We start from the raw sequence: 57,671 nt of genomic DNA on the forward strand, positions 1-57,671 counted from the left end.
AACGATAGATGATTCAACACATTCACTAAATTAGCTATGACTACCCATAAGCTGACATCTAAGTTGATCTCATTCAGTACCCTACTCCTAACAATTGCAACACCCACTCTTTCTCTCCATCCTGCCCTGGCACAAACTGCAAGAGCCCAATCTACCCAATCCATCGCAACACAGATCTACCAGCAAGCCAGTCCCGCCGTCATCACCATCAAAAACGGTTCAGGACATGGGAGTGGCTTTATTGTTAGCTCCGATGGTTGGATTATCACCAATGCTCATGTCGTTGCCAATGGTCCCCGGATCGTTACCGTCAAATTCAATGATGGTCGTCAAGTGTCCGCCGATGTCATTGGTTTTGCCCACAATGGCGTTGATCTAGCAGCCCTCAAAATATATGAATCTGCTAATTTACCCTCCCTTCCTGTCGCCCCTGTAGATTCGCCTCAAATAGGCGACGATATTTTTGTGATTGGCACCCCCCTGACCGAGGATTACCAAAATACCTTATCGAAGGGAATGATCAGTCGCGTAGACCCTCAGAAGGGAACGATTCAACATAATGCCAATACTAATCCAGGGAATTCAGGTGGACCTGTCCTCAACCGCCAGGGACAAGTTGTCGGTGTCCATTTCAGTGGAGATGTCCGGGGCCTTGTTTATAGTCGCACTGGTCGCCCCATTGGAGTGACTAAAAGTGGCATTGGCACTGGTCTGTTAGCAGGATCTAGCTATAATGCTTCCGACGCAACCTAATGTAGATCAATGGAATGCCCATATTGTCTAAGCGAGAAGATCCTAAAGCGCGGCTTTGATAGCCTGCAAGATGGGACATTAGTCCAGCGATATCAGTGTAAGGATTGCAATCGGCGTTTCAACGAACGCACGGGTACCCCAATGGCTCGCTTACGCACCGCTAGTTCAGTAGTGAGCTATGCCATCAAAGCTCGCACCGAAGGGATGGGTATTCGTGCTGCAGGTCGAACTTTCGGTAAATCTCATACCACCATTATGCGTTGGGAAAAACGCCTAGCAGACCAAGCACAGAACTGGTCACCTCCCGCACCAGCAGCCTCTGATGTGACGGTAGAAGGGGATGAAGTTTACACGCGTGTAGGCAAAAATCTTCCCCCCCAGCCAATCCCAGGGCTGGACCATCCATTTCCTTGAACGCGAAAGCCGCTATTGGTTGACAGCACAAGCTGGCCTCAAGGATGCACAACTTTTTGCAAATGGCGTTTACTCAGCTTGGGAGTGGGTCAAAGCCTGTGATGGGATTCGATGGTTTACCGATGGTGAGAGGCGTTATGGACAAGAACTTTGGAAGCTCGCCAATGTCTATCTCAATGGTGAGGAGTGTCATCCTGACTATGGGCATCGCAAGGTTTGGCGAGAGGGGTTAGAAGTCGCGATGAAAGTTAAAGGGTCTCAGGGGAATCGGCGAGTAGAGTGGGTGAAAGCAGAGCATCCCTTTACCGCTATCAGTCTAGGGTCTGAGGTCCATGCCAATCATAATGAGGCTCACAATGCTGCCTTGAGGAGACGATGTAGTGCTTATCGAAGACGGCAGAATCTCTACGCTAAGAAGCGGTCGGGGTTACAGCGAGTGCTAGATGTACAACGCCTGATTCATAACTGGGTTAGACCCCATTGGGGGCTCAGTAAGCAGACCACACCAGCAATGGAGATGGGATTTTGTTCTCGTCCGTTGAGCACACTAGAACTCCTCACCAATAAAGGGTTTAGGTATGTGCCCTGTTAGTAGACCAGTGCCGTGGCATTAACTTTGCCATCTCGGGTGACCGATTACACACCTTTCTAAAGGCAATGAGATCTGGAAAAACCTCTCGTGTTTCGACCTTACCCAAACCAAGCTCGGAGAAAAAGATCCCACAACTCGTAAGTCGGGAATTGGATGCCAGCCTGGAAAAAACAGATATCCAAATAACCCCTCAAACGTTTATGGACTTGTACCAATTCCAGGGTAAAGCCAAACAATCTGTATCACTAACCCTAAAAAGTGATGAATTTAATCCGGTTCTCCAGTTGTTCTTTGTGGATCAATCTGGTCCCAAACCAAAATATATTTCAGTAGCCAAAAATGATGACCGTGGACCAGCTGATTTCACTGCTCAATTGAATCTTTCACTCCTCCAAAATGGCCTCTATTACATTGGGGTAACGACATCTGATCGAGGCGAGCAAGGTCGATATCAAATTCAAGCCAAAGGCATCTAATTGTGCAGGGACCGACCACTATTTCTAGACGACCCTGCCCCCAACTCGCTACAGTGGACAAGCCCGATCAAGTCTCTAAGCGCGGGGACCCATCCCAGTGAAGCCCTCCAACACTTATACACCTGCGGAACCCCTTTCCCAACTGCCCGGTCTGAGTGCTGACCATCTCAGCCAACTTCAGCAATGTGGAATTACAACCATTCACAAACTCCACACTCAAACCCAATCGCCCCAGCAACGGCAAAAATTAGCAGTGCAACTGAAACTGCATCAAAAATACATCAATAAATGGGCTGCTCTTGCAGAACTGTCTTTGATTCCTGGCGTGGGGACGAAGAACTGTGGCTTGCTCCTACATGCAGGAGTGGGTTCGACAGGGCAACTTGCCCAGATGCCATCTGAGCGCCTGCATCGACAACTGCTCCGATTACATGTGGCGATGCTCGGACAAAACTCCCTTTGCCCAACTGTCGCGGAAGTGACCCAGTGGGTTATTCAAGCTCGTCGCCTTGCCCATCGTTAGCGATTCAAGCTAAATCACGAATATGGTTCAATATGCGATCGATTTCGTCAGGGGTGTTGTAAATACCAGGTGTCAAGCGAGCATAGGACACGTCATAAGGGGTAGTGCTGGCAATAATATTTTTAGCCTTTAGCTTAGCAACCACCGCCTTGGGTGAGAGTCCTTCCACATCAAAACAAACAATTGCGGCAGATAAATCATCGTCGATGGGCGTATACAGCTTGATATGCTGCATTTTTGACAACCCCTTTTTCAGTTGCCGACTGAGGGAATACAGGCGCTTGGTGACACGCTCTTTGCCCATCTGTTGGTGAAAGGCAAAGGCCTGAGCCATGGCCCATTGGTGCTCAAAGGTTTTAAATCCTCCAGGGGTCATCCAAGCCCCCCAGCCTGCCCCGCCCGAAAATGTTGGAATTGTCGGTGTAACCGCATCTTGGGTTTCAGGCTTGCCCCATATAAAACCAGAACCTCTTGGGGCGAACATCCATTTATGGGTGCCCGCAACAAAGAAATCACACCCTAGGGCGGGCAATGCATCATCTTCAACCCCTAAACCGTGAACACCATCGACAAAAAATAGGACCCGATCCTCCTCTGAGCGATTTTGGTTGAGTTGCTTTAACTGGTCTGCAATTTTAGCAATGGGAACTTTGAGGCCCGTGCTGGAATGAACCCAGGTTGCCGTAACCAGACGCGTTTTGGGGCCAATCCCGTTGATCAAGGTCTCAACCATTTCGTCTTGGCTAACGGTTTGGATATCTCGATACAGGGGAATTTCTTTGATCGTTGCTCCAGTTCTGGAAGCTTTATATTTCAAAGATGTATGGGTGGAGTAGTAATCAAAGGTGGTGGTCAGCATTTCCTGATCAGGACGAATGCTCAGCCCATTGATTACCAACGCAGTCCCCATTGTTGTACTGTCCGTAAGGGCAATGTCCTTGGCTTGAACCCCCAAATAGTCCGCCGCATTGGCTCGCACCGCTGCTACTAAATCGGGTCGATGGTCATAGAGATAATGGGTCGGGTTTTGATCGAGACCATCCCGATGCTCATCGATGGCGGATTGAACGGGAGTGGGATGGGAGGCTAGTAGCAAACCTGCCATATGAATATATTTAGGGTCCAAATTGAAGTGAGTGCGGACTGCCCGCCAATTCTTGAAGTTTTGGTGTTTAGTTCGATGGTTGGCTGATTGGCTGGTTGCGATTTGAGGGTTTACCAAAGTACCCACAGCCGTTCCCAAACCTGCGGTTATTAGAAAGTTTCTCCGAGACCAAGCCATGACGGTTTTTCCCTAGGGGTTTGAAACTGATCCTACAGTCTAGAAATCAGATCTTGGATGTGGTTTTCTAATTGTTTAAGGGCCTCGTCTGGATTCTCACGATCGACATCATGGACGCACCAATAGTGAATTTTATTTTCCCAGTCTGGAAATCGTGCGTGTATCAGGGGACGATGCTCTGTTTCGTCAACGGCTATCACCTGATGGGATGCATTGAGATCGTTTAAGGTCAGCGGCAAGGGAAAGCGAAGCGGATCCGAGAGCTGGATATTTCGACTCAGTAACCCTTGGCGAGCATATTTAGAGATGGGGCCAGCATTGTTTTGCCCCCGCTCCAAAGCAAGCCCCCGAGAATCTGCTCGCCAGCCGAGGTCCTTTTGGGCTGCTAAATGGTTGAAATAATGCTCTGAGAATCGACTTCGGTAGTAATTCCCAGTGCAGAGAAACAAGACCGTTTGCACTTAAATCGCTCAATATCTACCCCCATAACTTATCTGAAATCCGGATAAATGCTTATATTGCTTGAAGGATGGCCTTGAACGAGTGAAGCCATTACCAACCAGGCATGGGGAGAGTTAGAAGAGGTTACAGCCCATTGTTGCCGAATGCTAATGCAACACCAAAAATTCAATCAATTCTAGCGAAATTTTCAGTAGTTTTTAATCTTGCCGATTTAACTTGAGTCTGATGTTATCTCCATCCCAATCGTTCTCAAGGTAACTGAGGATCTTGAAAGCCTGTTCCTGGATGAGAAGGAAGTCTTTGATATCTACAGAGGTCTTTGATGTGAAACGTTTACTAGATCAAGTGGCCTTGGTAACAGGAGCCAGTTCTGGCATAGGATCTGGGGTCGCTCTCTGTTTGGCGCAAGAGGGGGCAAAAGTCATTGTTAACTATGCCAGCAGCCAGAAAGGGGCTGATGCGGTCGTTGCTGAAATTAAAGAACAAGGCGGAGACGCGATCTCAATTCAAGCCGATATCAGCCAAGAAGACCAAGTCCTCAATCTTTTTGCTAAAACCTATGAAGCCTATGGAACAATCGATATCCTCATTAACAATGCTGGTCTCCAAAAAGATCAGCCCTTTACCGAGATGACCTTAGAAGCTTGGAACAAGGTTATAGATGTCAATTTAACAGGGCAATTTCTCTGCGCCCGAGAAGCTGCAAAGGAATTCATCAAGCGGGGTGTTGTCCCAGGACGCTCTTGTTCAGCGGGAAAAATCATCTGTATGAGTTCAGTTCATGAGGTGATTCCTTGGGCAGGACATTGTAACTATGCGGCTTCCAAAGGGGGGGTAATGCTGCTGATGAAGAGCATGGCTCAGGAGCTAGCACCGCATAAAATTCGGGTCAATAGTATTGGGCCAGGGGCGATCAAAACACCTATCAATAAAGAGGCTTGGGATACACCAGCGGCAGAAGAAAGTTTACTCAGCCTAATCCCCTACAACCGGGTAGGTGAATCGAACGATATTGGGAAAGCGGCGGTGTGGCTGGCTTCCGATGAGTCAGAGTATGTCCATGGTGTGACCCTATTCGTGGATGGCGGCATGACCCTTTACCCCGGATTTGCAACAGGTGGTTAGACGCTCCATTTTACTCAACAGTGGGAATCTACTTATGGTTGTCCAGTTTGCCCAAGCGATTGGGGATAGCAGACATCAATCAGGCTGTTCAATATGTCCAGGAGGGGAAAGCTCGATAACGAGCTGTACTTGCTGCCTAACCTCCAAGTTCACTTTTTTGACTTTTTAGAGATGCCCCTATGACCACTCCCGAAGAACAACGACTCATAGAAAATCATGATAACCGCACACCAGGGAAAGACCATCGCCAGGCTCATTGGAAACGTTGGGGACCTTACCTTAGCGAACGTCAATGGGGCACGGTACGTGAGGACTATAGTGCCTATGGCGAAGCCTGGGATTATTTTTCTCATAATCAGGCCCGGTCAAGAGCCTATCGATGGGGTGAAGATGGCCTGTTAGGCATCTCTGATGACCATCAGCGTTTGTGTTTTGCCCTATCCCTATGGAATGGGGAAGACCCCATTTTGAAGGAGCGTTTGTATGGCTTGACGGGCAGTCAGGGCAATCATGGCGAAGATGTTAAAGAGTACTACTTTTACCTAGATAGCACTCCGACTCATTCCTATATGAAAGGGCTATATAAATATCCCCAGGCGGCATTTCCTTACGAGTGGCTGGAGTCAGAGAATCGTCGCCGGGGGCGTGGTGACCCAGAATTTGAACTGCTGGATACGGGAGTATTTGAGGGCGATCGCTACTTTGATGTTGGGGTGGAGTATGCGAAAGCATCACCTGAGGACATTCTGATCCGGATCAGCGTTACCAATCACGGCCCTGAGACGAAAACGTTGCATCTACTGCCAACTCTCTGGTTTCGTAATACCTGGGCTTGGGACAAAGGAGCTTCAGCACCTTCCTTAAAGGCAATTACCCCGTATACGGCTCAGGTCTCTCATCCTGAATTAGGAGAACGGTGGTGGACCTGTCTAGGGGCAACGGAACTGCTATTCACCCAAAACGAAACGAATTTTGAGCGGCTGTTTCAAGTTGATAATTCGCAACCCTATGTCAAAGACGGGATTCATAACTACATTGTCCAGGGTCATAAACAAGCTATCAATCCTGAACAAGTCGGAACCAAAGCTGCTGCGTATTATCCTTTGACTCTGGAGTCTGGAGAAACTCAGGTGGTGCAGCTGCGGCTCAGTGATCGACCCGATCAAGATGGGTCTGATTTTGAGCAAGTGTTTTGCGATCGCATTTCCGAAGCCGACGAGTTCTACGCCACTGTCACCCCAAACTGTCTAACAGCCGATCTTTGTAATATCCAGCGACAGGCTTTTGCAGGGATGCTGTGGACCAAGCAGTACTATCACTTTATTGTCAAGGACTGGCTCAAGGGAGATGCCAACAACCCGCCGCCACCTGAAACTCATCAGCAGGGGCGCAATCATCAATGGAAACATCTCCACTCCGACGATATTATTTCTATGCCAGACAAGTGGGAATATCCCTGGTTTGCAGCCTGGGACTTGGCCTTCCATACCATTCCTATCGCATTAGTGGATCCAGAGTTTGCCAAGAACCAGCTCGATATTATGACGCGAGAATGGTACATGCACCCCAATGGTCAGCTCCCAGCCTATGAATGGGCTTTTGGGGATGTCAATCCCCCGGTCCATGCCTGGGCGACTTGGCGGGTCTACAAAATTGAGCAGAAAAGAAAGGGGAAAGGCGATCGCCAGTTTCTGGAGCGAGTTTTTCAGAAACTGATGCTGAACTTCACCTGGTGGGTGAACCGGAAAGATGTCGAAGGCAATAATGTCTTTGAAGGCGGGTTCCTGGGATTAGATAATATTGGAGTCTTTGACCGCAGTTCTCCCTTACCAACGGGGGGCTTTATAGAGCAAGCAGACGGTACCAGTTGGATGGGTATGTATTGCCTAAATATGTTGGCCATCGCCCTGGAGCTAGCCCAAGAGAACGCAGTGTATGAAGACATGGCCACCAAGTTTTTTGAGCATTTTCTCTATATTGCAGAGGCGATGAACCATGTAGGTGGAGATGGCACCCAGCTTTGGGATGAAGAAGATGGCTTTTTCTATGACGTCTTGCACTTACCGAATAATGATCGCCTACCCCTCAAAGTACGATCCATGGTGGGGCTGATTCCACTATTTGCTGTGACCGTTCTTGAACCTGACATGTTGGCGAAAGTCCCCGCCTTCAAAGAGCGCTTAGAGTGGTTTATCGAGCATCGTACCGACCTCAAAAAGAACGTCGCCTGTATGGAGACTCAAGGCACGGAAGCGCGTCGGTTATTAGCGCTGTGCTACTTGACCCCCGGTCGGATAGTTCCATCCGATCGGTTTCGTCGTATTCTCAGTCATCTACTGGATGAACAGGAATTTTTCAGTGACTATGGGATTCGAGCCTTGTCTCGTCACCATAAACACCATCCTTATGTTTTTTATGTGGATGGACAAGAACATCGCGTAAATTATGAACCTGCAGAGTCAGGTAGCGGCTTATTTGGGGGAAATTCAAACTGGCGGGGTCCAGTCTGGTTTCCAGTCAACTATTTGCTAATTGAATCGCTGCAAAAGTTTTATCACTACGTTGGAGATGATTTTAAAGTGGAATGTCCTACAGGGTCTGGCAACTGGATGACCTTATGGGAGGTGGCTGCAGAAATTTCTCGGCGGTTGATGCGGATTTTCACCCAGGAATCATCTGGTCATCGTCCGGTCTATGGTGCCACTGAGACCTTCCAGTCCAATCCCCAATGGAAAAACTACATCCAGTTTTACGAATACTTCCATGGAGATAACGGCGCTGGAATTGGAGCCAGTCATCAAACGGGTTGGACTGGGTTAATCGCTAAACTAATTCAGCAGACGGGAGAAACCCTGGGTGAAGACCTATAAGAAGATGGCTGAACATCGGAGCCAATCCCCTAGGGTCAATCAGCAATGCCCATGTCTTTGAATATCCTAGACTTTGCGTTCGCTGATGATATTACTCCCCAAAGAGAGATGACTAGCATCAACAAAATTTTCGAGACGCCTTCCAATGAAATCGGAGACAGCAATTGATGGCAAGAGCACTTATATGCTCAAAAGCCTTAGAGACCATTGGCCTAACTATTTAATCGAAGCCTGGGGCTTAGGGACTTTTATGGTGTCAGCCGGGGGGTTGGCCACCCTTCTCTACGCCACAGATTCACCCTTAACCTTTCCCCATCCGCTCTGGCGAGACGTTGTGATGGGCATGGGCATGGGCGGGACAGCAATGGGCATTATCTACTCGCCCTGGGGCAAGCGATCGGGGGCACATATCAATCCGGCAGTGACCCTAACATTTTTTCGACTTCAGAAAATTACGGCCTGGGATGCGTTTTTCTATATTCTTGCCCAGTTTATCGGGGCATTCGTCGGGGTCTTGTTCGTGGCTGGTGTTCTAGGCGGCCCGTTTCAGCAGCCCCCGGTCAATTATGTGGTGACAGTACCCGGACAATGGGGATGGCCTGCAGCACTGGTCACAGAATTTACAATTTCCTTTGTGTTAATGACGATGGTGCTCTGGGTTAGCAACACACCTCAGTTGGCGAAGCTAACCGGATTTTTTTCAGGTATCTTTGTGACCCTCTATGTTATTTTTTCTGCACCCATTTCTGGCTTTGGCATGAATCCAGCGAGAACTTTTGGTTCAGCTTTGCCTGCCCAAACCTGGACTGCTTTTTGGATCTACTATTTAGCACCCCCTTTAGGAATGCTGCTAGCAGCAGAACTCTATCAGAGAATCTCGAAGGTGCGATCTCGTTCCATCTGCAGCAAGCTCTGCCCCAACGGGGATACGTTCTGTATCAGTCCAGTCTGTTGTGGTGAATGTGATAGGTTGATCCGGCCCTGGCGACAGAAGGTTGATTCTTCATCCTAACCGCTGGTAAATAGCTAATGAATTGACGTTCATTCTGTCGAGGATATCACTAAGCTGCGACCTGGCTTTGGTCAAGGGAACATAGTGGAGCCAACTAGGTGTTGGGCATGGAGAGAACTAGAGACGTTCTTCGCTAAAATTATCAGATTAGATTATTCGGCGATTAACTCAGCAGTTTTGTTGTTGCGATCATAAAATGACCAACATCCCATTACTGTTCGGATCAGGTGGGGAGGGAATAGATTAAAAGCATCAACATTCGCTTATGGAATTCTGAATCCACTAGATTATTTCCTCAATCCTAGAGAATTTGCTCTTTGATATAATCCGCAACTCTCAAAGTTTGGGCAATGATAGTCAGAGTGGGGTTAACCGCTCCTGCTGAGACAAAGAAACTACCATCAGTCACAAATACATTGTCCAAATCATGGGGCTGGCAATAGGGATCGAGAACGGACTGACTGGCATCTGTTCCCATCTTCATCGTGCCCATGGTGTGTCCAAGAGGAATGCCCACCATGCTGCCAAGATACAGGTCAACGGCATGAGTCCCTGGGTGACAGCCCACACAGTCTAAGAAATCAGTAAGCCGTTTCTTAAGTTGATTCGCAGGCTCGATATTATTGGCTTGGTAGTCAAAGACTACTTGTCCAGAACGGTTATAAGAGATCCCGTTTTCGACTCTGGGCAAGTCCTCACTTTGGAGCCAGAAGTCTAAGGAATGAGCCGCCATTTCCGCATGGGTCATGCCTAGCAACGGTTCTGGGGACTCTAATTTCATCAGAGCTTCATTAAAGTTACCTAGCATTTGAATCAGTCCCATCGGATATTTAAAGTCCTGATCACCCCAGTAGTAATCAGCTAGAGCTAAGGTTTTTTCAAAGGTGGCATCGTTTGGCGTTTTACTGATAGCAATCAAGGTGGCGTTGTTATGCCCCATGAAGTTGCGACCAACCAGACGCGTTGAGTTGGCAAGGCCGTTAGGGTGTTTTGGGTGTTGGGATCGCAAAAACAACAGCGCCGATCCCAAGGCCCCTGCGGCTACAATCATCAGTTCAGCAGCATACTCAACGGTTTCTCCAGCTTCCGTTTTCACAACAACTTTATCTATTCTGCGGCCAGTAGGATCGGCGACAAGTTGTTCTACAGGGCTATTGGTTTTGAGGGTTACATTGTCGTAGGTCAGAGCTGGACGAATACCCACAATATGTGAGTCTGCCTTTATTTCATAGGGATCAGGATAGCCATCGAATTGCGGCCATAAATCCAAGCTGCTGGTGGCTCCATCTTCACCATCGTGGCCCATCCGCATGCCCATCGGAATGGGGAACGGATGCAGTCCCTGATTGGCAAGATCGTCGTTGAGTCGTTGAATTCGAGGCTCATGCTGGAGCGGCCCATAAGGATAGGGAGAACTACGTTGAGGCTCCGTCGGATCTGCACCGTCTTCCCCATGGACGTAGTACCATTTTTCACCGATGGCGTAGTAAGGCTCTAGATCGGCATAGGAAATGGGCCAAGCTGGGGAAAGGCCATCATAATGTTCAACTTCTTCAAAATCTTTTTCTCGTAGACGAAACAGGGCAGATCCATAGAACTTGGTATTACCGCCTACGTAATAGTGGGGATGACTGGGTCTAAAGGGCTGGTCCTGGTGATACCAGGTGTCATCAGGGGTGTATCGTTTCTCGACCCAGTTCACATGGGGGTCAAAGTTGTCCATCTCCCGGGGAACAAAGCCCCCTTTTTCCAAAATTAAAATGCGTTTTCCTGTGGGAGCTAATGCTCTAGCCATGGTGCCACCCCCTGCACCCGTGCCAATAATAATGATGTCGTATGAGTTATCCATAGTGCATCTCCAAGGGATTAAGGATTAGAGGTTGGTGGGGCACAAAAAGACTAGAGTTGGACAACACGAAGGACATGTCCATCGGGATCTTTGACTAGAAACCCTTTACGAAAGCCCAGTTTGTTTGGGGGCAGGGTGATCACTCCAGGGGAGATGAAGGTTGCTCCTCCCTGACGAAGATGTTCTGCAGCCTGCTCAATATTTGTAACCTGAAGAATAGTGGCCCAGTGCCACAGGTCATCTGCTTTGCTATCGAGGGGAATGGGGCGACCGTTGGTGGGAGCTAAATAATCTAAGAACTCAACACCAGAACCCGTGGGGGCTTTGAGGCCACTAATTAGGAGTCTGGCCCCAAAAACATTATTGAGGTGTTCCTGTTCTGTTCCAAAGTTTTCGCTATGGCCTAAGAGTTCTAAACCCAGAAGATTTTCATAAAATTTACGGTTAACTTGGGTATTGGAAATTGCGATCGCAGTGTGATCAATTCCCAAAAACAGCTCCTTCGTCGGCTCTTGCCAACGTGGATCCCCTTTATCGGGTGGGAAGAAAATAATTTCTAAGTTGTGGCCATCCGGGTCCCGAAAATAAAACGCTTCAATCCCTGCTGCTGCCGGAATAGAGTCTGGGAATCTTTGGGGACCTGTCGAAGCATGCTGAACCTTATGTTGCCGCAGATGCTTATAGGCCGCATCCATATCCCGCACTACAATTGCAATATGTTGAAACCAGAGATCGTTACTGCGGGAATCAACAGGAATGGGACGACCCCCAGGTGTTAGATAGTCAATTAGCTCAATGCTTTCACGCCCCAACTGCAATTGAACAACCCGCATTCGCAAACCAAAAACTCCTTGCAACCGTTCATACTCCGTCCCCATCACCTCGGTATCTGAGACTTTTTTGAAGGGCAAGACTTTTGTATAGAACGCCAATGCTTGGTCCATATCCGAAACCGTGAGACTCACTCCCTTCACGGCCACGAGATTTTTTTGAGCCGCGGGCTGAAGCAACTGAGGGGCTGCTGTAGTCTTTTCTAGAACGGCTTGACTGAGTACTGGAGGATGGAGTCTGGCAACCTGACCGACCAGCAGGCCTAAAATTAACGATGTATAAAAAACAGATTTCTTGATGAGCATTGTTGCTGAATCGAGAATAATGAAAGTGAATCGTTCCAAGGTATTCCAGGATTTACCAGAAATCGAGTCGACGAATAGCCCCCAAAATTCCTGGGAACAAGCTGCGGACAATACTTTACCTTTAGAATTTTGCTTCTGCCAAAGGTACACCAAACTTTTCGCACCAAATTGTGACTTCATCAAAGTTGCTGATATCGAGGGTGGCTGGTAGCCGATAGATTTGCTTGCCGCTATCAAAGTTAAGGCCAGAAAACGTACTGGTTTCTACATACGAATCCTGACTCGAAAAGCCCAGTCGAGGATCAGGAGCACCATCAAAGGAGAAGTCTTCACCTAAAACGAGATAATAGACTTTGCCTTTTTTGACAATTTCAACCTTTCCACTCACGGTATGGTCGCTTTCCCCTGTAAAGGTGGCCGATTCAACTACCGTAGCCCCCTCTAAAATGTCAGCGGCCCAAGCGAAGGTGGGTGTAACGATGAGGATGGCAGCAGCTGTGATTAAAGATTTAGTAATCATGGTTCAAATCTCTTCCTTATAAATGCTGACTATGAGCTTACGGTTGGGGACTTAAAGTTTGCTGAAGGCACGCTGAATTCGAGTTAAGCAATCACCTTATTCCATCTAAGACATCCCATTCATTAGAGGTGGCTAAGCTGCTTTTCCTTGCTCCAGAAAGGTTTTGTATAAATTAACGGCCACTTGGCTACCAATCACTAGGGGCGAGCGCTGGTGAATAGAGGTCACTTCTAGATCCATAATTCGGGCAAGACCGGAAGTGGCCATCCCCCCGGCTTGTTCCACTAAAAATGCCAAGGGGGCACATTCATAGAGCAACCGCAGCTTGCCCTCAGGCTGATCTTCAGTGGGGGGATAAAAATAGAGTCCTCCTTCCAGTAGACAGCGATGGACATCAGCAACGAGGGCACCGCTATAGCGAAGGGTATGGGCTGTATGAGACTTGCGATCGCTTAAGTAATCCGCAAAGTTTTGGATATGGGGATGCCATTCCTGGTAGTAACTCAAGTTGGCACTGTAGGTTTTACCCGTTTCGGGACAGCGAATATTCTCATGGGAGAGGAAAAATTCTCCCAAACTGGGATCGAGGGTGAATCCATCAACCCGGCTCCCGGTGGTGTAGACCAACATCGTGCTAGTGCCATAGAGGACATAGCCCGCAGCCACCAATTCTGTCCCTGGCTGCAGGGCATCGGCTTCGGTACTACAATATCCACTGGTTTGGCGACGATAGATGCCAAAAATCGTACCCACCGCACTACCCGTATCGGTATTGGACGAACCATCCAATGGATCAGTGCAAAGGATATATTGGGCTGCCTGTCCACATTCAATCAACTTGACTTGATCGAGTTCTTCGGATGCGATCGCAGCCACCAAACCAATATTCGAAAAGGCATCAATCACAATCTGATTGCTAAAGACATCCAGCTTCTTCTGGGCATCCCCCGTGGCATTGGTCTCACCCATCAGACCCAAATTTCCCATCAGGGCCGCTCGACTGATTTCACGGGCCAGGACCTTGGCGGCAAAGCCCATCTGAGTTAACAAGATGGAGATTTCAATCGGTTGCTGAGCCAATCGATGTTGTTGCCATAGATGACTGTTAAAGGTGGTGGGATGACTCATCTCTTTTCCCTAAGCACTACAAAACTGAGGACTGCTGCTGTGCCATTGGCGTCCATCTCGCGTGAGTAAATCTGTGGCAGTTTGCGGTCCCCAACTCCCCGCCCCATAGTTCGGGAAATCTCGGCTGGGGAGGGCACTCCACACATCTAAAATCGGCATGACTATCTGCCAGCCCAGCTCCACATTGTCGGATCGCTGAAACAGGGTGGCATCGCCAATCATGCAGTCATACAGCAAGGTTTCATAGCCAGTGGTGGGGGTGGAATCAAAGTAATTGGCATAGCAAAAGTCCATATTGACGCTACCCATGCGCACCTTGGGGCCGGGAACTTTCGCCCCAAACTGGAGGCTAATACCTTCGTTGGGCTGCAGTCTGAGGACTAAAAAGTTATCTGTGAGCTGATCAATAGAGGTCTCCCGAAACAGCAGGGAGGGAACCCGTTTGAACTGAATCGCAATCTCACTGACTCGCTCCGGCAGTCGTTTGCCCGTGCGAAGGTAAAAGGGCACCCCTGCCCACCGCCAGTTATCAATGGTGAGCTTTAAAGCAGCAAAGGTTTCCGTATTGGAGTCTGGGGATACCCGCGATTCAAGCCGATAGGCCGAAACCGACTGGTCTTTGATTTGCCCTTCGCCATATTGTCCCCGGACGGCACAAGTGAGGACCTCCTCTGCCGTCAGAGGCTCAATGGCCTTGAGAACTTTAGATTTCTCATCCCGCACCGCATCGGCTTCAAAAGACACCGGGGGTTCCATGGCCGTCAGGGCCAAGAGCTGAAACAGATGGTTTTGGATCATATCTCGCAGCGCCCCCGACCCTTCATAGTAGCCGCCTCGACTCTCTACCCCCACCTGTTCAGCGACGGTAATCTGGATATGGTCAATGTAGCGATGGTTCCAGACCGGTTCAAACAGGCCGTTACCAAATCGAAACACCAAGATATTCTGAACCGTTTCCTTACCCAAATAGTGATCAATGCGATATATTTGCGATTCCGTTAGGACCTGACCAATCTCTTGGTTCAATCTCTGGGCAGAGGCTAGATCCTGACCAAAGGGTTTCTCAAAAATAATCCGTCGCCACTGGTCAGGTGTTTCCTGAACCAGTCCCGCTGCCCCAAGCTGCTGGGTTATCTCCGTAAAGAAGGTGGGAGCCGTGGCGAAATAGAAGAGAACGTTGCCCTGGCTGTTAAATTTTTGATCGAGCTGTTGGAGTTGGGCGGCAAGATGCTGATAGGTGTCCGGGGCCTGAAAGTCACCCGCCAGGTAGTGAAGCCGAGGCTCTAACCACTCCCACACCTCTGAGTCCAGAGCCTCTGCCGCAAACTCCTGTAAATCTTGGTGGATTTGGCTGCGAAAGGCATCGGTTTGGGTGGGGGTGCGGCCAATCCCTAAAATCGCAAAGGCATCGGGTAACAGCTTGTTTTGGGCGAGATTATGGAGGGCCGGAATTAGTTTCCGCTTCGTTAAGTCTCCGGCAGCGCCAAAAACAACAATGATGCAGGGACCAGCAACTTCAATGGCATCCATCGATTTTAAGCTAGGTGCAGTGGCGATCATCGGGTCCCCCTTACTTTTCCACATGGCCACCAAACTGGTAGCGCATGGCCGACAGGACTTTTTCCGCGAAGGTATGTTCTTGGCGAGAGCGAAATCGTGTGTAGAGGGCGGCGGACAGAACATCCGCCGGAACAGCAGATTCAATGGCGGCCATCAAGGTCCAACGTCCTTCGCCAGAGTCTTGGACATGGCCAGAATAGCTAGACAAAGCTGGATCCTCGGCTAAAGCGATCGCAGTTAGATCGAGTAACCAAGACCCCACCACACTCCCCCGTCGCCAGACTTCGGCAATGTCGGCTGTATTTAGGCTGTATCGATAATCGACGGGAAGTTCCTCTGAGTTCGCGCTACGAAAAATATCAAACCCCTCGGCATAGGCCTGCATCAACGCATATTCAACGCCGTTGTGCACCATCTTGACGAAATGTCCAGCCCCCACTGGACCACAGTGTAAATAGCCCTCTTCAGCAGTTCCCTTGAGCTGCTCTCGGCCAGGGGTTGTTTCGATCTCTCCTTTGCCCGGTGCAACGGTTTTTAAAATAGGGTCCAGCTGCTCAACAGCCTCCTGGGGTCCTCCAATCATTAAGCAGTACCCTCTGTCCAGCCCCCACACTCCGCCACTAGTGCCAATATCAACATAGTGAATCCCTTGTTTTTGCAGCGCTTGGGATCGTCGGACATCATCCTTGTAGTAGGAATTGCCACCATCGATGATGATGTCATCGCGCTCCAATTTGTCCGCTAGCTTCCCGATCATTTGCTCCGTCACCTCTCCCGCAGGCACCATCACCCAGATAATGCGAGGAGGCGTGAGTTTTTGGACTAAGTCGTCTAGGGAGGCCGCGCCGATGGCCCCTTCGGCTTCTAACTGGGCAACTTTATCGGGAGTGCGGTTATACACTACACAACTATGTCCATAACGCATCAGACGCCGAACAATATTGGCCCCCATGCGTCCAAGGCCGATCATGCCGATTTCCATAATGTTTTCCTGTGGTTTGGGATAAAGAGTTAAAGGAGTAGTGGCAATACTGGTTTGAGAGGCTCTGGTGACTCTCGCAAAATCAAAGAACGGTTAAGAGCTAGTAGCTCCTTCTGCCAGGGTCAGGGCAATCTAGGGCAAGGCTCCCTGAATAGCAACGCGCAGGGTATTTAGCCCTAATTCGATATCGCTGCCTAAATGGACTCGAAGGACTCGACGTTTGCGTTCCGCCAGAACTTGAAAGTCTCCTCTAGCTTGGGCGGCTTTAACGACCCCAAAGCTGTAGCCATGTCCGGGAATGGGAATATCGACCTCGTCCTGACAGGTGATTTGGAGAAAAACCCCCGTGTTGGGGCCACCCTTATAGGCTTGGCCTGTGGAATGGAGAAACCGAGGACCAAAGCCAAGGCAGGTGGCCACCTGTTTGCGATCGCAGACCGTCTTCCGCATGATCTGCAGTTGTTCTCGGTGGACCTCATTCATTTGGATATAGGCTAGTAGGGCAAAGTAGTCCCCTGGATGGATACGGCTCAAATGGGCATGGAGAAACCCGCACAACGTGGGTTCAGCCTTGAGGGACGCTGTAAGCACAGCCCCATTGTCTGGGTCAGTGAACAACTGCAGTCCAGCCTCCTGGAAAATCGGAGTTTCGGCAGGCAAAAGGCCCGTTTGTTCATAGGCATCCGTGAGCTGACGGGTGGCAATTTTGCTGGCTTCCACATCTGGCTGATTAAAAGCATGAATGTTTAGGACTGCCCCCGCCACAGCCGTGGCCATCTCCCACCTAAAAAATTCTTGGCCCAACTGGTAGGCATCAGTGACACAAATCTGAATCACGGGATGGCCTGCCGCTTTCAGGGCGGCGACCTGCTGGTCCTGGGCTGGATCGGGCGCAGCGTTCAAGCGAATGTAGGCAAAGATGCGATCGCAGTCATAATTCACCCCCAAAGGTTCTTGATCCACCGGGATAATGCCAGTGCTATCTTTGCCCGTGGACTCTGCCAAGAGCTGTTCCAACCAGGCCCCAATATCGGCAATGCCTGGCGACGCGATCAGAGTCAGTTTATCTCGGCCCTGTTGGGCGGCTTCTCCTAAAACAATGCCGAGGACCACCCCTGGATTATCTGTAGCGGGAACTGAAGCAGCACAAGAATGGACCATCTCCTCTGCAGCATCGAGAAACTGAGCAACATCGACGCCCATACAGGCCGCTGGCACCATACCAAAGTTAGAGAGGGCCGAGTATCGCCCTCCGATGCTGGGAAGGCCAAAAAAGAGATGGCGAAAGTGGCACGCTTCTGCGACCTGCTGGAGATGAGAACCTGGATCGGTGATGGCAATAAACCGAGACCCCGCCGCCTCTGACCCGATGGCCTGCTGGACCAGCTCAAAGAAGTACTGCTGAAAAATATTGGGTTCCAGGGTGCTGCCCGACTTGCTGGAGACAATAAACAAGGTGCGCGTAAGGTCAATTTGATCGGCAATCGCCTGCACCTGGGCCGGATCGGTAGAATCGAGCACGAGCAGTTCTGGATAACCGTCCACCTGTCCAAAGGTGAGCTTCATTACCTCAGGGCATAGAGACGATCCTCCCATCCCCAAAAGAAGAATATGGCTGACCTGCAATGCCTGCACGTCCCGGGACAAAGATTCTAGGGTTGTGAGGTGAGCTAACTGATCCTCCGTCGTCCCTAGCCACCCCAACCATTGGCTTTCATCAGCACCTGTCCAGAGGGTGGCATCCATTGCCCACAGCCGCCTTACCTTGCCAGTCGTTTGCCAATCCTGAAGGGTGGCTTGCACCTCGGCCTCCAGATCTGGCGGTAAGCTGTAAGACTGCCGATTCAACGCATCACCGAGCTGAACCTCACGCTTCTGTTCAACGGCACTGAGCAGCTGATCGAAGGCTTGCTGAAAGAGCTGAACCCCCTGAGCCAAAAGCTGATCCGTGATTGCGTCAAGATCAATACCCACCTCAGGCAAGCTAGTAATCACCAGATCTGCCTGTTTAACCCCTTCCGTTAGGCTAGCGCGAGGCTGACCATGATCCCGGAACGCTGCCAAGGTACTCGGTGGAATCGTATTGACGGTCTCAGCCCCGATTAGCTCTTCGACATAGAGAACATCGCGATATTGGGGATTTTTGGTCCCTGTACTGGCCCAAAGCAGGCGCTGGGGCTGAGCACCCTTACTCTTTAGGGCTAGCCATCGATCTCCTTTGTATAACTGCAGATAGTCTTGATAGACCCGTTTGGCATTTGCGATCGCAACTTTGCCTTGCAAACTCTGTAGTAAAATGGCTGTTTCTTGATCGAGTTCAGACTCTTTTAAGCGTTGGGCAATTTGGGCATCAACAGCAGTATCGATGCGGCTGACAAAGAAGCTAGCGACACTAGCCACATGACCGGGATCACCCCCTTGGGCCATATACGCCTCAAGCCCTGAAAGATAGGCATCTGCGACCTCTAAATAGGTAGCTCGAGAAAAAAGCAGCGTCACATTAACGTTAATGCCTTCACTGATCAATTGCTTGATCACGGGAATACCCGCAGGGGTTGCCGGTACTTTAACCATTAAGTTAGGCCGATCCACTGTCTGCCAGAGTCGTTGGGCCTCCTGAAGACTTTGATCTGCATCCTCAGCCAAATAGGGTGAAACTTCTAGACTGACATAGCCATCTAAGCCATGGGTGCGGTCATAAAGGGGTTTGAGGATATCAGCCGCCGCTTGAATATCAGCCACTGCCAAATGTTCATACAGGCTGATCGCATCTTGATCATGGTCCTGTTCCAGGGCTGACAGGGCTGCGTCATAATCGGTGCTTCCCACCATTGCCTTTTGAAAAATCGCTGGATTGGAGGTGACGCCCTGAATTTCTTCGTTGGCAACTAGCTCCTGTAGTTCCCCGCTTTCTAGGGAGCAGCGACGAATATAATCGAACCAAACGGACTGCCGATAATCCTTCAGCTTCTGTAGGGCATTTTGCTTTAGCGTCTGAACAGGACTCATTTTTATCTCCTAGGGGATGAAGAATAGCAGGGCCTTCCGTCATCTGAAGGACCGATAAAGATCTGAGATAAACCAGCAAAAAGGGGGATTATTTTTATTTCGAATTTAACTTAGCATTCAATGAAAATATGCAAATAAAACTAAAGCAGTCCATCTTAAATGTCGGATGTTAATCGACAAGTAGATTTAACAAGAATGGCAGGATTTATATCTCTTTTAGATGTTCCTAGTCCCTGAAGATTAGATACTTTATACTGAGAATTGATGAGTAGATAGTGTGACGGTTTAATTAGGATCGGCATCGCTGCTCGACAATGGAGGCAATACCAGTAAATTCCTCGACGATCAATATGTCTGAGGAGTTGGGATGTGCAACAAGGGCAAGTGTTCATGCATGAATCGTCATTCACTAATGAGGCCATATCAAGAACATCTTGTTGGTGTTTGGCGCTGCTAAGAGATCAAATTCATGCCATCCATTCACTGAATGATATGGGTACAGTCATCCGGACATTGTGATGGTTGAATTCACCGTCTAGCAACGCCAACCTCTGTGTGTGATGCTCCTTTAGAATATGAAATCAGTAGGGGATAATTCTTTTATATTCCTGCAGGAACTATTACGATCTTGCACTCATATTTAACTCAACGATATTGGTCTCGAAATGCCTTAGGCGTAACCCCCGTGAGCTGGCGAAAATACTTACTTAAATGACTCGGATTGGTAAAACCACACTGTCGAGCAATCATGGCAATGGGGGTATTCGTTTGCCTCAGCAATCCCTTAGCTTTTTTGATGCGCTGTTTAATGGCGTACTGATGAGGGGCAACGCCCATGGATTTCTTAAACAGCCGTGAAAAGTAATACCGACTCATGCCCACCTCTTGGGCCAGATCCACGAGTTTCAGGTTTTGGTCCAAGTGATCGTTAATGTACCCTAAGGCTCGATTCAACAGGGCCGGGGGCAGTCCTTGATCGGATGAGTCCTTGAGCCGGGGGACTTGGGTACAGTACCGTTTCATCAAATGGATGGATAAGGCGGTGACTAAGGAGTCAATATAAAGGTGATCCGTGAATTCGAGGGTATTGAGTTCTTGCCGTAAGGCTGTGCCGATGTCATAGATCAGACGATCTTGAACCGCAATATTGGGCAGTAGTTCAAAGCGGTTGACCTGTGTTAAATCGTAGGCTGCCGTCTCAAAAAATTGAGGTTCGAGGCTGAGGCTGAGAAAGGATACTGCCTGATGCCACTGACACTGCTGGAGGGTATGGGCCGGAATAATCATCAGCTCCCCATGACCATAGGGTCCCTGAAAGGAGAGTTCTCCTAACTGATACTCCACCTCAAATACGTTATCCAAGGGCGATAGGATCAACACATGGCGAGTGAATTGATGGACTGGGGTGGTATGGGCCGGTTGATGGTGCTCTTTGAGAATGAGTCCATCCCATCCTGCCGCTTGGCTGGAGCGGTGCGGACGTTCTGGACAAATTTGAAGCACAGCGTCTGGATCACCGCAGTTGATGGAGTAAATCGGTGAATCTGCCTCAGGGGAACGAAAATCCTCATTTGGATTCATGGGAGATTATTTCTAGAATCTCCCTATTGAGCAATAGTCCGTCCGGTTTGTGGGTCAAGATAATGAGGTTAAGAGAGAACTTAAGGACTAACCTTAACTACTCCCCCATCTGTTCTGAGACGGGCACAACCGTCTCCCGCCCTGACCTTGATTTAGTGGCTATCCTGATAGGCTTTGGGAGTGATGCCCAAATGCTGCCGAAAATAAAGGGTAAGGTGACTCTGGCTATTGAAGCCACAGTCATAAGCAATCTCCACAATCGGTAACTTTTTTTCAATCAGCAGCAGTCTGGCTTTCTCGATGCGCTGGCGAATAACGTATTGGTGAGGAGAGATACCCATTTGCTCCTTAAAGAGATGACAAAAACTGCTCTCGCTCATTTGGGCAATATGGGCCAACGTTGAGAGTCGCAGATCCTGCCCTAGGGAATCGTGAATATAGTCCAGGGTCTGTCGCAACCACCGCTGGGGCCGAGGTGTTTTTTGAGCGACGGTGTGACAATCCGAGTGGGCTTTGAGGAGATACATGGCCAATACGTTGACCAATGAATCAATGTAGAGATAATCGGTAAATTCCCGATTCTCAAAGGCGGAGCGCATAGTAAGGGCGAGGGAATGAATCAGGGAATCGGCAATGGCATATCGCCCTTCAAACTGGATAGAGCTGCCAAGGGTCCATTCATAGGTGGTTTGGAAAATAAAGCTAGGATGTAAAAAAATTAAAATGCAGTCCGCAGGCATGTCCCAGGCGAGGGTGTGGGAGTGGTGAGACGGAATAATACACAGCTGATTCGCAGAAATTGGACGGTATTGCGATCTCCCTTCGGTTGGTAACCAGGCAATCTGGGCGGCTGCATCATTGAGCATTAGGCAGATTTCAAGTTCATCGTGGCAATGTTCCTCGTAGCAGGTCGGTGGTTCTAAAGCGGTGTAAAACGAGAAGCCCTCAAGTTTGTAAGAGGGTGGCTCTAACTGATCTTGAATACTCATGTTATATCTCTGCTGTGTTTGTACGGATGAGAAGGCAATCCTCTTGGGCAAACAAGGGGCAGAAACATAGGGTTCTAGGGTTTATATGGCTATCTAGAAAGCTTAATAGAGGTTTATCACGGGCAAAGTCTCCTAATACTTACCAGAAATCAGTGATGAAATTTGCTATGTTATTAAGTCCAAAAAATATCGAAATTAGTCTTTTCTTAAAATGCCAACAGGCTTGTCAAGAACTGTCTTCAGGCCGAGTCAGTTCTGCAATCTCTAGAACTTTGGATAGGATAGGTTCTAGGGCTGAGGTTCTCTGCCAGTAAATACTCGTCAAGATCGTGGGAGGGGTGGTAATGGATTGAGAACGTCCGCTTTCAATATCCGCCTCTACTTGTTCAGTATGGATATGGTTGGCGAGACCTTTGAGAAATTGAGGAACATTGAGACCCACCTGGACGGCGCACTCAACGAGTTTGTCGTCTTCTAGCGTCTCTGAATGTTGATATAAGAGATCATGCATTTCCCAAAACTTACCCTGAGCCGACGCTGCCTCGGCTGCCTCAGCAGCTTTCCACGCAGACGTATGGGGGGCGTTCGGGGGAAATGTCGGTAAACCAAACAAAAGGGGTGGGCGGATGTATTCAAAATATCGTTGACTTTTTTATAGGCTTGGGATGAGTGAAAACATTGGTAATCTCCATACAGGATAAGCATCACAGCACCGTCAGGAGACCCCCGAAAATGATCGCAGGAGCGTAAGGGCGGTGGCATAGATATGAGTTTTTGTCCGTTTGCTAGATTGGATTGCCTTCACGAGATGATTTTACGGAGAGGCAAGGGGTTCAGTCGCTGGTCATCAGACTTGACTTTTTATACCAAGTCAGACCAGTAAAAGCGCTAGTCCAGTGATTAGCAATCGAGCTATAGAGGAGTTATGAAAAATTCCCAACGTTGAGCAGGGGCTTCTCCCTAACTTTTGGCTAGGTGTATCGGCAAACCTTTGAATCGGGTAGCTTTTGCCCGATCTAGTCGAGGCGGGCTAACCCCTTTTTTAAGGCCATAATCACCGCTTGGGTTCGGTCTTTGACCCCCAATTTGGACAGAATGTTGTTGATGTGGAACTTGACAGTCCCTTCGGAAATGATCAGGGCAGCAGCAATTTCTTGGTTGCTGTTCCCTCTGCTGAGTAATTGCAGGACTTCGAGTTCTCGTTCGGTCAGATCGCTATCGTCAATCCGGTCCGCGAGTTTGAGGGCGACTTCTGAGGGAATGTAGCGTTTGCCACTATGGACGGTGCGGATGGCTTGGATCAGTTCTGTGGCGGTGGTGTCTTTGAGGATATAGCCCCGTGCGCCCGCCTGCAGCCCCCGATAGATGTCTTCATCTGTGTCGTAGGTGGTGAGGATAATAATCTGAGCGTTGGGGGTTTTAGCGCGAATGCGGGCAATGGCTTCGACCCCTTCAAGATGGGGCATGCGTAGATCCATCAGGGTGATGTCCGGCTGATGGGTTTGGTATTGGTCAATGGCTTCTAGCCCATTTTCGGCTTCGGCAATGACTTCCATGTCCTCGGCTTGGCTGAGAATAGCAATAATGCCATGGCGGACAACAGGGTGATCTTCAACGACCAGAATACGGATGGGTGGAGACATATTGGCTTATTTGGGGTTCGCTCAGGCTATTTTCAGGTTGCTGCTCCATGATTAACCATACAACTCGATGTCGTAGCAGTGTCGTTTTTGAGGGATGTGGGTGGATCGGGACATGCTGAAATCAAACAAACTATGCGGTTTCGGGGTAGCATTGCTGCTGATGCTAGGCTCCAGGGCTGCGATCGCATCGGAAAACAATCTTGCGGGATTGATTCGGCAAGGACAGATCCTTTTCCAACAGCGTCAGTATGGAGCTGCGATCGCAACCTTCACCCAAGCGATTCTTCTCAATCCAGATAGTGCCTTGCCCTACTTCCATCGGGGAAAAGTGCGGTTTGAGCTGGAGGATGATTTTGGCGCACTAGAAGATTTTGATGACGCAGTGCAACGAAATTCTCGATTTGCAGAAGCCTATCTGTATCGGGGCAGCGTCAGGCTCTCCTTGGGAGATCAAACAAACGGATTGGTCGATCTGAGGCAGGCCGCAGGGCTATTTTCCCAACAAGGCAATCAGAAAGAGTATCAACGAGCAATACAGCTCATTCGGCAATTTAATCCAGAGATTGCACCTTAAGGGATGACAGCAGTGCAATCTATCCTTATTCCTCCTTCTAAATGGCGAGTAGTTGATGGCTTGTCATTAAGCCCAGGGTTGTTTTACGTTCCTCCTAGAAAAAATAGGATGGTTCTACTGACCAACAGTAGAGAGACCGATGAGCCATCTAATCGATACTTTGAAGCAAGTCCCGGATTTCCGCAGTGCCCATGGCCGTATTCATCCGTTATGGCTGCTGTTGCTATTGATGGTGATGGGCATGCTTGCTGGATATCAAGGGTACCGTCCGTTAGAAACCTTTGTGAGCGATTATCGCCAGCCTTTAAGTGAGCTATTGGGGCTTGAGAGCCTCGAAGTTCCGTCTCACTGTACCTTTCGTCGAGTGATGAAGGGGCTTGACTTCCACGCGTTGAGCCACCAATTTGAAGCATGGATGCTCTCGAAAGCCCAGACTCACTCTCCCGATAATTATGCAGCCTCCATTGATGGCAAACGGATTCGTCAGGGGCTGACAGATGCCAAGGGGAAGCAGCGTTTTGTGGGCTTGGTGAGTTTATTTGCGGTGGAAGCAGGCATCACCCTCAAGCTCGAAGCCCTCACTCAGGAGGATAATAGCGAAATCAAAGTCGTGCAGGCACTGTTGGAAACCCTTCAACTCGATGGCTTACTGATTACCATGGATGCCTTACACGCCCAAAAAACACTTGAGAAGATTGTGGCCTCGGGTAATGACTATCTCGTGGCGGTCAAATCCAACCAGGGAAGACTTTACGACCACCTCCAGACTTACTTTGAGTGTCTTAAACCCATGGCTGAGCACATCCACTCCGCCCAAAGTAGAGGACGAGATGAACATCGGTGTATACAGGTTTATGAGCCTGTCGGCATAGCCCTACAAGAATGGACAGCAATTCGCTCTGTACTTTGTGTCCAACGATGGGGTACTCGCAAAGGAAAGGAGTATCACAATACGGCCTATTACATCAGTTCAGCTGCCACCTCACCCCATCATTGGCAATCTCTGGTCCGAGAACATTGGGGCATTGAAAATCGGTTGCATTGGCCGAAGGATGTTGTTTTTGGCGAAGATGATTATCGACTCGAAGATGAACAAGCACTGCTCAATTGGTCAGTGCTTAGAACTATTGGGATTAATATCCTGCGGCTAAACGACTATCAATCCCTCAAAACCGCGATGACTAAGCTTGCTAATCGGGTCGATATTATTTTTTCGCTGCTAACTTAAAACAGCCCTGGCTTAACAACAATGAAGACAACATTTAGGGGTGATTATGACAAATTTAGAGAGTGTGGCTAACTATATCTGACACTTTCCTTTTCATGAGTAATCCAGATTAATGGATATCATGGATTGCTAGCCAAAATGTCTCGGAATTAACCAAGCCACTATTCCCTAGAATAAACGTACAATTTTGATGCCCTTTCTCATGGCATTCAGTTTCAATGGCTTCATATTCATAACCCGATAAGCTGCTAAAAAAACCTGCTAGGACTCCCGCAATTAGTGGGCACACTGGCTTGTTTTTCGTCGCTTTGGTGCGATGGATCTTAGTATTGGTAAATGTTACAAAGAAGTAATCATTTTGTTCTTGGCTTAACTCAAGATTCACGTTACCGTACTCAGATAAATAGGCATAAACCCACCACCGCTCTAGAATTGTCTTCCAGCCCAAATCGAGCAAAGAAGGATTTACTGGTGCAAAGGCAAGATAAAAGGATCTAAATTCTCTTTCTCCTAATTCCTTTCCGATTTGATAGATTTCCTGGTCTGGAAATTTCTCGACAATCCGATTAAGCATCTTTAAGGAAGTAGAAGATATTTGCATCTTCTGGGTCAAGCTCCCATTCCTTTGATCGTTCAAAGCATGAAACCATTGCATCGCTAAAACGGATGGAAGCTGATCAATCGTGCCTTCACCATTTAGAGATAAAGAGGTTTCATTGAGCTGGGTACTTATCATGATAGAGATGACAATACTAAGGTGTAAATCTGGCTTAGTTATTAGTATGTCAAGCTCAGGTTTAACATCATGTCTCAGGAATTGTCTAAGTTGTCTAGCTTAGTGTTTTTCTTTTTTATTCAGGGGATTTTTTTAGAATCAAACACAAGCTAGATTCTGAAAAATAGACTAGACTTCTTATAATATTCTTTTTATAAAGTGTAACTCACTCAATTTATGCTGCAATCTAACTTGAATTTTTGTCCCCTTCCATATCGGTAGCTAAATTAAGCAAGAAGTCAATTTCTGATAGCTAAACTCTGTAACAATCAGTTTTTCCCAAATTATCTAGAAGGGATTAGCAGCTATCGGGGTAGCAGCCTGGGCCGCATAAGGCATTGGTGGCAAAGTTTGCTTAGGCTGAACCGGATCAAAGGATATTTTCATCAGAGAGTAGTCGTCTTCAAAGCTCTTATTGCCAGCAATATGCTGAATCTGCTGGAAAAGTGGATCGAGGGTATCAAACTGCCGACGTTGATATTCAGAGACTACGGTCATAAATCCATCAAAAGTCCATACTTCGCCATTTGGCTGCACAATTTCATAGACCCCATCACTGAATAGGTAGAGGGCACTACCGGTTTGGATATCACATTCAAACTGATCGTAGGGAAACCCTGTCATCATGCCAATGGGAATACTGCGCACCTCTAAAGGCTGAATTGGGTTTTGGGCAGACGCCAAAAGCACAGCTGGATGGCCACCACTGGCGTACTTGAGTTTTTGAGTCTTACAGTTATAGATCCCATACCAAATTGTGAAATAGTCATCCCCTTGCTCACTCATTTGGAAGACTTCATTGAGGCCATCCAGAACCGAACTGGGCTGATAGAAATCAGTATCCAGCAAGGATTGCGATCGCACCACGTTGAGCACGGAAACAGACAACAAGGTAGAACGAATACCATGGCCTGCCACATCTAGTAAGTAAATGGCGAGATGATCCGAGTCCAGCCAATAGTAATCAAAAACATCTCCCCCCAATTGATTGGACGGGATAAACTGATGCTGAATCGAAACAGGACCTGTCATCGGTGGGGGAATTAAAGAACGGACATAGCCTGCCGCCTGATCCAGCTCAGATTGCAATTTCGCATGCTGATGTTGGACTTCTTCCTCCGCTCGTTTACGCATAATAAACTCACCAAGCTGGGTACCAATAGACCCCATAATCTTTAAAAGGCTAGCGTCCATCGCTTGATGTTCACGCTTGCTAAAAACCATTACCCCCAAGCGGTTATAGCCTTCTAAGATCGGAAAGCTAAAGGCGGTTTGCATACCGGCCTGAGGAAACGAATTGGCATGAATATCTTGAATGGCATTATCCGTTAGCCATAGGGGACCATCATGGGTCCAGATGCGTTGAATCAGTCCTGAAGCCAGGGCAAAATTAGCAGAACTCGATACAATCTGGAAAGAATCCATCTTTTCTTCTAGCTCAAACCAACTTTCCACACATTTCAAGGTGTTGTTTGTCTCATCCATCAACCACAGCTCACCGTATTCCCATCCCAAACTTTTGCTAATTGCTTGCAATAGATTGGGGATAGCCTCGCTTAAGGTTGCCACTTCAGCCAACACCCGGGTAGTGGCCCGCTCAACGGACAACCGTTGATCTTGATATTTGCGTTCGGTTACGTCCGCCAGAGAACCAGAAATTCCAACGATTTTGCCATCTGGACCAGGAATGGCACAAGCATAAACTTCCATCCAGCCAAAGCTACCTGCTTGTCGAAGAAAGCGTACATCAAAACGACATTCTGATTGTTGTCTATGAAACAGTTGATCAATGTACTGATTGAACTGTTGTCGATCACCCGGATGAACATATCCTGCCAATCGATGGTTAATGGCCTCTTCCCTTACAAAGCCCGTTAATTCAGACCACACTGGATTGAGAAAAGCTAAATTCCCTTCTTGGTTGATTTGGAATATCACTTCTTTTAAGTGATCTACCACCGATCGATAGCGGGCTTCACTGTCTCGCACCGCTTGCTCAGCCCAACTGGCTTCTAATAAATGACGTAATCGGCGTCGCAGGATAGGGGGATGGATCGGTTTTGTCACATAATCCATTGCCCCGGCGGCAAAGGCTTTATCTACTGAGGCTTGATCATCCAGACCTGCAATCATCAGGATCGGGGTGGACGGTCCTAAGGGCAGCTTTTGCAACTCAGCACAGCAGGTAAATCCGTCCATGACGGGCATTTTGGCATCCAACAATACCATATCTGGCTTGCGGGTGAGATAAGCATTCAGGCACTGCTGACCATTTTCAACATCAACTACCTCACACCCATCTTGCTCCAAAATCAGGCGAAGAATAATTCGAGTTGATCGATCGTCATCGACAACTAAAATAAGCGGGGTACGATTTTCCAAGGTCTGACTCATCTCACCAAAACTAGAGAATGGGGAAGAACAATTGATCGGGGTAAATCCTGGCTTTTGATTCTGTATTGCCAGATTTTCGGGAGCTTAATTAGCCACCAATATCCAAATATTTATCTCCTAGTAAGCCCATCTACCCGTCAAAACATTACATCTCTATCAGGATCGATAAAACCACCCTAATCATGATTGTTTATCCCTAGAATTCAGAAGGCTAAGATAGCTGGCAGAACCCTGAGTAGATCTCATGTAACGACCGATAACTCTGGCTAATTTGTTCGGTCTAGGAGTGATCAGGGCATGCTAATGATGCAGTAATAGAGAAGCTTTCTCTCACCGAAGAAACTCTTTCTAGAAATCAACATCTATTTCAGAAAATATTTACATCAATAACTATTAGAAAAAGAATATTTTTTAGTAGTCCACTAACATCTATCAAGCAAAAAAATGCAGCCGCTGAATTCATCAAAGTTTAGCCTGATTGATGGTCTGAAACAATGTTTAACTCCCCTTCGTTCTCCACTGGGTCGTCAGATTGGCATGATGGGGGTTGGAAGCTGCCTCATTGCCGAGGTCGTTATTTTAGTACCGTCCTATTTCAGGATTCGAGACGCAAAACTGGGGCAACTGGAAGCTGAAAGTCTAACCGCCATCACCCCGTTAGTTGGTTTTGCTAACAATAATTCTTCTATAGACCAGCTGATGAATACTGCTGAGACCCTTATGCAGGGGTCGAAAGTTAAGGGTGGCACCCTGTTTCAGAACGGGAGTAAAAAGGTTTCATTTGGCACTCCTCCTACAGCGTCAGATTTTTCTAATCTTGATATAACGAGGGTTTGGAATAACACGTCATCGACTTACGATATTACTTGGCCACGGCAAAAGAACACAGGGTATCAATTGTCTTTAAGGCTGGACGGTCAGAAGATCCAGTCGGCAGCCCTAACCAATACCCTCCAGTTAGGCGGCTTAATCCTACTGATTTGGATGACGTTTACAGTCATTACCCTGCGGGCTGTGAGTCGCACAGTTATCCGTCCCCTCAATCAGCTTTTAGATGAGTTACGGAAAGCTGAGGTTGCCATGTCCGGCGATCCCAGCCAGGTGGAGTTGAGTAATCATGATTGCGATCGCAACCATGAATTAGCTGAAGTCATCAATACATTTAATATCGTTCTCCAACGGGCAGCCCTGAACATTGGCCAACTCAAAGACAGCATGATTTCTCTGTTGAAGACGCGGCAGCAAGAATTGGAGGGGATGGTTTCTGAACTTCAATCTGCTAAACATGAAGCAGAGGCCGCTAATCAGGCTAAAAGCCAATTTCTAGCCAATATGAGCCATGAAATTCGCACGCCCATGAATGCAGTTATTGGTATGACTGGATTACTTCTAAATACTCCCCTAGAAGCCCAACAACAGGATTTTGTCGAGACCATCCGCAGTAGCGGCGATGCTTTGCTCACTCTGATCAACGATATTTTAGATTTCTCCAAAATTGAGGCAGGGAAGCTAGATCTCGAACAGCAACCCTTTGAAATCAGGACCTGTATAGAAGAAGCCTTGCTGATCGTGGCCTCCAAAGCCTCTGAGAAAAATCTGGAGCTGGCTTATCTGATTAATCCCCCCACACCCACCGCCATTCTGGGAGACATTACTCGCTTACGCCAGGTTTTAGTCAATCTACTCAACAATGCACTTAAATTCACAGGGGAAGGAGAAGTCGTTGTCTATGTATCTTCAAAACCCATTGAATCTAAGGACTTAGATGCTGAATCCGATCTAGAGGTGATCGCCGAAGCCACCCCCTATGAGATCCAATTTGATGTCAAAGACACTGGCATTGGCATTCCACCAGATAAGTTAGAGCGTTTGTTTAAATCTTTTTCTCAAGTTGATGCTTCCACCACCCGTAAGTTCGGGGGCACTGGCCTTGGCTTAGCCATTAGCAAGCAGCTCAGCGAACTAATGGGCGGCAAAATATGGGTCAGTAGCGAGGTGAGTGTTGGGTCAACCTTTTCCTTCACCATTACAGCGTCTGAAATTCCAAACTATGTCAGCCCCAAAGCAGCATCAGATGTCCAATTAGCGGGCAAACAACTCTTAATTGTGGATGACAATGCCACCAATCGAGAGATCTTATCCCTACAAGCCCAATCTTGGGGAATGCTAACCTGTGCAGTTAAATCAGGCATCAAAGCCCTAGAGTGGCTACAACGAGGGGTGAATTTTGATCTTGCAGTCCTGGATATGCAAATGCCGGAGATGGACGGGGTAACCTTAGCCGAGAAAATTCGGGCAGAGCCCAACGGTAAAACATTACCCCTGGTAGTCTTAAGTTCCCTAGGGCAAGATGACATCCGCGCTCGGGCTGGGGATATTAATTTTTCGGCCATTTTAAACAAACCTGTTCAGCAAGCCCAACTTCAAAGCGTCCTTGCTCAAGTGTTGGGTAACCCCCTCATTAAAGTGGAGCAGGCCCCTGACGTTCAAGAAAACCCCACTAACTTAGGTGATCAACATCCCTTACGCATTCTTTTAGCCGAGGATATGGTGGTCAACCAAAAAGTGGCCCTGTTGACCTTAAAACAATTGGGGTACCGAGCAGACGTTGCTAACAACGGCCTGGAAGTCATTGAAGCCTTAGAACGGCAAGCCTATGATGTTGTCCTGATGGATGTACAAATGCCAGAGATGGATGGTCTTACCGCAACCCGAGAAGTTTGCCAACGCTGGTCTCCTGAAGATCGTCCTCACATTATTGCGATGACCGCCAATGCGATGCAGGGGGATCGAGAAATGTGTCTGGATGCAGGGATGGACGCTTACATCACTAAACCCGTCCGTATCCATGAACTCAGAGACGTCCTCAGCCGCTGTCAACCGATGGAAGAGCCTGAAGTTGAGGAAACCACTCCTCCGATTCCTGTTTTACAATCCCAGCCCGTCAGCCTCAATAAACCTACACAAACCCATTTTCCACAGTCTCAGGAAAGCCCTCAACCTGTTGCTGTTTTAGTGGGGAGTACAGCCTCCCAACCAGTCCAGGGGGCAGAGCCGATTCCCCAGTTAGAAGAAAATCTATCCGTCACTATTCTTCCAAGCTCCTCCATCCCTCCCAGCCCCGAGACTCGATCACCTCATTCTTCTCAAGAAACCACTGTAATCATGGAACAATCAACGATGGCCGAAACCTCAATGGATCCAAGCATTATTGACCCCACAGCCTTGGAAAGTTTCCGTCAGCTCGCTGGGGAACATGCCTCTTTACTCATTGCTGATTTGTTAAATACTTATCTGGAAGATGCACCGGGTCGCGTCGAAAAGATGCATCAGGCCGTTAAAGATGCCGATCCAGATGGGTTAAGTGATGCAGCCCATGCCCTAAAATCGGCCAGTGCCAACCTGGGCGCTAAACAACTGGCTAGTCTCTGTTCTGAGGCAGAAGCTCTGGGTCGTTCAGACTCTACGGAAGGATCCGCAGACATTGTCTCTCAGATTTCTCAGGCCTATGAGACGGTTCGCATTGCCTTTGAAGCAGAAATGGCAGCCTGCAGTGTTTAGGAATGTCTTATTAGGGGGAACCCCGGTTTTAACTAGGTAACGCTTATGTTATGGCTACTTGTCTGTTCAGCACTGGTCTTTGTCATGCAACCCGGGTTTATGTGCCTGGAGTCTGGACTCACCCGTTCCAAAAATAATATCAACGTTGCCATTAAAAATTTTGCAGACTTTAGTCTATCTACCATTATTTTCTGGTTTTTTGGCTATGGCTTGATGTTTGGAGCATCCATCAACACCATCATCGGCACCGATCAATTTCTAGCTTCTCCTGGAACTAACTCCGCCCTAGCCGCGTTTATCGTATTTCAAACCATGTTTTGCAGCACTGCAGCCACCATCGTTTCAGGCGCTGTGGCGGAGCGTACCAAGTTTGGAGGGTATCTAGTGATCACAGCCTTTATGGCTAGTGTGGTCTATCCCGTCTTTGGGCATTGGATTTGGAATGGAATCGAAGCGGGGCAAATGAATGGCTGGTTGGGGCGCATGGGGTTTGTTGATTTTGCCGGTTCAACGGTCGTCCACAGTGTTGGTGGATGGGTTGCCCTGGCCGCCATTTTGATTATTGGCCCAAGACAAGGGAGATTTTCCAAAACAGATGCCCCCAAGGAGATTTTGGGATCCAGCTTGCCCCTATCCGTCTTAGGTGCGTTACTGCTGTGGATGGGGTGGCTCGGCTTTAATGGTGGGAGTGGTCTAGAATTCAGCGATCGTGTTCCCATTATTTTACTGAATACCGTTCTCGGGGGTGCTGCCGGAACTCTAACATCGGGGGCTCTTGGGTGGTGGCGAACCAAGATTCCCAAGATTGAGCTTATGATCAATGGATCCCTGGCCGGGCTAGTGTCCGTGACCGCCAGTTGCCATGTCATCAACCCACCCCTAGCCATCATCATCGGAGCCATCGGGGGAGCCGTGATGATGGTTGTCAAATTTTGGATGACGAAACTACACATTGATGATGCAGTCGATGCTGTTCCAGTACATCTAGGAGGCGGCATTTGGGGCACCTTGGCCGTTGGGCTCTACGGTCGCCCTGATTTGCTTGAGACTGGCCTCAATCGGGGGAGCCAAATTGGCATTCAGCTTCTGGGGATAGCTGTTTGCGGGGCTTGGGCATTCGGTTTAAGTTGGCTGCTGTTAAATGGGGTGAATCGACTGATGCCTTTGCGGGTATTAGCTGAAGATGAGCAGATGGGGCTTAACTTTGCCGAGCACCATGCCAAATCTGAGGTTCTGGATTTGTTTGAGGTGATGGATCAGCAAGCCGAAGATCTGGACTTAAGCTTGCGGGCTCCCGTTGAACCCTTTACTGAGGTCGGTCGTATTGCGACTCGCTATAACCAAGTCATTGATGCTTTAGAAAAGTCTAACCAGGAATTGTTAGATACGAAGGCAACCCTGGAGCAGCAGGTGGAAGCACGGACAGCAAAACTGGTCGAGGCCAATCAGGAATTGCAGCAGCTTGCCCACTTTAAAGCGGATTACTCTCGAACTCTGGAAGCCGAGGTTGAAGCCAAAACCCACAAGTTAAGACAAGAAATTGAAGAGCGGCAAGAAGCAGAGATTGCTCTAGCTCAGCAAGTAAAGCGAGCACAGCTTTTAGAAAAAATCACCCAGGCCATTCGTCAAAGCCTGGATACTCAGATAATTTTTCAGACTGCCGCAGACCAAATGGGTCAAGTTTTTCAAGTAAGTCGTTGCCACTTACACAGTTATACGGAAGATGGCGACTATATTCCCGTAGTGGCTGAATATACCGCCCCTGGCATTCATTCAATGCTGGGAATCGAGATGCCTGTGGCAGATAATCCCCATGCCCAGCAGATTCTCACCCAAGATCAAGCCGTTACAACTCCAAATATCTACACCGATCGATTACTAGAAACCCTGATTCTGGATCCTCAGCCCGTGACCTTGAAGTCAATGTTAGGGGTCCGCACGTCCTATCAAGGAAAACCCAATGGCGCAATTATCCTTCAGCATTGCGATCGCAGATTGTCTCGTGAAGATTACCTGGCTCAACCCGAGGCCTATACAGACTGTTTTAGAGCCTGGTCCACAGCAGAAATCGACTTATTAGAAGCGGTTGCAGACCAAATCGGCATTGCTCTAGCCCAAGCAAAACTGTTGGAACAGGAACATGCCCAGCGAACCGAGCTACAACAACAAATTATTGAGCGCCAACAAGCAGATGCCGCCTTAAAGGAAAGCGAGGAACGGTTTCAATTGGCGGTCAAGGGATCGGGAGACGTCCTATGGGATTGGAATATCGTCAACAAAGCCTTTTATCTGTCCCCCCGGTTTGGTCAATTATTGGGGTATGAAGATGGAGAATTGCCATGCAATTTAGAAACCTGGAAAGCCCATATTTATCCCGATGATCAAGAGATGGTCTCCTTGGCCCTCAAACATCACTTAGAACATTTGGTCCCCTATGAAGTAGAGTACCGTCTGAAATCGAAAGCAGGCTATTACCTATGGGTTTCCGGCCGTGGTCAGGCCATCTGGGACATTGAAGGCAAGCCCACCCGTATGGCAGGCTCTATTCGCAATATTACAGAAACCAAAGCGGCCACGGAAGCCCTTAAACAGCAAATGCGTCGGGCTGAATTGGTAGAGGAAATCACCCGTAAGATTCGTAAGAACTTAGACCGTCAACAAATTTTTAAAGCCACGGTTCAAGAAATTGGCAAAACCTTTCAGGTCAGTCGATGCCATCTCCATACCTACGTTACCGCTCCTAAACCCCATCTGCCCATCGTTGCAGAATACCTGACCGGAGAGGTGCCGTCTATGCTCGGCACCGACATCCAGTTGGAAAATAATCCCCATGCCCGCAAGGTTCTCCGCCATGACCGGGCCGTTTCCTCCACTAATGCCTTAGAGGACCCCCTAATTCAGCCCGTTTCAGATATTTGTGAACAAGGCCAAATTCAGTCCATGTTAGCGATTCGCACGTCCTATCAGCGCAAAGCCAATGGGGTGATAGTGCTACAGCAATGCGATCGCAAACGGGATTGGACCCAAGCCGAAACTGAACTCATCGAAGCTGTTGCTGGACAAGTCGGCATCGCCCTAGCCCATGGTCATCTCCTGGAACAGGAACAACAGCAGCGCCAAACACTGACTCAGAACAATACAGCCCTGAAACAAGCTCGAAAAGATGCTGATGCAGCCAACGTTGCTAAGAGTGAATTTCTAGCTACTATGAGCCACGAAATTCGCACCCCCATGAATGCGGTCATTGGTATGACGGGGCTGTTGCTGAATACCACTTTAGATAATCAACAACGGGATTTCGTTGAAACCATTCGAAGCAGTGGGGATGCGCTGTTAACCCTGATCAACGACATCCTCGACTTTTCCAAGATTGAAGCGGGTAAGTTGGAATTTGAAGAACAACCCTTTAGCCTACGGGCCTGCATTGAAGAATCCCTGCGTCTCGTTGCGCCAAGAGCCATTGATAAACAGCTCGAACTCGCTTACTTATTCGATCCCTCAACCCCCAATCACATCGTGGGAGATGTCACTCGTCTCCGCCAAATCTTAGTGAACCTCCTCACCAACGGTGTCAAGTTTACCGAGCAAGGGGAAGTCGTAATTTATGTGCAGGACATCACAGATACAGACATCGCCCAACCTGAGACAACCCCCCAGCGGAAAAATTTTACCGATATTCAAAATCAACGCCGTTTGGTTCAATTTGAAGTCAGAGACTCAGGCATTGGCATTCCGGCCGATCGCATGGATCGATTGTTCAAATCTTTTAGCCAAGTAGATGCCTCAACCACCAAAAAATATGGTGGCACCGGCCTAGGCTTAGCCATCTGTCGCTCCCTCTCTCAAATGATGGGAGGCAGAATCTGGGTCGAGAGCAAAGCCGGGGTCGGGTCAAGCTTTTTCTTTACCATTGCGGTGCCAGTGGCCCCTGAGGGAGAAAATACCCTCGATCAATCTCAACAGCTTCTCGATGGGAAGCAGCTCCTGGTGGTGGATGACAATCCCACAAATCGCAGAATTTTAACCCTACAAGCCCAAACCTGGGGCATGGGGATTCAAACGGTGAGCGGGGGAGCCGAAGCCCTAGCTCTCCTAGAAAGTGATTCCAAGTTTGATCTGGCGATTTTGGATATGCAAATGCCAGAAATGGATGGTGTCGAATTGGCGAGACATATCCGCCAACTCGATCAGAGGAAACACCTTCCCCTCGTCATGCTCAGTTCCTTGGGACAAGACGAAATTATCAAACATAAACAAGAAATTCAATTTTCTGCCATTCTCAATAAGCCCATCCAGCAATCCTACTTGTACGACGCCTTAGCAGAAATTTTTGAAGGTCAGCGCGTTCAAGTTAAACCCACTGTACCTTCTCCGGCGAATACCGAAGAACAGGGTGATCCGTCTCTGCAAATCCTGTTAGCTGAAGATATTGTCGTCAATCAAAAAGTGGCGCTACTGATTCTCAAACAGTTGGGTTACCGAGCAGATGTAGCCAATAATGGCGAAGAAGTCCTAGAAGCTCTGCATCGCCAATCCTACGATGTCGTGTTAATGGACGTGCAAATGCCAGAGATGGACGGTCTGACAGCAGCCAGGCACATCAAAGAACAGTGGCAGGAAGAGGATCAGCCCTATATTATTGCGTTAACTGCCAATGCCATGCAGGGTGACCGGGAAATGTGCATGGCTGCAGGAATGCACGACTATGTCAGTAAACCCATTCGTGTGGATGAGTTAAAGTCTGCTTTCGAACGGTACTTCGCTCAGGCTAAACAACCCCAGGTTATCTTTTAAGAAAATCCTTGTATACGCCTCGACAACAACTATCAAATTGTATGATCAACTATTCTTCAGCCAGTTTCTGCAGATAGAGTCGCATAAGTTGGAATCGGACAGAGATAGTTATTCTCAGCCGCCGACTTACACTTAACGACGTTGAGCGTCTGATTTTATCCTTTAAGATTTTTTTATCCAGTAAGTCAAGATACAGAAACAATTCATCATTCCATAAAATTTCTATAGCTTCTGAAACGCTGCTAAAAGTGGATGAAATAATGAGGGACAGCAGAGATGAAGAGTTAAACGTATTGTGGGAAATGCCTTTCGTTACTGGCAATGGGTGAGGATTGACGCAACGGGTCAAAAAAAAGTGGAAGTCGTAATGCCGGCTAAACAATTTTTGCGAACACAGTTGTCAATAGCAGAGGATCAGTCATCCCTTTCTGACGATCAGTTACAGCAACGTTTATTTCAACTTTGGCTTCATCCTGAAGAAGCAAAAACCAGTGATCAGGAGCTGGCAGGACTATGTTTGAAGTGCTTTATTTCTAATGTGATTGCTCAAGTTTGTGGACAACTTTGTGCTCAGTTTGGCCAAGATCATGGCTTTACGACTAAGGATCTCTACTCTTTTGTGCTTGATCATGGCCCCTTAAACCTCCAGAATGAACCTCAAATCCGAAGTTCATATCAGTCTCTAATTGAAAAGATATTATCTTCTTTCGATATTAAACAAGGAGGCCTATCAACTTGGACAGCTCAGTTAGTTCGCCGAGACCGTAGCCTCAACACTTTTCTGCTAGAACATGGCGTTTATCTCATAAGTGATTGGGCAATTCTTAACGACACTACTCCTCAACAGATATCCCGAATATTAGGAGAGTTTCACTCCCTCACATCTCATGAAATCGAACACAACATAAACTTACTGAACAGATATCATTCTGTATATCGACGCGATCGCATTCGTCAGCGCCAAGCGGGAAAAACAGGTCGATGTCAGGAACCCTCTCCTTCTCAGCTACAGCAAATTGCCCAATTCAGAATCATCAACTCTGACCCAGTTGAACCCCAGAAGGTTCTAAGTCAATTACAGAATTTGGCTAGATTGCTGCGTGAATATCGAATTTATGCCCGAGGTGGGCCAGCACCAACCCAATCCCTGGACCAGCTGCATCCGACCACTGGACAGGTAATGCAGATTGCTACCCCCCATTCAGATGAAGAACCAGACTCTCAAACACAATTTCTACAGCAGTACCGACAGCAATTCCAACAGAGTTTAGACAAGACCATAGAGGGCGTTTTGGCAGATAAGCTCAAGAGATTCCAAACTCAAAAATCTAATAAATCTCATCAGTACCTAACGGCTTTATTTTTGTTTCATTGCCAAGGGTTGGCGATGAGCGATATTGCACCTCACGTTGGTCTGAAAGCCCAATATCAGGTCACCCGATTACTTCAGCTCAAAGACCTAAGAGCAGATATTCGCCATCAAATCTTACTCGACCTGCGGGAGCGGGTTTGGCAAGCCGCTCAACCATTCGCCGATCCTAATCGACTATACATTTTGAATAAACAGCTCGATTCCCTTCTGACTGAACAAGTCGATGGAGTGATGCAGGCTGCTGCCGCTGAAGCCAGTGTTCCTCGGAATCGGCCCGTGAGCAGCCTATATGCCCAGCGACTCTGTGATTATCTGGATAGGACGCTCTGAATCATGACTATTGTTCCCACTCCCCCAGACCTGGCAGCAGACTTCACCGCCCTGCCCATTACGGCGATCACACTGTCTGAAATGCAGATTTCAGAAGTTATTCAGCAAAGCGAATCGCTGCCAGAAGCCTGGCAATGGCGAGGTTACCTCCATGGATTAGCGCTCACAGCTTTGGAATCGTGGTTGGCGGAGCGGAGCTATCTAGGGGTAAGGGTTCGTCCCTTTTTAGATCCCACGTACCTACCCTTTTGCGATGCCAGCTATCTACAGGTTGGGGAATGGCGAGTAGCGGTTTTAGTCTCCGGCTTAACCGATGCAGAAGTGGCAATCCCCAGAGCAGCACTTGAAGTTGCAGGATTTGTTCCTCACTGCTTTGTGAAAGTGGAAGTCCTAGAAGAACTAGCACAGGTAGAGATTCAGGGGGGATTGAGATGGGATGATGCTGTTCAACTATTACCATCTTTAATCCCACAACCAGACTGGACCTATGCACTTTCACCTCAAGCATTTGTGCCTGCCAATGAGTTACTCCTGTGGCTGCGTTGTTTAGAGACTGTCCCTCAGCTAGAACTGCAATCTCATATATCTACGACTCTCACTGAATCTCTCTTAATTGAGAAACTCGATCATGTTCGTTCAGGAGCCGAATTTTGGCAATCGTTCACTTGGCATGAAGCTGCTTCCATTCTGAGTAATGCAGAATGTCTAAGCCGGTGTAGTGAGTATTGGCAGCATGAGCCAACCCAGGATTCAATTGATTCAGTCACTGAGCCAGAACGGGCGATAGATGTTGGGGCATGGCTTCAACAGAGATTAGATGATGCCGCTCGGCAGTTCAGTTGGATACTGATGCCCCCCTTGGCAACCGCCTTGCGCTCGACAGATCCAGTGATTGTTGCGGTGATTGGGGAGTTACAACGACAGGGTATGGATATTCCTACTTCTGCGGGTGGTGCATACCGGGATCTAACCTTGGGACTTTCTCAACTGCGCTTATATTCAATAGTCTGGCCAGTGGAACCAAATTTATCCAACACAGAATGGACGTTACTTGTTGTTGTCGGTGCTAAACCAGAAACGACTCTCGAACAGACGGTGAAGCTTCTGGTTAGTGATACCGAAAAAGTGCTAGCAGATCCGATGCTTACCCCGACGGAAGAAGACATTTGTATTTATGCTCAAGTGGTCGGGGAGTTTGAGGAACAGTTTTGGGTGACCTTGTCAGCAGCAGACTCGAGATCGCCCGCTGCAACCTTACGACTTTCGCCTTTTAAATTCGCCTCCAACAAAAACTCATGAGCAGCAGTTATCCTTCTTTTCGACTTAAGGTGCAGCAGATCGGCCAGGCTTGTGTGTTTGATTTGTCATGGGGACAGGGGCAGCATTTATCGGCTCAAGTTGAGTATCCCACTGCGCTCACCAAAGCCTATCAAACCTGGCTGAGGGCTTACCTAAATTTCTATAAAGCCATTGCTCAACCACAACCCGTTACGCCGATTCGAGGCCGCATGGAAGCTCAGGGACGCCTCACGCCGATTGGAGTGGACTGGCAAAGTGAGTTGGTGCGGACAGAAGCCCTCTTAACAGAGCAGTTTCAGCTATGGTTGCGTGGTGCAGCTCTATTTGAACTGAGGACGGCGATCACCAAATCGGCTCAGGCAGATCCCAACTTAAAAACAGATGTCTATTTAGTTTGCGATCCGATTGATTTAGCCCGATTACCTTGGGAGACCTGGGAACTGGGAACGGAAGTTGATGACAATATTCGGATTGCCCGTTGCCCTGTCAATGTTCGACGGGCAGCTCAGAAGGCTTCTCCTCGCAGGCGGCGACGCACCCGAGTGTTGGCCATTATGGGCGACGAATCGGGATTGGATTTCCAGGCCGACCGGGCGGCCATAACGTCTCTGGCGGCCCAAGCTGAGGTGAAATTTGTCGGTTGGCAACCCCAAATTTCTATCCCCGACCTAAAACAACAGATCTGTGAAGCAATTTCGGACCCCCAAGGGTGGGATATTTTGTTTTTTGCGGGGCATAGCAATGAAACGATGTTGACGGGGGGTGAGCTAGCTATTGCGCCAGGTGAAGTGGTCACGATTAAGGAGATTAAACCCTATCTAGAAAAACTACAGGCCAGGGGGTTGCAGTTAGCCATTTTTAATTCTTGTAGTGGTTTGAGTATCGCAGCCGCTTTGATTGACTTGGGGTTAAGTCAGGTGGCGGTTATGCGAGAGCCCATCCACAATCAAGTGGCCCAGATTTTTCTGGAGCGGTTTTTACATCACTTGAGCCAATATGTAGATGCCCATGATGCATTGCGACTCGCGAGTCAGGACCTGAAGTTAGAGCAGAGTCTCAGTTTTCCTTCTGCTTATTTAGTCCCATCCTTTTTTCGGCATCCTGAAACAGAGTCTTTTCAACTGGTCCCATCCAGTTGGCGACAAAACCTGAAGGCTTGGCTTCCCGGCCGATATGAAGGAATCGCGTTGGGCTTATTGGTGGGGTTAAGTCTTTGGCCCCCTTTGCAGTCGGTGCTGTTGGACTATCGGCTGTGGACTCAGGCGATTTATCGAGATTTAACTGGACAGGTTCCTGCAGCCGTTGAAACACCTCCGGTCCTATTAGTACAAATCGATTCAGAGTCGATTCGGCGGTCTCAGATGAGTCAACCTGTTCCGATGGATCGGGCTTATTTAGCTGGCCTAATTGATCAACTGGTCGAATTAGATACTCGTGTTATTGGCATTGACTACTTATTTGATCGTCAGCAGCCAGGAAAGGATCAGGTTTTAGGGCAATCTATCCGATCTGCGATTGACCGTAAGAATGTTTGGTTTGTTTTCGCCTCTATTTCCGATTCTATTAATGGAGAGGTAGGGGTTAATCCAGAAACGGGAATCGCTAAATCTGAGTGGAGCTTGGAAGGGAATGTGAATGCTTTCCCCACTCATGTAAAGCTGCCCCACTCATTCAAGTCTTGTGAACAGTCCTGTCCGTTTGGTTACTTGCTTTCATTACTATCTGCCTATTCACAAGAGTTTCCAGCCCATAATCAGCTTAGGCCTAGCTTGAATGGACAAGAAGTATTGCAAGCCCGTTTAATGACAAATCTGCAATCGGCTTCTCAGCAACAAGGAAAAATCGCGGCTCTAAAAAAAATCAATTCGCATCCCATAACAACTGGGGCAAGTTATTTAGGACAACTATGGTTTCGGCCAATTATTGATTTTTCGATTCCGGCTAATCGAGTATTTCAGCGGATACCTGCGTGGCAATTGAACGGTTTAGAAGCTTTCGGGGAAAAAGCTGACTTCTCAAACCAAGTGGTGATTCTAGCGCCTGGAGGATATGATGGCGCACTGGATAATTTTGCAGTCCCAAAGGCCATGGTGTATTGGCAGGTAAGAGAGAGGGGAGTTGGAAACGCTAAAACGGAAGAGCCATCAGTCTATACCGGTGGTGAAGCCCATGCCTATATGGTTCAACATTTCTTCACTCAGCGATTAGTGATGCCTATTCCTACAGTATTAATAGTTCTCGTCTCAGCATTACTGACAAAAGGTTTCGTTTTGTTAGTTGCTCGGAGAATATTATTGCCAGGTAATCGAGTACGCCTTATCTTAAGTCTATTAGTCTTAACGGGGGGGTATGTGTTGATCAGCTGGCAATTTTTTGTTGGTACTGCGATTTTAATTCCCTGTGTAGTTCCCTTAGCTTCAGTTTGGGTCGTCATTTTTTCGCATTGTTGGAGAAGGGATTATGCATAGAGTGAGCTTGTTGATTTTATTCCAAGTACTAGTGATGCTCTCCCCAAGTCATGTTTGGGGAATGGAAAAGCAAGAAAAACGAGAATCTATTACGCATCAAGACTCTAGATCTAAGCAAACGTATCAACAAAAAACATCTGCCAAGTCAGGTCAAGTTAAGCAAGATAAAGATACTCCAATATCTTCGACTATTGAAGCGATGTTCAACAGCATTCTTGAGATATTTAAACAACATCAAGAACCTCCATTGGTAAGCAGAGGAAACCTATGCACAATTTCACCAGGTATATTAGGTAAGACAAATATTATTTGGAGTAATCAACCTTTGTTTTTATGGCGAGGGGAAGTAACTAAGCTTTTAGTACGAGATTACGAAACAGATGAGGTATTATGGCAAAATTCTGGGCTTGAGGATAGAGATCATTTGGTTTATAACGGTAAGCCCTTAATTCCTGGGAAAGCTTACATTTGGGAAGCGACTAATACCAATACAACAATTAGATATGAGTTTAAGGTGATGAAACCTAAAGAGCGGCAGCAAGTAATATATGAATTAGAAAAAATGTCGAGCTTAGAAAATCTTAAAAAGCCAAATTTAAGTAATCTATTTAGAAAAATACAGTACCTTGGAGAGCGTGGATTAATTTCAGATGTTCTTCAAGTACTATATGCTTATAATTTCTCTAATGTAGACATAAATGAGCAGAGAAAGAAATTATCCAAGATTTTTTGTTAGTCAGTGCTTTCAAATAATTTTTTCATCGAAAGAAAAATTAACAATAGTCATTCATATTGATATGATTTCCTGTTGAAGGTAATAGTGAACTTGAAGTTAACATCACTCTGCCATCAGGAAGATGGTCCCAACCATTAGCTTCTAAAATCCCCAGTTCTATATCTTTACTAAGTGGTTTCTTTACAGGTAAACCATCTTTAGCTGTAATAGGGGGAGATGAATCTACCCACCTAGACATTACCGATTGAACACTAGTTGTTTCGCTAGGCTCCAATGGTAGTCCACCACGGCCAGTAACAACAAGACTACTAATATCACTATTTTCAGACCCAGGCTTGACATAACAGTTCCTACCGATAAGGGTTGTACTATCCACTATATTTTCAGGTATCACTGTAAGGTTTTGCGTAGGATCAATCTCAGGAGTTTGAAAAGTTACAGTCCCTTCAAGCAGGGGGCCGCCTTGTTGTGAAATAGCGGTTACATCACTTGATTGTAGAAAAGAAGGATCTAATTGGGCTGGATCATTACTTCCTAAGAGAAACTGTATGTCTTCTAAAGTACGAGGAGTTAAACCAAATATGCCCTTCGAGTTAATTTCGACTCGACCACCATTGCCATCAAAAGCATTAGCGGTTATATCACTATTGTTTAAGGCAGCTATACCTCCAGCCTTAATAAATATATTACCTCCGCTAGCATTATTAGAAGCATTCGTTGTGATACTACTTTCGTTTAATAAAATAAGTGCGTCGGTATTTAAATTAATATTTCCTTGAGAATTATTGGTTGTAGCTCTCAAACTTCCTCTATTCTGAAGTCTAATTAGATTAGAACTTATAGTAAGAGAACCAGCAGGACCTTCTCCAGAAGAACTTACGTTTATTTGCCCATCATTATTAATTAGTATTTTATTGCTGGATATATTAATACCTCCTGCTGCTTCAGGACTTTCACTAATAGCTAATATTTGGCTATCACTTCCCGAAACTTGAATCCTTGAGGAAGTAACCGACAGTTGACCTGCTTTTCCTATGCTATTTCTTATTGCTGAAACGGATAATTGTGCACCATTAGAGATATTTATATTCCTAGCATTAATAATTAAATCTCCAGCATTTCCAGATGCAAAGTCATTTGATGAAGAAAAGATACCACTTGAAATATCTGTCCCAAAAAAATCAGCTTTACCTGATGCTGACAGCAATTCAGTGGCAGTAATCGTAATTCTTCCTCCATTTCCAGCCCCAAAGAAAGTTGCTCCAGATATTTGACCACCGCTGGCAAGTACTAATTTTTTTGTATCAATATTTATATTTCCTGAATTTCCACCATCGACACTTTGAGAACTAAGAAAGCCTAATGTATCAATACTTACTATCTCTGATGCATTAATTTCAATATTACCTGCTTGCCCACTTGCAAAAAAAGCTCTTGTTTGAACTAGAGATAAATCACGGATAAATAGTTTTGGAGTTGAGATGATAATGTTACCAGAAGGAGCGCTAGAAAATGTTGTTGCATTTATTTCACTTTCCTGGTCAACAGATAGAGATTCCATTGCGGTAATTCTTATTAGATCCGAAGGCTGAGGTCCATCATTGAATGAAAATATTAATGACCGATTACTGAGATCAATAACTCGGCCAATAATATTAATATTTCCGCTTCCAGGAGCTAAATCGAGATTAGAGACTGAAAGATATGAGTCATTAAAAGAAATATTCCCAAATTGACTAACTTGTGAATAGTCAAACTTAAAGCCTAATAAATCTTGTTCAATTGCTACAAAACTGTTTGGAGTTACACTACCTAGTTCAATTCTTCCGCCACGTGCAACAAGCGAACCTCGATCAGAAAACGTAATATTGCCTCCAATAAGAGCTACAGTTTTCTGTGGTGGAACACTAATATTTGCAGTACCAGATATAGAGTCACCAATTGCTCGGTTTCTAATTTCTCCAACCGAATTTCCAAAACTTAAACCTAAAGGTGTTGAGACAGTTAAAGTCGGTGGGGCAGAATTGATATTTGTACTAAAGTTTGTGCCATCTTTAAACTCTATAGCTTGCGCGGTAGTAGCAACAAATGATCCACCTATATCTAAAACTGCATTGGGGCCAAAGGAAAATCCATTCTTGTTAAGAATAAATAAGTCTGCTTGGCCATTCGTTCTTAGAACTCCGTCAAGTCCTGAAGGAGCTGAACCAGTTATTCTAGTTATTATTCTATTAATTGAAGTTGGATTGATAAATTGAACTATTTCATTCTGATTAACTGAAAATGAGTTTAAACTATGAAACAGATTTGCGCCTCTAGTAGCACCACCTGAAATACTAATAACTGATTTGTCCGCTTCTCTAACTGAAGAAACGATAGAACTTTCGGACGACAGTGTAGTATCCCGTACTACCTGTGAATAGGCAAAATGAATATCAAACAAGAAAAATGCTAAAATTAAAATTTTTTTCATATCGTAAAAACTAAATTTTCAGTTTATAGTATTTTTCTTGTGCATAGCAAATTAAAATCATGGTAATTTAAATTTTTTCCAAAAATATCTTACTAAAAATAACTATCTAAATATCTTCTAATAAACCTCATGCATAATTGAGTTGACGATATGGTAGATGTTCTCAATCACGATATAAACTGAGCTAGTAGCTCTTCATAAAGGTAAATTTCGAGAGGTCTAAATCAGGTTCAACAACAAGGAATGAGCAAATGAAAATTCATATTGATCGGATTGAAGAATTTAGCAGCAGTAATACCTAAAAAGTAGAATACTGCTACTAAATTCTTCAACTTCTAGATTTTTCAATTTTTATGGTCTAGGATCTCGGCCAAAACATTTACCTTGTTTACAGCGACATACACCCGAATTCCCACCAGGACAAGGATTAGAAACACTACACGCTTGTCTAGTGCAAGTTAGGCAAGTTTCTGTTGGTATAGCGGCCGAAGATTCTCCACTCAAAGTATCTTGAAAGCTAGAAATATTGTCCACAAAAGCTAAATCATTAGCCACATCCGCAATTTGTTGAGTAGTAGGCTCACTAACTTGCTCAACTTGTACAAAGTCATCTAGGGCAGGTGCAGCAAAACTAGGCGAGAAACTATTGAGTGAGAAAAGTAAAAGAATTGGAGCAATAAATATTACTAGTCTCTTAGTTAAAAAAACAAATTTTTTTTTCATTTTAGACATTTTGGATAGAGTTCCTTATTATTCTAAACAACTACTAAAATCATCTCATAGATTCATCAATAAAACTACTTTTTTACATTATCCAAATACCATCAAAATATATAGTTCCAGATATAGTTTTATTAAAATAAAATTCTAAGCATGTAATTTTCTCAGGACTAACTCCTTCTTTGCTGAGCGTATCAAAATCCACCATAAATGTCTGAAATACTGCTAATGGATATTTATACGACTTGCTTTCTTGATCGTCTTCCAAGTAGATGTCAGGGTAGTCTAATTTTATATTCTTTTTGTAGTATGGTAGTAAAATACCCGTATTAAATGAGTGCCCTAATTCATCATGTATATGTAGTTCAAACTCTTGAGATGAATTTGTAAGGTTGTTTGATTCAGGTGATTGGCATGATGAGAATGCTAAACATTTGCAATCATCAAAATTTAAATTCTTTGGATTAAAGACAATGGAGTATTTCCCATCAGGTTTACTCCATTTGATTTTCAAGCCTCTCTTATTTCTAAATAAAAAATGGTTTTCATCTAGTTCACCTATATAAACAATATTTTTTTGAGTAAATCTAGGGATACTACTTAATATTGGATTATAAAATTTTGATAATCTTTCTGGTAAACATAAAATCTCCCCAGAAAAAGAAGCTTCTCCTTCAATATTCTCAACTAGTGCTAATTGCTCTTGTTCGAAATTTTGGATATATTGAAGATTTGAATATTGAAATTGAGATAAGTAATTGACATTGAAGTTACTATCACTTTTCGGAAGCCATTCCTTGATAACACCATACTCATGATTCTTTAATAGATATAAATATTCAGATGACTTATCTTTCTCAAATAAAACGAAATTGGCAAAAGCACCTACATAAGTTTTACAAATTTTTTCTTGCCTACTTCTAGACATAGTTGGTAGTTTTTCGAAATTAGATAAATAGCGTAAGTCACCATTCCAAAAATAACTATGATCTCCATCCCATTTGGAATTGAAATAATTATGATTTGCGCCATAAATCCATAATAGAGATTTAAATTTCGGAAAATTATCTCTACTTGAACTATTTATATCTTTACCAAGTAGTTTAGATAAATCATAATGTGAAAAATCACTATAATTAGATAGATAAGTTAGATGCGTTCTATCGTATGTGAGCTGCCCATCAAAACTTTGCACACTTAAATCTCGACTACCGTGAATCACAAGGTAATTGTCAAGAACTTGTGTTGGTCCTTTTGGTAATCTGTATCTTTCATCTGTAGGACTTAGAGCTATAACTCCTTGAATACCAAAGCCATATGGTCCCAAATTATCACTACCATTTAGTCTTATTTCTACTTTAGGCTTCTGTATATAAAACTCAATAGGGACATTAGGATTGACTTGATTTAATGTACTTGCATGCCCAACTGCTTCACCTCCATTCGAATGTCCTAGCAATAAACAGTTATCCAAATTCAGTTTATTGTTTAGAGGATGTTTTCCTTCTTTTGGGTTATTCCATTGCCTAAACTGCTTTAAATGCTCTAAAACAAGAATTGATCGAGCATACATATCACCACTAGTTTTGCCATTAAAGAAATTTGAATCAATTGAAGCAGCAAGGATTCCGTGAGAAGCTAATAAATCACAGAGGTATAATAGTCCTATAGTAGAATTACTAATTCTATCTGTTTCTCTTCCGTGAACTAAAATAGCAACGGGTAAGTTATTCTTAATTTCTGTGGTTTCTTCCTCATATGGAATGCATAAAATTCCATTAATAGGCACATTTTCAATAGTAAATGGCCATTTATACTCGGGATCAATACTTTTTACTTTTCCAAATAATTTCTTATCATCCTCTGTATTTTTTTGGGAAGATGTTCTATCTGTTGTAAGAAGCTTATAAATTTTTTTTGGAGAGCAAATTTTATCTGTTTTAAATCCCCCTAATACAGTTTGTAAGTTTATATTTGGTGGAATCTTTGAAAGATTTACTGATTTTGTCTTGTAGTCTGGGTCAGGATTATCAAAAATAATAAAATCAGATAATTTTTCATTGCCAGAATAATCAAGATTAGGGGATGAATAAACCACTCTATGAAACTTGAATTTTCCAGGTTCAGATGGATTAGGTAATGAATTATTCATGTTTTTAGTGGGATCTTCTATCTTCACTTATTGCAGTTCTAATACCAAAAAGAATATTTTTAATTCAGTTAAGCTACATTCTTTATATTGATAATTGGATTGAATAAGAAATTCATAACCAGTTCCCAGCTAAAATATATGCTGCCCAAAAATAAGGATGCTTTCTATATGCTGGATTTTTGATGATTGATAGTTGAGCTTGTCTTAACGCCTCAGCCTTACTCAAATTTCCTTGGTGTAAATTTTTATAAAATTTTCCGATTAATATAGAAGTTGCTTGATCATTCACTTGCCAGAGTGTTGCTAATGTTGATCTAGCCCCTGATCTTGTTGAGATACCTGCTAATCCTAGAGCAGCTTTACTGTCCCCTACCGCAGTTTCACAAGCACTTAAAACAAGTAATTCGATTGCTCCAAACTGCCTTAACTCACTCTGACGTAATACATCACTGAGTTGATAAGCGTTGATCTTACCTTGCCAAGTTAGAAGAAAAGTATCCTCTAATTTTGAACTAAATTGACCATGTGTTGCTAAATGCAACACTGTGAAAGGTAAATTATTGATCTCTTTTTGTAAAGATAGTCTTGTAAAAGCTTTATTCCTTAAACTTTTACTATCTAACAAGTCATCTATTAGATTTAATTCACTTTTCACGTAAGGTAATGCTGAAAAACCTTGTACTGATTCAGATAACCCAGCAGTTAAAATTCTTGCTTTATTTAATTGGAATTTCTTTGGTTTAACTAATTGCAAGCCAGGAGCTATAGAAATCGCATATTTTTCTACTAAATATTTTTTGCCGTCATTTAATGCTGACATTGGAATATTACGCAATACTCCATCTAATACAAATACCAGTGTCTCTGCTTCACTTTTTTCTAAATCTTTTGCAGTGGGAAGCACCAGCCAATCATAAATTTGCTGAGATAATGATAAATAACTTGAGCTATTAGATTGCCCTAATGAAAGTCGAAAACGGTCTACAGTCCTTTTAACCTTACTATTAGAAACCTGTGTAGAGTAAAATCTCAACTTCCTTCCAGGTAAGCTTGCAATTACCGCTATTCGGTTTGGCAAAATAATTGGATAAATTACTGCTGCTTTCGGATCAATTTCATCAATTACCACTGGATTAATATCTAAGCAGGCCTCTCGAAAGAAATTATCTAGCTCTGCTAACTGCAATGATTCAATTGTTATTCGTGCAGCCTCCAAATTCCCTGTGCTTGGCTGCTCCTCTTTTACGTCCAAAAGTAAGTCCACCAACTGTCGATGAATTGGCTCTACATTATCTCGAAATGAAAATTGAACTTCGGGGTTAACGGCAATTAAATCTTTCCGCAATAACTTTAGTGACTGAACTGCCCCTTTGTAAGCATCAATGGCTTTTACTCGATTCCCTTGTACTTTTTGCAACCGCCCTAACTGCCATTGCCAACGAAATACTATTTCTGGATCATTATTTGCCTTTCTCATTGCTTGCTGAGTCAAACGTTCAGCTTCCGACCATTGCTTAGTCTCCTCATACAAAGCTCCTAACGCACCCAGTGCATAAGACTCAGCCCGCCTATCTTTTATAGTCTTTGCATACATCAAAGCTTTCTTCAACAGTCGCCCTCGCTCAACAATCGTGTCCAGACTGCTAGTCTGCAGTCGAGACAAACTATGAACCACATTCAAATAGGCAAAGATCGAAGATCGACTGAGGGGCAATTGCTGCAAGCTGACAGAAACCTGTGGCCATAAAGCCTCTGCTTGCGAAAATTGCCTCATTTGGACCAACAAACTAAACTGATTCAGTAAAGCCTGAACCTGACTCTCGCCAGATTCACTAACCAGTTGCTCATATATATTCAAAGCAGCTTGCAATTGCTTCGAATCATTCTCCCCCTCAGCCCGCAAAACATTTCCTAAACTAAGCTGAGCTGCAGCTTTCTCCTTCACCAAGCCCAACCGCTCAGCTTTTACCACACTTTTTCCCAATATTTCCCGCGCATCCGTCAGCTCTCCTGCTACCCGAAGCGCCTCCCCAAGGCTCCTCTGCGCCACCACTTCTGTCAACGAATCCGGTTGCTCTGCCAAATCAGCCGTAATTTCTTTAAGCGTTTTAATTGAACGACGATACTGCCCCATCGACTGTAACGCTTGTGCCTGATTTACCCGGCTACGAGTCACCGCTTCTGCATCATTAATCTGCGAGAAAATCTCCTCCGATCGTTGCCAAGCCTTCAATGCCAACTGGGCTTGCCCTTGAGACAACTGCAACTGCCCATCAGTATTTAACACTTGGGCCAACACCCGCGCAGTCTCAGGAGAAGATTGCCCTTCCAGAAACTCCAGACTCCTTTCTATGGCCTGATTCGCTTGGGGCCATTGCCCTAATTGCTCATAGACCAACGCCAAATTACTCAGGGCAATCGCTTCACCAACTCGATCACCACGCTGTTGATACCGCTTAACAGCCACGAGCAATACTTCAGCCGCTTGCGAAAATTGCCCAGCATCAAAAAGAGCCTTACCTCTCGGCTCTAGGTTATTCGCCTCGGCTACTAAAACCTGCTCAGTAGGCTTTGCCTCCACGGCTTTTTCTGCAATGGCCCCATTGACAAACACACACCCAACGCTCAACAGAGTAAAGCTTAATTGTCGCCAGTTCAAAGAATAGAAAAGCGTCCGCCAAAATTGCTTAGTCATAGGAAACAAGAACAAAAACCTAAACTACCAGTGCATCTGCAGTCGCTATGCAGATGGCAATCTCCAACACTCCATTAGATTCCGAAGCATTAGAGTTATGGTTCGTCTTCAACCCATAACCAATAAATTCTGAGCTGATTGATAAGGTGCATCACGATAAAAAAGTTCCTAGAAAGACAAAACTAATTTTTATCAAATGAAGTAAAGCAGACTAATCTTTTACTTCTTGCAACAAAAGCATTAAACGCAAACCTATCCAAGGTAAATGAAAATACCGTAATCTCTAAATCACCGGAATAGTTGAGTTATATAGAATGGTTCTATTTACTCAACAACAGATACCACCAAACAATCAGATAGAAATATAGTATGTGAATTTCCGGTGAAGAAAGATACTCGAAACAAAACATAATCTTTTTTATATTATTCAAGAAAATATTAATTAAGTATGCGTCTTCTACATGTGGTCAGCATAAGTTGTTCAGTGCCAGAGGTATTGGACAATAAGGTGATAATTTCCATCAAGAATAGTGGAATTAATTTATGCACTAAGGCTTATGCTTTTTCCTAACCCACATTCTTAAGTAAGCTTGGGCATGATTTTTTGGGGATGTAAACAGTTAGTATCTTCCATTACCTGCCAAATACTAGCCGTAGCTAGTATAATCCCAACCCCTCTTCTGCATTGGAGATCAACGATCCATGGCTGATCAAAATAATCAAGCACTCAATCCCTAATCAAGACAGCCCTTAGTGCTGAAGTTGCTTATCTCTGATCTCATAATGAACACCAATATGAAACTCGAAGAGGCCCTTGAGGTCATCGATTCCGCCTTAGCCCCTAATCAAATCAATACCCTACAGCAAACCATTTTTTGTATGGCTTGGCAGGGTAAAACCTATGAAGAAATTGCCGAAGCAAGTCAATATGATTCTGACTATGTCAAACATGTTGGCCATCGATTTTGGCAGCTCTTATCTGAGGTTTTATCCCAAAAAGTCTCCAAGCGAAATCTCCATGTAGTATTTCGCCGTTGTAAAGCCAGTCAATTTGACCAGCGTAATCGCTCCGAAATCGATCAGTTATCCAAACAATATGTAGTTAAAGGGATCAATACGGCACAGGCAGATCGTCTGCAGCTATTGCCCACCATTTATTGCTCACCCACACCGTTGTCCCCAGATTTCCCGGCCAACCATCAGAATCACTCTCCACTTTCCCTAATTTCTAGCCCACAACAAACCCTCACCCAATGGATTTCAGAGGATCAGTGTTGTCTAATCACCCTACTAGGACGAGCAGGGATTGGCAAAACAATCCTTTCTCAACAGCTCATTAGGGACGTTCAAGGCGAATTCGAACAAATCATTTTTTTCTCTCTTCGAAATGCACCTGTATTTGTAGATCTCTTTGAGTCGATTCTCAATGCAATACCTGATGTTCCAAGTACCAACTCTCAATCCCTCCCCCTTTCTACGGATGCAATGGTTTGTACTCTGGTAAAAATCCTGCAAAATCACAGGCTGTTGTTGGTACTCGATAACTATGAGATGGTTCTCCAATCTAAACAACTGGGCAACTTATATCGCCCCAGCTATGAGGCATATGGCTACTTACTACGATTAGTCGATGAACTGCCTACCAAAAGCTGCCTTCTTCTCACGAGTCGAGAATGTCCCATTGGTCTGGACCTCAGAGAAAGTCACCTGGTTCGATCCTATCAACTGCCAGGGTTTACCCCCACTGAGACCAAACGCTATTTCGAACATCTCGGTATCCCCACATCCCTCGAACTCGCCCAAACTATCAGTGAATACTATGGCGGCAATCCCCTCGCTTTGAAAATAATTGCCGACACGGTTTGTACCTTATTTGATGGTCATCTAAAAGAGTGGTTGAATCACGGCCAAGGCAACATCGGTCCCATCCAGCAAATGATTGAACAACAACTGAACCGACTTGCTCCCATAGAAGGACAGTTGATGGCTTGGTTGTCGAGTCAACCCCAACCCGTTAACGTCTCAGACATTCACCTGCATTCAGTGGGTGACCAGATCGATTCCTCAATCGATTTGATGAATGCACTGCAGTCTCTGCATATGCGATCGCTAATTTGTATCCACCAGTCTCGGGTTTCCCTTCTTCCCTACCTTAAAGACTATTGTTCACAATCCACTAACCGGATGGTGAGTCAGACGTGATACGCTGAGGGTCACATCGGTTTTAGTGGGGAGCAGCCACTAAAGTAATGGGGAAAGCTTGGTGCAAGTCCAACACTGTCCCGCAGCTGTAAACAGACCATCTCTGTAAGTCAGAACGCCCACCGATGTACACCGTAAACACTTCTGCGAGGTACAGAAAGTGGCTAACAAGATTGGTCTCTCCAGGCTTCGGTCTGGGAAATTTTTGATCTGGCGAACGATCAGCGCCAGCTTAATAACCGGGTTAGGGCTTGCCAGCTCTCGTGCAGCCCTTGCCCATCATCCCTTTGGCGATCAAACACCCACCAACTTTATTGAAGGCTTTTTATCAGGTCTTGGTCATCCGATGATTGGCATCGATCACTTTGCCTTTGTCGTTGCAGTTGGCTTGATGGCTGCTATTTTGCGACATGGTTTTTGGGTGCCTGCTGCTTTTATAGCGACCGCTCTTTTGGGAACGGGCATCCATCTCCAAAGTTGGAATTTACTCGCCCCAGAATTCTTTATTTCCATCTCCATTGTTATCTTGGGTGGATTGCTAGCCCTTAAGCAAGGTCCAACTCTCTGGCTAAGTACTGGCATCGCCGCATTAGCTGGCGTCTTTCACGGCTATGCCTATGGCGAAGCCATTGTCGGTGCAGAAATAACACCGCTTGTCTCTTATTTAGCGGGTTTTTCAGTGATGCAGCTGGCGATCGCAGCCATAGCTTATGTCTGTGGTAAAGCCCTTAATGCTAACGCTGTAAAGGATTCAGTCCTGCCCACGCGATTTGTCGGATTTGCGATAGCAGGTATGGGCCTCGCATTCCTCAGTTCAGTCCTTCTGGGCTAATTCAGTTATTTATCCCTATTAAAAAATCATGCATAAAATTCCCGTAACGGTAGTTACCGGCTTTTTAGGTGCGGGTAAAACCACCCTGATTCGTCATCTACTGCAAAATAATCAAGGCCGCCGCATTGCGGTCATGGTCAACGAGTTCGGTGAAGTCGGCATTGATGGAGATTTGCTGCGGACCTGCCAAGTCTGTGATGAAGCAGAAGATGCGGACCAAAATATTCTAGAGCTGACCAATGGTTGCCTCTGCTGCACGGTCCAAGAGGAGTTTTTGCCCACTATGCAAAAACTTTTACAGCGGCGTGATCAGATTGACTGCATCGTGATTGAGACCTCAGGGTTGGCCCTTCCTAAACCCTTAATCCAGGCCTTTCGCTGGCCTGAAATCCGCACAGGAGCGACGGTGGATGGGGTAATTACGGTAGTGGATTGTGATGCGATCGCATCCGGTACCCTAGTAGGCGATCTAGACGCGCTAAAGTCCCAGCGTCAAGCTGATGACAGTCTCGATCACGAAACCCCAATCGAAGAGCTATTTGAAGATCAATTGGCCTGTGCCGATCTAGTCTTACTTACCAAGGCAGATTGCGTCGAACCTAAGGATCAAGAACGAGTCCAACACTGGCTACGACAAGAACTTCCCCACGGCGTTAAAGTCTTACCCTGTCATGCAGGACGCGTAAGCCCTGACTTGTTATTGGGCTTTAATGCAGCGGTTGAGGACCATCTAGACTCTCGCCCCAGTCACCATGATCACGAAGAGGACCATGATCATGATGATGACATCAATGCTATCCAGGTGATTGTAGACCAAGAATTTGACCCGAAAACACTCTTAGTCAAACTAGAAGCCTTGGTGCAAAGCCATGAGATCTATCGGATTAAGGGGTTTGTGGCTGTTCCCCAAAAACCGATGCGTCTCGTGATCCATGGTGTGGGACAACGGTTTGATTCTTTTTATGATCGTCCCTGGCAACTGCAAGAAGCTCGTCAAACAAAGCTAGTGTTTATCGGCGAGAATCTCAGTCAACTCGATATCGAGGCTGCCCTCCTCCAACCCACTGCAGAACTTTGTCTGCAACAGTAGGATCTTTACTTCGTAAGACACACGGTATTGCTTTCGGGGCTCGTCACCACCCCAGTGGTTGCAGTCACTGAATAGCAATGCTGTTCGCCAATACTCCCCGACAACGCCACTGAAGTGGAAGAATTGCTCCCACTGTAAACTTGCGATGTATTGGTGACAATCACTTGCTGCACAGCATAGGTGGTCAATGCCGTTTGACCAGACCATGTCCAAGACAAATCCACCGTATCGGTGCCAGACAATCTTGTCCCCGTCAGAACCGGAACCGTCTGGGTATTTCCCAATCGGGAGGTGGCAGTACTACTCAAACGATGAATTTCGACATCCGATATATTGCTTCGCATCAGCAAGTCCACCTGTGTCCCCTTAACGCAGGCTTGAAACCCCATGGATCCAACGAGTACACCCGGTGCTGGGCAAGGGGGAGACTCATCATTCGCAGTTGCGATCGCATCCACCAAAGTATCGCTAGCAATAGGATCACTACAAGGATTAATGCTACCGTCCAACTCTGGAATCCGACCATATCGAAAAATTGAGTTGGGGGGAAGCCAATCTTGTCCACTGGCCCGCACATCATAGACCACCCGGTCATAGTTTGCTGGCTGCGGGGGCGCAACACCAGCATTGGGACCATCTGCTGGACAAACCTCAGGAATGGACGAATTAATGGGGATTTCCAGATATAGGACCAATGTTCCATAGGCCCCCAGATCAGCCAGGTTTAATCCTGCATCCGTAACCACATTGGCCAAGGTCGAAGAGTTTGAAGCCACAACATTATTGGTGCGATTGATGCGATTGGCCATTCTGATCTCATTGCTGATGAAATCAAAGGCCCTACTTAGGTCATGGCGCCGGGCAGCAACAGATTCAGTTTTTTTGTTAGCTTGGGAGGCAGTAATCACCCCAAACCCAATTACACTCGTCACCAAACCTGTAATAATTGTTGCCGCAAGGAGTTCTACCAAGGTTACGCCCTGCTCATGCCATTGAGGATGGTCCTGCAGGGTAAACTGCCTCACAAACTGCTGTAAACACCAATGTTGGAAACGTCTCATTGCTGATCCCATTTCTCTGCAATGCAACGTCCCGTCGTCGTAATCGCTAACGGCGTCATCTCGCCGGTATAGGTCCCCACTCGGGTCAGTCCCAAAGTATTCGAAATAGCAATACAACGTTTCGTCCCTTGGGTATCATCAGGGAAAAAGAAAACAATCTTGCCACTAGGGTCAGTCGGGCTACTCCCATCACTAACAATCGAAAAGTCGGGGTTACCCAGAACGCCAAATCGAATGGGAATGTCATAGGACACTACGGAAGAAGATGTCCCTGGTGAATCCTCATCACCCACAAAATCACCTGCTAGTTGCACACACTGTCCAGAGCTGAATGGTCGACAGGGTGAAATGACTTGTACAACCATGCCCGCATGGGAAGCTCGATCTCCATGATCTGATGAATCTGACAAGGCAATTAAAGAAGGAGAAACCCCATTACTGACCCCTTGCACAATCTGGCTATCCGATATGACCCGACTCTTTTGATTCGTCAGAGGATTCGAACCGTCATTGGTTAAATTCGTAGCGATGGAAATTTCTGAAGCTAAGTTGCGATCGCCCGTCTTTAAACAAGACCCTGTCACCTTCCCTTCCACAAAATTGAGGGTAACGGTACAAACTTTATTACCGCGGATCGCTTCCCGTTGGGTTTCGTTCAGAGCAGTCCGAACTTCAGCAACGGTTTGCTTCAGTTTGGCTCGATTCAGCATTCCCCAAACCCCCGGCGCAGAAATGCTAGCAACAATCCCCAAAATGGCCACAATCACCATCTTCTCTATCAAGGTAAATCCAGATACCGGAGATAAACTGTACGGAGGCAATTTCAAGTTGTTGGGGAGCATCACGAACCTCAGGACTTAAAACGGATATCGGAACGAATTAAGGACACTTGAACACAGCATGGGGGATCACTTCAGTATTAACTATCGCAATCGGCTTGCTTTCCCCCTCTGCCGTCACCTGGTAAGTCACATTTAACAATCGAAATGGGTCCGATGAACTAGCATAA

The 57,671-nt window shown here is 46.1% G+C and carries 39 protein-coding genes and 1 riboswitch; of the genes, 18 read left to right on the forward strand and 21 right to left on the reverse strand.

The window, feature by feature from the left end:
* Positions 1–36: 36 nt before the first annotated feature.
* The 4 genes from ON05_RS00735 to ON05_RS00750 all read left to right on the forward strand — a co-directional run bounded on the left by ON05_RS00735 (position 37) and on the right by ON05_RS00750 (position 2,758).
* Entirely contained in the window at positions 37–753 is a 717-nt protein-coding gene (locus ON05_RS00735; protein WP_050857443.1) for a S1C family serine protease, read from the forward strand.
* Positions 754–762: 9 nt separating this feature from the next.
* A protein-coding gene (locus tag ON05_RS00740; protein ID WP_262561004.1) for an IS1 family transposase occupies positions 763–1,759 on the forward strand; the annotation gives its coding sequence in 2 pieces (ribosomal slippage) (positions 763–1,125 and positions 1,127–1,759; 996 coding nt in all).
* A 65-nt stretch (positions 1,760–1,824) separates the two neighbouring features.
* Positions 1,825–2,235 (forward strand): pre-peptidase C-terminal domain-containing protein, encoded by a 411-nt coding sequence (locus ON05_RS00745; protein WP_262561005.1) that lies wholly within the window; start codon positions 1,825–1,827, stop codon positions 2,233–2,235.
* A gap of 97 nt (positions 2,236–2,332) precedes the next feature.
* Positions 2,333–2,758, forward strand: a complete 426-nt coding sequence (locus tag ON05_RS00750) for a DUF4332 domain-containing protein (protein ID WP_010471510.1) — start codon at positions 2,333–2,335, stop codon at positions 2,756–2,758.
* 4 nt (positions 2,759–2,762) lie between these two features.
* Here ON05_RS00750 and ON05_RS00755 read toward each other — a convergent pair whose 3' ends face one another.
* Together ON05_RS00755 and ON05_RS00760 are read right to left on the reverse strand one after the other, a co-directional pair.
* A complete protein-coding gene (locus tag ON05_RS00755) occupies positions 2,763–4,040 on the reverse strand; it encodes an aminotransferase class V-fold PLP-dependent enzyme (RefSeq protein WP_010471512.1) in 1,278 nt (425 codons plus the stop codon).
* A gap of 32 nt (positions 4,041–4,072) precedes the next feature.
* On the reverse strand, positions 4,073–4,501 hold the full coding sequence (locus ON05_RS00760; protein ID WP_010471513.1) for a low molecular weight phosphatase family protein: 429 nt from the start codon (positions 4,499–4,501) through the stop codon (positions 4,073–4,075).
* A gap of 286 nt (positions 4,502–4,787) precedes the next feature.
* Here ON05_RS00760 and ON05_RS00765 point away from each other — a divergent pair, with 286 nt between their 5' ends.
* From ON05_RS00765 to ON05_RS00775, 3 genes are all read left to right on the forward strand, one after another.
* The gene (locus ON05_RS00765; protein WP_050857446.1) at positions 4,788–5,627 is read left to right on the forward strand and encodes an SDR family oxidoreductase; all 840 of its coding nucleotides are present in this window, start codon (positions 4,788–4,790) and stop codon (positions 5,625–5,627) included.
* Positions 5,628–5,806: 179 nt separating this feature from the next.
* On the forward strand, positions 5,807–8,497 hold the full coding sequence (locus ON05_RS00770; RefSeq protein ID WP_010471517.1) for an MGH1-like glycoside hydrolase domain-containing protein: 2,691 nt from the start codon (positions 5,807–5,809) through the stop codon (positions 8,495–8,497).
* A 145-nt stretch (positions 8,498–8,642) separates the two neighbouring features.
* Positions 8,643–9,509: an MIP/aquaporin family protein gene (locus tag ON05_RS00775; RefSeq protein ID WP_236618893.1), complete on the forward strand. Its 867-nt coding sequence runs from the start codon at positions 8,643–8,645 to the stop codon at positions 9,507–9,509.
* A 301-nt stretch (positions 9,510–9,810) separates the two neighbouring features.
* Here the strand turns inward: ON05_RS00775 and ON05_RS00780 are convergent, their stop codons facing one another.
* From ON05_RS00780 to ON05_RS00830, 11 genes are all read right to left on the reverse strand, one after another.
* Positions 9,811–11,358 (reverse strand): GMC oxidoreductase, encoded by a 1,548-nt coding sequence (locus ON05_RS00780; RefSeq protein ID WP_010471521.1) that lies wholly within the window; start codon positions 11,356–11,358, stop codon positions 9,811–9,813.
* A 50-nt stretch (positions 11,359–11,408) separates the two neighbouring features.
* Positions 11,409–12,605: a VOC family protein gene (locus ON05_RS00785; RefSeq protein WP_010471523.1), complete on the reverse strand. Its 1,197-nt coding sequence runs from the start codon at positions 12,603–12,605 to the stop codon at positions 11,409–11,411.
* A gap of 10 nt (positions 12,606–12,615) precedes the next feature.
* Positions 12,616–13,014: a DM13 domain-containing protein gene (locus ON05_RS00790; RefSeq protein WP_010471524.1), complete on the reverse strand. Its 399-nt coding sequence runs from the start codon at positions 13,012–13,014 to the stop codon at positions 12,616–12,618.
* Between the two features lie 132 nt (positions 13,015–13,146).
* On the reverse strand, positions 13,147–14,142 hold the full coding sequence (fbp, locus tag ON05_RS00795; RefSeq protein WP_010471526.1) for a class 1 fructose-bisphosphatase: 996 nt from the start codon (positions 14,140–14,142) through the stop codon (positions 13,147–13,149).
* Between the two features lie 9 nt (positions 14,143–14,151).
* The gene (zwf, locus tag ON05_RS00800; RefSeq protein ID WP_010471529.1) at positions 14,152–15,702 is read right to left on the reverse strand and encodes a glucose-6-phosphate dehydrogenase; all 1,551 of its coding nucleotides are present in this window, start codon (positions 15,700–15,702) and stop codon (positions 14,152–14,154) included.
* 10 nt (positions 15,703–15,712) lie between these two features.
* Entirely contained in the window at positions 15,713–16,684 is a 972-nt protein-coding gene (gene gnd, locus ON05_RS00805) for a phosphogluconate dehydrogenase (NAD(+)-dependent, decarboxylating) (protein ID WP_010471531.1), read from the reverse strand.
* Positions 16,685–16,816: 132 nt separating this feature from the next.
* The gene (locus ON05_RS00810) at positions 16,817–19,693 is read right to left on the reverse strand and encodes a bifunctional transaldolase/phosoglucose isomerase (RefSeq protein WP_262561011.1); all 2,877 of its coding nucleotides are present in this window, start codon (positions 19,691–19,693) and stop codon (positions 16,817–16,819) included.
* Positions 19,694–20,338: 645 nt separating this feature from the next.
* Complete coding sequence (locus ON05_RS00815; RefSeq protein WP_010471533.1) at positions 20,339–21,274, reverse strand: AraC family transcriptional regulator; 936 nt, start codon at positions 21,272–21,274, stop codon at positions 20,339–20,341.
* Between the two features lie 152 nt (positions 21,275–21,426).
* Positions 21,427–22,263 (reverse strand): AraC family transcriptional regulator, encoded by an 837-nt coding sequence (locus tag ON05_RS00820; RefSeq protein WP_010471535.1) that lies wholly within the window; start codon positions 22,261–22,263, stop codon positions 21,427–21,429.
* A gap of 226 nt (positions 22,264–22,489) precedes the next feature.
* Positions 22,490–22,876: a DsbA family protein gene (locus ON05_RS00825; RefSeq protein WP_262561012.1), complete on the reverse strand. Its 387-nt coding sequence runs from the start codon at positions 22,874–22,876 to the stop codon at positions 22,490–22,492.
* 403 nt (positions 22,877–23,279) lie between these two features.
* On the reverse strand, positions 23,280–23,906 hold the full coding sequence (locus ON05_RS00830; protein ID WP_010471539.1) for a response regulator transcription factor: 627 nt from the start codon (positions 23,904–23,906) through the stop codon (positions 23,280–23,282).
* A 112-nt stretch (positions 23,907–24,018) separates the two neighbouring features.
* Between ON05_RS00830 and ON05_RS00835 the strand changes: the two genes are divergently transcribed.
* A complete protein-coding gene (locus ON05_RS00835; protein WP_039779538.1) occupies positions 24,019–24,480 on the forward strand; it encodes a tetratricopeptide repeat protein in 462 nt (153 codons plus the stop codon).
* A 139-nt stretch (positions 24,481–24,619) separates the two neighbouring features.
* Positions 24,620–25,708 (forward strand): ISAs1 family transposase, encoded by a 1,089-nt coding sequence (locus tag ON05_RS00840; RefSeq protein ID WP_262561015.1) that lies wholly within the window; start codon positions 24,620–24,622, stop codon positions 25,706–25,708.
* 109 nt (positions 25,709–25,817) lie between these two features.
* Here ON05_RS00840 and ON05_RS00845 read toward each other — a convergent pair whose 3' ends face one another.
* Positions 25,818–26,444: a V4R domain-containing protein gene (locus tag ON05_RS00845; protein ID WP_010472976.1), complete on the reverse strand. Its 627-nt coding sequence runs from the start codon at positions 26,442–26,444 to the stop codon at positions 25,818–25,820.
* 327 nt (positions 26,445–26,771) lie between these two features.
* Positions 26,772–28,865, reverse strand: a complete 2,094-nt coding sequence (locus tag ON05_RS00850; RefSeq protein WP_139025728.1) for a SpoIIE family protein phosphatase — start codon at positions 28,863–28,865, stop codon at positions 26,772–26,774.
* Positions 28,866–29,321: 456 nt separating this feature from the next.
* Between ON05_RS00850 and ON05_RS00855 the strand changes: the two genes are divergently transcribed.
* The 6 genes from ON05_RS00855 (at position 29,322) to ON05_RS00880 (ending at position 43,437) form a co-directional block, all read left to right on the forward strand.
* Entirely contained in the window at positions 29,322–32,438 is a 3,117-nt protein-coding gene (locus ON05_RS00855; protein ID WP_010472972.1) for a hybrid sensor histidine kinase/response regulator, read from the forward strand.
* Positions 32,439–32,483: 45 nt separating this feature from the next.
* Positions 32,484–37,232: an ammonium transporter gene (amt, locus tag ON05_RS00860; protein ID WP_010472971.1), complete on the forward strand. Its 4,749-nt coding sequence runs from the start codon at positions 32,484–32,486 to the stop codon at positions 37,230–37,232.
* A gap of 367 nt (positions 37,233–37,599) precedes the next feature.
* Entirely contained in the window at positions 37,600–38,934 is a 1,335-nt protein-coding gene (locus ON05_RS00865; protein WP_139025726.1) for a hypothetical protein, read from the forward strand.
* Positions 38,935–38,937: 3 nt separating this feature from the next.
* Positions 38,938–40,233, forward strand: coding sequence for a DUF1822 family protein (locus ON05_RS00870; RefSeq protein ID WP_010472967.1), 1,296 nt, complete (start codon positions 38,938–38,940; stop codon positions 40,231–40,233).
* Positions 40,230–42,701, forward strand: coding sequence for a CHASE2 domain-containing protein (locus ON05_RS00875; RefSeq protein ID WP_010472966.1), 2,472 nt, complete (start codon positions 40,230–40,232; stop codon positions 42,699–42,701). The genes ON05_RS00870 and ON05_RS00875 overlap by 4 nt, the downstream gene beginning before the upstream one ends.
* A 1-nt stretch (position 42,702) precedes the next feature.
* Positions 42,703–43,437, forward strand: a complete 735-nt coding sequence (locus ON05_RS00880) for a hypothetical protein (protein ID WP_396149717.1) — start codon at positions 42,703–42,705, stop codon at positions 43,435–43,437.
* A gap of 37 nt (positions 43,438–43,474) precedes the next feature.
* On the opposite strand, the gene ON05_RS00885 is transcribed toward ON05_RS00880, so the two are convergent.
* From ON05_RS00885 to ON05_RS00900, 4 genes are all read right to left on the reverse strand, one after another.
* Positions 43,475–45,910 (reverse strand): filamentous hemagglutinin N-terminal domain-containing protein, encoded by a 2,436-nt coding sequence (locus ON05_RS00885; protein WP_010472964.1) that lies wholly within the window; start codon positions 45,908–45,910, stop codon positions 43,475–43,477.
* A 351-nt stretch (positions 45,911–46,261) separates the two neighbouring features.
* Entirely contained in the window at positions 46,262–46,642 is a 381-nt protein-coding gene (locus ON05_RS00890) for a hypothetical protein (protein WP_139025724.1), read from the reverse strand.
* Positions 46,643–46,715: 73 nt separating this feature from the next.
* Positions 46,716–48,809 (reverse strand): hypothetical protein, encoded by a 2,094-nt coding sequence (locus ON05_RS00895; protein ID WP_010472963.1) that lies wholly within the window; start codon positions 48,807–48,809, stop codon positions 46,716–46,718.
* 85 nt (positions 48,810–48,894) lie between these two features.
* The gene (locus ON05_RS00900) at positions 48,895–51,477 is read right to left on the reverse strand and encodes a CHAT domain-containing protein (RefSeq protein ID WP_010472962.1); all 2,583 of its coding nucleotides are present in this window, start codon (positions 51,475–51,477) and stop codon (positions 48,895–48,897) included.
* Positions 51,478–52,272: 795 nt separating this feature from the next.
* On the opposite strand from ON05_RS00900, the gene ON05_RS00905 reads away from it, so the two are divergent.
* The 3 genes from ON05_RS00905 (at position 52,273) to cobW (ending at position 55,601) form a co-directional block, all read left to right on the forward strand.
* Complete coding sequence (locus tag ON05_RS00905; RefSeq protein WP_039779908.1) at positions 52,273–53,679, forward strand: NB-ARC domain-containing protein; 1,407 nt, start codon at positions 52,273–52,275, stop codon at positions 53,677–53,679.
* Positions 53,680–53,821, forward strand: a riboswitch (cobalamin riboswitch).
* Positions 53,822–53,839: 18 nt separating this feature from the next.
* The gene (locus tag ON05_RS00910; RefSeq protein WP_010472959.1) at positions 53,840–54,511 is read left to right on the forward strand and encodes a HupE/UreJ family protein; all 672 of its coding nucleotides are present in this window, start codon (positions 53,840–53,842) and stop codon (positions 54,509–54,511) included.
* A 28-nt stretch (positions 54,512–54,539) separates the two neighbouring features.
* Entirely contained in the window at positions 54,540–55,601 is a 1,062-nt protein-coding gene (gene cobW, locus ON05_RS00915) for a cobalamin biosynthesis protein CobW (protein ID WP_010472957.1), read from the forward strand.
* 5 nt (positions 55,602–55,606) lie between these two features.
* Here cobW and ON05_RS00920 read toward each other — a convergent pair whose 3' ends face one another.
* A complete protein-coding gene (locus tag ON05_RS00920) occupies positions 55,607–56,662 on the reverse strand; it encodes a PilW family protein (protein ID WP_010472956.1) in 1,056 nt (351 codons plus the stop codon).
* Complete coding sequence (locus ON05_RS00925) at positions 56,659–57,504, reverse strand: Tfp pilus assembly protein FimT/FimU (RefSeq protein ID WP_029315172.1); 846 nt, start codon at positions 57,502–57,504, stop codon at positions 56,659–56,661. The genes ON05_RS00920 and ON05_RS00925 overlap by 4 nt, the downstream gene beginning before the upstream one ends.
* Positions 57,505–57,671: the final 167 nt, after the last annotated feature.

This window comes from Acaryochloris sp. CCMEE 5410 (assembly GCF_000238775.2).
GTDB lineage: Bacteria > Cyanobacteriota > Cyanobacteriia > Thermosynechococcales > Thermosynechococcaceae > Acaryochloris.

Coding starts and splice junctions, on each gene's coding strand:
- amt (WP_010472971.1), top strand. CDS start 32,484: ATGTTATGGCTACTTGTCTGTTCAGCACTGGTCTTTGTCATGCAACCC.
- ON05_RS00845 (WP_010472976.1), bottom strand. CDS start 26,444: ATGATAAGTACCCAGCTCAATGAAACCTCTTTATCTCTAAATGGTGAA.
- ON05_RS00920 (WP_010472956.1), bottom strand. CDS start 56,662: ATGAGACGTTTCCAACATTGGTGTTTACAGCAGTTTGTGAGGCAGTTT.
- fbp (WP_010471526.1), bottom strand. CDS start 14,142: ATGAGTCATCCCACCACCTTTAACAGTCATCTATGGCAACAACATCGA.
- ON05_RS00890 (WP_139025724.1), bottom strand. CDS start 46,642: ATGTCTAAAATGAAAAAAAAATTTGTTTTTTTAACTAAGAGACTAGTA.
- ON05_RS00810 (WP_262561011.1), bottom strand. CDS start 19,693: ATGAGTCCTGTTCAGACGCTAAAGCAAAATGCCCTACAGAAGCTGAAG.
- ON05_RS00875 (WP_010472966.1), top strand. CDS start 40,230: ATGAGCAGCAGTTATCCTTCTTTTCGACTTAAGGTGCAGCAGATCGGC.
- ON05_RS00905 (WP_039779908.1), top strand. CDS start 52,273: ATGAAACTCGAAGAGGCCCTTGAGGTCATCGATTCCGCCTTAGCCCCT.
- ON05_RS00925 (WP_029315172.1), bottom strand. CDS start 57,504: ATGCTCCCCAACAACTTGAAATTGCCTCCGTACAGTTTATCTCCGGTA.
- ON05_RS00780 (WP_010471521.1), bottom strand. CDS start 11,358: ATGGATAACTCATACGACATCATTATTATTGGCACGGGTGCAGGGGGT.
- ON05_RS00820 (WP_010471535.1), bottom strand. CDS start 22,263: ATGAGTATTCAAGATCAGTTAGAGCCACCCTCTTACAAACTTGAGGGC.
- ON05_RS00855 (WP_010472972.1), top strand. CDS start 29,322: ATGCAGCCGCTGAATTCATCAAAGTTTAGCCTGATTGATGGTCTGAAA.
- ON05_RS00900 (WP_010472962.1), bottom strand. CDS start 51,477: ATGACTAAGCAATTTTGGCGGACGCTTTTCTATTCTTTGAACTGGCGA.
- ON05_RS00830 (WP_010471539.1), bottom strand. CDS start 23,906: ATGTCTCCACCCATCCGTATTCTGGTCGTTGAAGATCACCCTGTTGTC.
- gnd (WP_010471531.1), bottom strand. CDS start 16,684: ATGGAAATCGGCATGATCGGCCTTGGACGCATGGGGGCCAATATTGTT.
- ON05_RS00735 (WP_050857443.1), top strand. CDS start 37: ATGACTACCCATAAGCTGACATCTAAGTTGATCTCATTCAGTACCCTA.
- ON05_RS00745 (WP_262561005.1), top strand. CDS start 1,825: ATGAGATCTGGAAAAACCTCTCGTGTTTCGACCTTACCCAAACCAAGC.
- ON05_RS00835 (WP_039779538.1), top strand. CDS start 24,019: ATGCTGAAATCAAACAAACTATGCGGTTTCGGGGTAGCATTGCTGCTG.
- ON05_RS00840 (WP_262561015.1), top strand. CDS start 24,620: ATGAGCCATCTAATCGATACTTTGAAGCAAGTCCCGGATTTCCGCAGT.
- ON05_RS00765 (WP_050857446.1), top strand. CDS start 4,788: ATGAGAAGGAAGTCTTTGATATCTACAGAGGTCTTTGATGTGAAACGT.
- ON05_RS00815 (WP_010471533.1), bottom strand. CDS start 21,274: ATGAATCCAAATGAGGATTTTCGTTCCCCTGAGGCAGATTCACCGATT.
- ON05_RS00775 (WP_236618893.1), top strand. CDS start 8,643: ATGAAATCGGAGACAGCAATTGATGGCAAGAGCACTTATATGCTCAAA.
- ON05_RS00755 (WP_010471512.1), bottom strand. CDS start 4,040: ATGGCTTGGTCTCGGAGAAACTTTCTAATAACCGCAGGTTTGGGAACG.
- ON05_RS00870 (WP_010472967.1), top strand. CDS start 38,938: ATGACTATTGTTCCCACTCCCCCAGACCTGGCAGCAGACTTCACCGCC.
- ON05_RS00770 (WP_010471517.1), top strand. CDS start 5,807: ATGACCACTCCCGAAGAACAACGACTCATAGAAAATCATGATAACCGC.
- zwf (WP_010471529.1), bottom strand. CDS start 15,702: ATGATCGCCACTGCACCTAGCTTAAAATCGATGGATGCCATTGAAGTT.
- cobW (WP_010472957.1), top strand. CDS start 54,540: ATGCATAAAATTCCCGTAACGGTAGTTACCGGCTTTTTAGGTGCGGGT.
- ON05_RS00885 (WP_010472964.1), bottom strand. CDS start 45,910: ATGAAAAAAATTTTAATTTTAGCATTTTTCTTGTTTGATATTCATTTT.
- ON05_RS00865 (WP_139025726.1), top strand. CDS start 37,600: ATGCCGGCTAAACAATTTTTGCGAACACAGTTGTCAATAGCAGAGGAT.
- ON05_RS00790 (WP_010471524.1), bottom strand. CDS start 13,014: ATGATTACTAAATCTTTAATCACAGCTGCTGCCATCCTCATCGTTACA.